At 63.8% G+C, this 57,304-nt stretch carries 49 protein-coding genes, 1 tRNA gene and 2 pseudogenes (2 of these 52 only partly in view); 21 read left to right on the forward strand and 31 right to left on the reverse strand.

The window, feature by feature from the left end; all coding sequences use genetic code 11:
* The 3 genes from trhA to GV035_RS11960 form a co-directional block, all read right to left on the reverse strand.
* Nucleotides 1-324 carry the 5' portion of a PAQR family membrane homeostasis protein TrhA gene (trhA, locus tag GV035_RS11950; protein ID WP_159835316.1) on the reverse strand. Its footprint begins 297 nt before the window's first position, so 324 of the gene's 621 nt are visible here — the first part of the coding sequence; it begins with the start codon at nt 322-324; its stop codon lies off the left edge, out of view.
* Between the two features lie 82 nt (nt 325-406).
* Nucleotides 407-1,705: a c-type cytochrome gene (locus GV035_RS11955; RefSeq protein ID WP_159835317.1), complete on the reverse strand. Its 1,299-nt coding sequence runs from the start codon at nt 1,703-1,705 to the stop codon at nt 407-409.
* 21 nt (nt 1,706-1,726) lie between these two features.
* Entirely contained in the window at nt 1,727-2,470 is a 744-nt protein-coding gene (locus GV035_RS11960; protein WP_159837840.1) for a c-type cytochrome, read from the reverse strand.
* Between the two features lie 422 nt (nt 2,471-2,892).
* Between GV035_RS11960 and GV035_RS11965 the strand changes: the two genes are divergently transcribed.
* The gene (locus tag GV035_RS11965; RefSeq protein ID WP_159835318.1) at nt 2,893-3,828 is read left to right on the forward strand and encodes a CopD family protein; all 936 of its coding nucleotides are present in this window, start codon (nt 2,893-2,895) and stop codon (nt 3,826-3,828) included.
* A gap of 8 nt (nt 3,829-3,836) precedes the next feature.
* Here GV035_RS11965 and GV035_RS11970 read toward each other — a convergent pair whose 3' ends face one another.
* The 7 genes from GV035_RS11970 to hda form a co-directional block, all read right to left on the reverse strand.
* The gene (locus GV035_RS11970; protein WP_159835319.1) at nt 3,837-4,136 is read right to left on the reverse strand and encodes a hypothetical protein; all 300 of its coding nucleotides are present in this window, start codon (nt 4,134-4,136) and stop codon (nt 3,837-3,839) included.
* 123 nt (nt 4,137-4,259) lie between these two features.
* Nucleotides 4,260-5,075, reverse strand: coding sequence for a 3-methyl-2-oxobutanoate hydroxymethyltransferase (gene panB, locus GV035_RS11975; RefSeq protein ID WP_159835320.1), 816 nt, complete (start codon nt 5,073-5,075; stop codon nt 4,260-4,262).
* A 42-nt stretch (nt 5,076-5,117) separates the two neighbouring features.
* A complete protein-coding gene (locus GV035_RS11980) occupies nt 5,118-5,798 on the reverse strand; it encodes a deoxynucleoside kinase (RefSeq protein ID WP_159835321.1) in 681 nt (226 codons plus the stop codon).
* Nucleotides 5,795-6,349, reverse strand: a complete 555-nt coding sequence (gene folK / locus GV035_RS11985) for a 2-amino-4-hydroxy-6-hydroxymethyldihydropteridine diphosphokinase (protein ID WP_159835322.1) — start codon at nt 6,347-6,349, stop codon at nt 5,795-5,797. Before folK ends, GV035_RS11980 begins: the two co-directional genes overlap by 4 nt.
* A gap of 105 nt (nt 6,350-6,454) precedes the next feature.
* A complete protein-coding gene (gene pcnB, locus GV035_RS11990) occupies nt 6,455-8,074 on the reverse strand; it encodes a polynucleotide adenylyltransferase PcnB (protein ID WP_159835323.1) in 1,620 nt (539 codons plus the stop codon).
* On the reverse strand, nt 8,067-8,753 hold the full coding sequence (locus GV035_RS11995; protein WP_159835324.1) for an HAD family hydrolase: 687 nt from the start codon (nt 8,751-8,753) through the stop codon (nt 8,067-8,069). Before GV035_RS11995 ends, pcnB begins: the two co-directional genes overlap by 8 nt.
* 11 nt (nt 8,754-8,764) lie before the next feature.
* Nucleotides 8,765-9,580: a DnaA regulatory inactivator Hda gene (gene hda / locus GV035_RS12000; RefSeq protein ID WP_159835325.1), complete on the reverse strand. Its 816-nt coding sequence runs from the start codon at nt 9,578-9,580 to the stop codon at nt 8,765-8,767.
* A 235-nt stretch (nt 9,581-9,815) separates the two neighbouring features.
* Here hda and purM point away from each other — a divergent pair, with 235 nt between their 5' ends.
* On the forward strand, nt 9,816-10,871 hold the full coding sequence (gene purM / locus GV035_RS12005) for a phosphoribosylformylglycinamidine cyclo-ligase (protein ID WP_159835326.1): 1,056 nt from the start codon (nt 9,816-9,818) through the stop codon (nt 10,869-10,871).
* Between the two features lie 57 nt (nt 10,872-10,928).
* Here purM and miaA read toward each other — a convergent pair whose 3' ends face one another.
* Both miaA and mutL read right to left on the reverse strand, forming a co-directional pair.
* Nucleotides 10,929-11,897: a tRNA (adenosine(37)-N6)-dimethylallyltransferase MiaA gene (gene miaA / locus GV035_RS12010; protein WP_159835327.1), complete on the reverse strand. Its 969-nt coding sequence runs from the start codon at nt 11,895-11,897 to the stop codon at nt 10,929-10,931.
* A complete protein-coding gene (gene mutL, locus GV035_RS12015) occupies nt 11,894-13,846 on the reverse strand; it encodes a DNA mismatch repair endonuclease MutL (protein ID WP_159835328.1) in 1,953 nt (650 codons plus the stop codon). The genes miaA and mutL overlap by 4 nt, the downstream gene beginning before the upstream one ends.
* 168 nt (nt 13,847-14,014) lie before the next feature.
* Between mutL and GV035_RS12020 the strand changes: the two genes are divergently transcribed.
* Nucleotides 14,015-14,674, forward strand: a complete 660-nt coding sequence (locus tag GV035_RS12020; protein ID WP_159835329.1) for a VTT domain-containing protein — start codon at nt 14,015-14,017, stop codon at nt 14,672-14,674.
* A 78-nt stretch (nt 14,675-14,752) separates the two neighbouring features.
* Here the strand turns inward: GV035_RS12020 and GV035_RS12025 are convergent, their stop codons facing one another.
* Nucleotides 14,753-15,013 (reverse strand): GlsB/YeaQ/YmgE family stress response membrane protein, encoded by a 261-nt coding sequence (locus GV035_RS12025; RefSeq protein WP_442859555.1) that lies wholly within the window; start codon nt 15,011-15,013, stop codon nt 14,753-14,755.
* A 561-nt stretch (nt 15,014-15,574) separates the two neighbouring features.
* On the opposite strand from GV035_RS12025, the gene GV035_RS12030 reads away from it, so the two are divergent.
* The 3 genes from GV035_RS12030 to GV035_RS12040 are packed head-to-tail and all read left to right on the forward strand — an operon-like array spanning nt 15,575 to nt 17,466.
* Nucleotides 15,575-16,477 (forward strand): peptidoglycan DD-metalloendopeptidase family protein, encoded by a 903-nt coding sequence (locus GV035_RS12030; protein ID WP_236572589.1) that lies wholly within the window; start codon nt 15,575-15,577, stop codon nt 16,475-16,477.
* 14 nt (nt 16,478-16,491) lie between these two features.
* Nucleotides 16,492-17,043, forward strand: coding sequence for an outer membrane protein assembly factor BamE domain-containing protein (gene bamE / locus GV035_RS12035; protein ID WP_159835331.1), 552 nt, complete (start codon nt 16,492-16,494; stop codon nt 17,041-17,043).
* Between the two features lie 36 nt (nt 17,044-17,079).
* Nucleotides 17,080-17,466 (forward strand): hypothetical protein, encoded by a 387-nt coding sequence (locus GV035_RS12040; protein ID WP_159835332.1) that lies wholly within the window; start codon nt 17,080-17,082, stop codon nt 17,464-17,466.
* Nucleotides 17,467-18,272: 806 nt separating this feature from the next.
* Here GV035_RS12040 and GV035_RS12045 read toward each other — a convergent pair.
* The 4 genes from GV035_RS12045 to GV035_RS12060 all read right to left on the reverse strand — a co-directional run bounded on the left by GV035_RS12045 (nt 18,273) and on the right by GV035_RS12060 (nt 22,645).
* Nucleotides 18,273-18,349 (reverse strand) — tRNA-Met (locus GV035_RS12045).
* A gap of 95 nt (nt 18,350-18,444) precedes the next feature.
* Complete coding sequence (locus tag GV035_RS12050; RefSeq protein WP_159835333.1) at nt 18,445-20,103, reverse strand: MFS transporter; 1,659 nt, start codon at nt 20,101-20,103, stop codon at nt 18,445-18,447.
* Nucleotides 20,104-20,341: 238 nt separating this feature from the next.
* Complete coding sequence (locus GV035_RS12055) at nt 20,342-21,916, reverse strand: sensor histidine kinase (protein WP_236572590.1); 1,575 nt, start codon at nt 21,914-21,916, stop codon at nt 20,342-20,344.
* A 12-nt stretch (nt 21,917-21,928) separates the two neighbouring features.
* Nucleotides 21,929-22,645 carry a response regulator transcription factor gene (locus GV035_RS12060; protein WP_159835334.1) on the reverse strand — a complete coding sequence of 239 codons (717 nt, stop codon included), beginning with the start codon at nt 22,643-22,645 and terminating at the stop codon, nt 21,929-21,931.
* Between the two features lie 264 nt (nt 22,646-22,909).
* On the opposite strand from GV035_RS12060, the gene recA reads away from it, so the two are divergent.
* From recA to GV035_RS12100, 8 genes are all read left to right on the forward strand, one after another.
* Nucleotides 22,910-23,980, forward strand: coding sequence for a recombinase RecA (recA, locus tag GV035_RS12065; RefSeq protein ID WP_159835335.1), 1,071 nt, complete (start codon nt 22,910-22,912; stop codon nt 23,978-23,980).
* Between the two features lie 379 nt (nt 23,981-24,359).
* A complete protein-coding gene (recX, locus tag GV035_RS12070; protein WP_236572591.1) occupies nt 24,360-25,205 on the forward strand; it encodes a recombination regulator RecX in 846 nt (281 codons plus the stop codon).
* A gap of 134 nt (nt 25,206-25,339) precedes the next feature.
* Nucleotides 25,340-25,966: a DUF2889 domain-containing protein gene (locus GV035_RS12075; RefSeq protein ID WP_159835336.1), complete on the forward strand. Its 627-nt coding sequence runs from the start codon at nt 25,340-25,342 to the stop codon at nt 25,964-25,966.
* A 116-nt stretch (nt 25,967-26,082) separates the two neighbouring features.
* Nucleotides 26,083-27,249 (forward strand): ADP-forming succinate--CoA ligase subunit beta, encoded by a 1,167-nt coding sequence (sucC, locus tag GV035_RS12080; protein WP_159835337.1) that lies wholly within the window; start codon nt 26,083-26,085, stop codon nt 27,247-27,249.
* 99 nt (nt 27,250-27,348) lie between these two features.
* Nucleotides 27,349-28,230, forward strand: coding sequence for a succinate--CoA ligase subunit alpha (gene sucD, locus GV035_RS12085; protein WP_159835338.1), 882 nt, complete (start codon nt 27,349-27,351; stop codon nt 28,228-28,230).
* A gap of 123 nt (nt 28,231-28,353) precedes the next feature.
* Nucleotides 28,354-29,052 carry a TerC family protein gene (locus GV035_RS12090; protein ID WP_159835339.1) on the forward strand — a complete coding sequence of 233 codons (699 nt, stop codon included), beginning with the start codon at nt 28,354-28,356 and terminating at the stop codon, nt 29,050-29,052.
* 121 nt (nt 29,053-29,173) lie between these two features.
* A complete protein-coding gene (locus GV035_RS12095) occupies nt 29,174-29,767 on the forward strand; it encodes a pilin (RefSeq protein WP_159835340.1) in 594 nt (197 codons plus the stop codon).
* A 134-nt stretch (nt 29,768-29,901) separates the two neighbouring features.
* Complete coding sequence (locus GV035_RS12100) at nt 29,902-31,722, forward strand: PglL family O-oligosaccharyltransferase (RefSeq protein WP_159835341.1); 1,821 nt, start codon at nt 29,902-29,904, stop codon at nt 31,720-31,722.
* A 19-nt stretch (nt 31,723-31,741) separates the two neighbouring features.
* On the opposite strand, the gene moaC is transcribed toward GV035_RS12100, so the two are convergent.
* Nucleotides 31,742-32,233 carry a cyclic pyranopterin monophosphate synthase MoaC gene (moaC, locus tag GV035_RS12105; RefSeq protein WP_159835342.1) on the reverse strand — a complete coding sequence of 164 codons (492 nt, stop codon included), beginning with the start codon at nt 32,231-32,233 and terminating at the stop codon, nt 31,742-31,744.
* A gap of 27 nt (nt 32,234-32,260) precedes the next feature.
* Nucleotides 32,261-32,809, reverse strand: a complete 549-nt coding sequence (locus tag GV035_RS29725) for a hypothetical protein (protein ID WP_159835343.1) — start codon at nt 32,807-32,809, stop codon at nt 32,261-32,263.
* 168 nt (nt 32,810-32,977) lie between these two features.
* Between GV035_RS29725 and GV035_RS29730 the strand changes: the two are divergent.
* The 4 genes and pseudogenes from GV035_RS29730 to GV035_RS12125 all read left to right on the forward strand — a co-directional run.
* Nucleotides 32,978-33,067, forward strand: a pseudogene (locus tag GV035_RS29730) (hypothetical protein); the annotation flags it as partial.
* On the forward strand, nt 33,062-33,703 hold the full coding sequence (locus tag GV035_RS12115) for an MBG domain-containing protein (RefSeq protein WP_268892284.1): 642 nt from the start codon (nt 33,062-33,064) through the stop codon (nt 33,701-33,703). The pseudogene GV035_RS29730 and the gene GV035_RS12115, both read left to right, overlap by 6 nt.
* Nucleotides 33,704-33,736: 33 nt before the next feature.
* On the forward strand, nt 33,737-35,386 hold the full coding sequence (locus GV035_RS12120; RefSeq protein WP_159835345.1) for a ShlB/FhaC/HecB family hemolysin secretion/activation protein: 1,650 nt from the start codon (nt 33,737-33,739) through the stop codon (nt 35,384-35,386).
* Between the two features lie 370 nt (nt 35,387-35,756).
* Nucleotides 35,757-37,337 carry an ATP-binding response regulator gene (locus GV035_RS12125; protein ID WP_159835346.1) on the forward strand — a complete coding sequence of 527 codons (1,581 nt, stop codon included), beginning with the start codon at nt 35,757-35,759 and terminating at the stop codon, nt 37,335-37,337.
* 527 nt (nt 37,338-37,864) lie between these two features.
* Here GV035_RS12125 and GV035_RS12130 read toward each other — a convergent pair.
* The 7 genes from GV035_RS12130 to GV035_RS12160 form a co-directional block, all read right to left on the reverse strand.
* The gene (locus GV035_RS12130) at nt 37,865-38,533 is read right to left on the reverse strand and encodes a hypothetical protein (protein ID WP_159835347.1); all 669 of its coding nucleotides are present in this window, start codon (nt 38,531-38,533) and stop codon (nt 37,865-37,867) included.
* Nucleotides 38,526-38,708 (reverse strand): hypothetical protein, encoded by a 183-nt coding sequence (locus GV035_RS12135; protein ID WP_159835348.1) that lies wholly within the window; start codon nt 38,706-38,708, stop codon nt 38,526-38,528. Before GV035_RS12135 ends, GV035_RS12130 begins: the two co-directional genes overlap by 8 nt.
* 30 nt (nt 38,709-38,738) lie before the next feature.
* Nucleotides 38,739-39,443: a hypothetical protein gene (locus tag GV035_RS12140; RefSeq protein WP_159835349.1), complete on the reverse strand. Its 705-nt coding sequence runs from the start codon at nt 39,441-39,443 to the stop codon at nt 38,739-38,741.
* 61 nt (nt 39,444-39,504) lie between these two features.
* Nucleotides 39,505-41,283, reverse strand: a complete 1,779-nt coding sequence (locus GV035_RS12145; protein ID WP_159835350.1) for a zinc ribbon domain-containing protein — start codon at nt 41,281-41,283, stop codon at nt 39,505-39,507.
* 17 nt (nt 41,284-41,300) lie between these two features.
* The gene (locus GV035_RS12150; RefSeq protein WP_159835351.1) at nt 41,301-42,941 is read right to left on the reverse strand and encodes a hypothetical protein; all 1,641 of its coding nucleotides are present in this window, start codon (nt 42,939-42,941) and stop codon (nt 41,301-41,303) included.
* A 105-nt stretch (nt 42,942-43,046) separates the two neighbouring features.
* Nucleotides 43,047-44,204 carry a zinc ribbon domain-containing protein gene (locus tag GV035_RS12155; RefSeq protein WP_159835352.1) on the reverse strand — a complete coding sequence of 386 codons (1,158 nt, stop codon included), beginning with the start codon at nt 44,202-44,204 and terminating at the stop codon, nt 43,047-43,049.
* Entirely contained in the window at nt 44,204-45,340 is a 1,137-nt protein-coding gene (locus tag GV035_RS12160) for a hypothetical protein (RefSeq protein WP_159835353.1), read from the reverse strand. Before GV035_RS12160 ends, GV035_RS12155 begins: the two co-directional genes overlap by 1 nt.
* A gap of 358 nt (nt 45,341-45,698) precedes the next feature.
* Between GV035_RS12160 and GV035_RS12165 the strand changes: the two are divergent.
* A pseudogene (locus tag GV035_RS12165) lies at nt 45,699-46,326 on the forward strand (3-oxoadipyl-CoA thiolase); the annotation flags it as partial.
* Between the two features lie 233 nt (nt 46,327-46,559).
* Here GV035_RS12165 and GV035_RS12170 read toward each other — a convergent pair.
* Complete coding sequence (locus tag GV035_RS12170; RefSeq protein ID WP_159835354.1) at nt 46,560-47,492, reverse strand: tyrosine-type recombinase/integrase; 933 nt, start codon at nt 47,490-47,492, stop codon at nt 46,560-46,562.
* Between the two features lie 411 nt (nt 47,493-47,903).
* Nucleotides 47,904-49,772, reverse strand: coding sequence for a hybrid sensor histidine kinase/response regulator (locus GV035_RS12175; protein WP_159835355.1), 1,869 nt, complete (start codon nt 49,770-49,772; stop codon nt 47,904-47,906).
* A 105-nt stretch (nt 49,773-49,877) separates the two neighbouring features.
* On the opposite strand from GV035_RS12175, the gene GV035_RS12180 reads away from it, so the two are divergent.
* Nucleotides 49,878-51,620 carry a hybrid sensor histidine kinase/response regulator gene (locus tag GV035_RS12180; RefSeq protein WP_159835356.1) on the forward strand — a complete coding sequence of 581 codons (1,743 nt, stop codon included), beginning with the start codon at nt 49,878-49,880 and terminating at the stop codon, nt 51,618-51,620.
* A gap of 206 nt (nt 51,621-51,826) precedes the next feature.
* On the opposite strand, the gene GV035_RS29840 is transcribed toward GV035_RS12180, so the two are convergent.
* The gene (locus tag GV035_RS29840; RefSeq protein ID WP_328698916.1) at nt 51,827-53,461 is read right to left on the reverse strand and encodes a methyl-accepting chemotaxis protein; all 1,635 of its coding nucleotides are present in this window, start codon (nt 53,459-53,461) and stop codon (nt 51,827-51,829) included.
* Nucleotides 53,462-54,263: 802 nt separating this feature from the next.
* On the opposite strand from GV035_RS29840, the gene GV035_RS12190 reads away from it, so the two are divergent.
* On the forward strand, nt 54,264-55,169 hold the full coding sequence (locus GV035_RS12190; protein ID WP_159835357.1) for a glutamate/aspartate ABC transporter substrate-binding protein: 906 nt from the start codon (nt 54,264-54,266) through the stop codon (nt 55,167-55,169).
* A 36-nt stretch (nt 55,170-55,205) separates the two neighbouring features.
* Here the strand turns inward: GV035_RS12190 and GV035_RS12195 are convergent, their stop codons facing one another.
* Together GV035_RS12195 and GV035_RS12200 are read right to left on the reverse strand one after the other, a co-directional pair.
* The gene (locus tag GV035_RS12195) at nt 55,206-55,760 is read right to left on the reverse strand and encodes a carboxymuconolactone decarboxylase family protein (RefSeq protein WP_159835358.1); all 555 of its coding nucleotides are present in this window, start codon (nt 55,758-55,760) and stop codon (nt 55,206-55,208) included.
* Between the two features lie 195 nt (nt 55,761-55,955).
* A protein-coding gene (locus GV035_RS12200; RefSeq protein WP_159835359.1) for an aspartate aminotransferase family protein crosses the window boundary here: on the reverse strand, nt 55,956-57,304 show its 3' portion. It continues 1 nt past the right edge of the window; the window shows 1,349 of its 1,350 coding nt (coding positions 2-1,350); only part of the start codon is in view: it crosses the right edge, with 2 bases visible at nt 57,303-57,304; its stop codon occupies nt 55,956-55,958.

Genomic DNA, 57,304 nt, shown 5'->3' on the forward strand with positions numbered 1-57,304 from the left:
CCAGCTCACGCCGAACAGCGACCAGCCCCAGGGGCCGCGCAACGTCACCAGTGTATACGGTGTGTAGCTGCCGGCTATCAACAAGTAGATGGCCGAGTGATCGCACTTCTGCAGCACTGCTTTCATGCGCGGCGTGCGCGCGCAGTGGTACAGCGTGGAAATCAGATACAGCGTGCACAGCATGGCGCCGTAGATCGCGAAGCTCACGACCTTGTAGGCATCGCGATCGAGCGCGCCCATCGTCACGAGCGTCGCGAGTCCCGCGACGGACAGAACGACCCCGATCAAATGGCTGATGCTGTTGAAACGCTCGCCTGCGTGCATGACCGATCCACCAAAGACAAGGGGCGCAGCCCCGACATGAAGGCTGCGCCCCGTGCGTATTGTACGCTGTCTTGCGCGAATGTCAGTCGAGCGGCGCCGAACGCAGGTTGCTGACCTGTTGCGGCGACACCGGCGTGCCGTGGTTGCCCCACGACATACGGATGTACGTCACGACCGCGGCGACTTCCGTATCCGACAGCGACTGCGCGAACGGCGGCATGCCGTGCGGCATAGGATTGCCGTCCGTGCTCGGCGGATAACCGCCGTTCAACGTCATGCGGATCGGGTTGACGGCCGACGGCATCTGGATCGACTGATTGTTCGCGAGCGGCGGGTAAGCAGGCGGCTTGCCGAGACCGTTCTCCGCGTGGCACTTCGCGCAGTTCTCGGTGAACACCTTCTTGCCCATCGTCAGCAGCTCGCCGCCGAACTTCTCGGACGTTTCGAGCTGAAGCGGTTCCGGCGCTTCCTTCTTCTGCGGAATCGACTTGAGATAAGTCGAGATCGCATTGACGTCCGCGTCGGTCATGTACTGCAGGCTGTTGTGAACCACTTCGGCCATCGGGCCGAACACCGCGCCGCGCTGCGACACGCCGGTCTTCAGCAGGTCGCTGATGTCCTTGAGGTCCCAGTCGCCGAGACCGGCTTCCTTGTTCGACGTCAGCGACGGCGCATACCAGTTCTGGAGCGGAATCAGGCCACCCGCGAACGCGGCGGAGCTGACCGGACCGCCCATCGCGTTGATCGACGTATGGCACATGCCGCAGTGGCCGAGCCCCTCGACGAGATACGCGCCACGGTTCCATTCGACCGATTTGGTCGGGTCCGGCTTGTACTCGCCTTCGCTGAAGAACAGCGTGCGCCAGCCGATCAGCAGATTGCGGTTGTTGAACGGAAAGCGCAGTTCATGCGGACGGCTCGGCTCGGAGACCGGCGGGACCGAACGCAGGTAGGCGTAGATCGCGTCGGAGTCGGCGCGCGTCACCTTGGTGTAGCTCGTGAACGGGAAGCCGGGGTAGAGCAGGCTGCCGTCCTTCGAGCGGCCGGTGTGCATCGCGCGATAGAAGTCGTCGGACGTCCATTTGCCAATGCCGTACTTGTCGTCCGGCGTGATGTTCGGCGTGAACATGGTGCCGAACGGCGTCGCCATGGGCAGGCCGCCCGCGAACTGCTTGCCGCCGCGCACCGTGTGGCAGGCGATACAGTCGCCGGCGCGGGCGAGGTATTCGCCGTGCTTGACGAGTTCGGCTTTATCCGCCGGGGTCGCCGCGACCGCGCCGCCCGAATGAAGGTTGTCGCCGCCCGACCAGAGGACGGCGCCGGCTGCGACGGCTGCCACCACGACAGCCGAGGAAAGTGCGAACAGGGACTTGCGTTTCATTGTGTTGTCGCTCCAGACGCCTTATTGCGGTTCGCTGCCGCAGACGAGCGGCATCTTCAACGAGCCAGCGGGCGCGGGCACCGGGTTGGCGGGTGCGGTTTGCGTGGAGAGCCATGCGGCGACGGCGGTCACGTCGTCGTCCGACAGGCGCGAAGCGATCTGCTGCATGCAGTCCGGCGCCTTCGCGTGACGCGTACCGGACTTCCATGCGCCGACCTGGGCGCTGATGTAGTCCGAATGCAGGCCGACCAGACCGGGGATGGCCGGCTGCATGCCGGTCAGCGCCTTGCCGTGACACGCCGAGCACGCGGGAATGTTCTTCGACGGATCGCCGTTCAGCACGAGCTGCGAGCCGCGCGCGAGCGTCGTGCCCGACACGTTCGTCTTCGCGGGCGGCGGATACGGCGGACGCTGCTGCGAGAAGTAATTCGCGATCTGATGAAGGTAGTCGTCCGAGAGATACGTGACGAGGTAGTTCATCGGCGGATACTTGCGCCGCCCTTCGCGGAAATTCTGAAGCTGGTTGTACAGATAGTCGGCGGGCTTGCCGGCAAGACGCGGGAAGTAGTCGTTGTCCGTGCCTTCGCCATGAACGCCGTGACATGCGGTGCAGCCTTGCACGCGGGCCGCCATGGTATCCGGTGCGATCTGCTGGTTTTGCGCCTGGGCCAGAGCCTGGCCCGCGCTGAGAACGCCGGCGCTGCCGATCAGTGCCAAGGCGAGCAGCGGACGGAAAATGCGTCTTGAAAACACGCGACACTCCATGAAATTCGGGGACCTGCCGAGCTTCGTGCGGCTCGGTGCGAAGGTGGCGAACCACGGCCACGCGTACGGTGGCGGAGGGTGGCGGACCACGGCCACAGCGGCTCGAGGAGCCTCTGATGCGACGCGGAATTCTATCATCGATGCCTGATGGTGACTATTTGACACAACTTTTCGGCCGCGCTGAGGCGGAATCGCGACAAAATGCCGCGCGACGGACAAGAACTTTGACATTGCATTGAATCATTGCTCATCAACAAAGAGTCGACGGCGCTCGCCGATGTTTAAGGCGCGCGATGCAATCCGCACTCCGGTTCGCGTGCGTTCGTTTAGACTTCGCGAGCCGCTTATCTTGCCGACGCATCGATGACCCGCCCGGATCTCCCTACAGCAATTCGCGTTCACGCCTCGACGGCCGCCGCATCATGACGGGCGGTTCGTTGTGGTTTCTGCAAATGGTATTTGCCGCGCTGTCGGACGCGGCGTTCGCGTGCGCGCTCGGTGCCGTGCTGCTCGGCGGCTGGCTGCATCGCGAAAGGGCGGCTGCGGCGGTTTCGCCCGCGCGGCGCGCATCGCGGCGGGCGTCGCGTTTCGGCGTCGTCGCAGCGCTCGTCTTCGTGCTGTGCGGCTTCGTTTCGCTGTGGCTTCAGTGCGCCGCGATGAGCGGCACGTCGATCGTCGATGCCGGATCGTCGCTGTGGCTCGTCGCGACGGCCACGCACGCGGGCATCGGCTGGGCGGTGTCGCTGGCGGGCGGCGTGCTGTTCGCGCTCGCCACGGCGACAAGCCGTCCGTTCGACGCGGGGCGGCTCGCCGTCGCGGCGCTCGGCGCGTTAATCGCGGCAGCGGGGAAGGCGGCGATCGGCCATGCCGCCGACGCGGGCGCGTTCTCGCTCGCGGAGGCCGTGCAGTTGCTGCACTTGCTCGCGACGGGCGTGTGGGGCGGCGTGGTCATCGCGGGCGCGGCGGTCGTCTTGCCGGCGCTCGATGCGTCAACCGCGCGTGCTTCGCTGTTGCGCGTGGTCGGGCGCATGTCGAGCGTGGCGACGATCGCGGTGGCCGTCGTGGTCGCGACGGGTCTGTTCAACGCGTGGCGCGGCACCGGCGGATCGGCTGCGGCGCTCGCGCAAAGCGGCTGGGGACACGCGCTGATCGTGAAAGCGGCGCTCGTCGCGGCGGCGCTGGCGCTCGGCGCGCTGAACCGCTGGTCGGCGCTGCCGCGCTTGCAACGCACCGCATCGACCACGGACGCGCATACGGTCATCAACTTGATGCGCGTGGAAGCCTTGCTGATGGTGGGCGTGTTCTTCGCGGCGTCGGTGCTGTCGCACAGCCTGCCGGGTTTCGCGGCCGGCGGTTGATCGCCGGCTCACTCGTAGCCGAGCTTGTGACTCACGATAGGCGCGCAGAATAGCGCGAGCGCGCATCCCGCCGCTTTGCCCTGTAGCTCAACGAAAGCGGTATGGGATTGGGCAACGAAGAGCACATCGAGCATCTGCGGCAAGCAGAACGCCGCCGCCAGCACGATGAACCCGCGCGTGACCATCGAGATGCGCCATCCATGCTGCGCGCCGAGCACCGCCGCGATCACGCGCGCCACGCCGAGCGCCACGAACGCGCCGACCGCGAGCTGCGCACGGACGGTTTCATCGGGAAGGACGTGCCACATGATCGTTCTCGCTCCTGGCTGACGGTTCAGCTTGGTGTGCAAGACAGTGTGCAAGAAGCTCGCCCGTCCGGTCTGTTCGTGAGAGCGCAAACGGGCGCGCGGTACGGCGCAAAACCGAAACAATCAGAACGTGTGCTCGGGACCGGGAAAACTGCCGTCCTTCACGGCGCGCACATAAGCTTCGACGGCCGCGAAAATGCTCGGCTGGCCTTGCATGAAATCCTTGACGAAGCGCGGACGCTTGCCGGGAAAGATGCCGAGCATGTCGTGAAGCACGAGCACTTGCCCCGAACAGTCGATGCCCGCGCCAATGCCGATGGTCGGAATCGCGAGTTGTTGCGTCACTTCGCGCGCGACGAGCGTCGGCACCGCTTCGATCACGAGCAGTTGCGCGCCCGCTTGCTGAAGCGCGAGCGCGTCGCGGCGCATCTGTTCCGCGGCCGCCTCCGACTTACCCTGCACCTTGAAGCCGCCGAACGCATGCACCGACTGCGGCGTGAGCCCGACGTGCCCGCACACCGGAATCGAACGCTCGACGAGGTAACGCACCGTGTCCGCGAGCCATTCGCCGCCTTCGAGCTTCACCATCTGCGCGCCCGCGCGCATCAGCTTGACGGCGTTGGCATACGCTTCCTCGCGCGAACCGATTGTGCCAAACGGCATGTCCGCGACGATCAGCGCGCTCTTGTTGCCGCGCGCCACCGATGCCGTGTGATACGCGATGTCGTCCAGCGTCACGGGCAGGGTCGTCCCGTGCCCTTGCAGGACGTTGCCGAGGGAGTCGCCGATCAGCATCACATCGACGCCCGCGCGGTCGAGCAGCGCCGCGAAGCTCGCGTCGTAGCACGTGAGCATCGCGATACGCTGGCCTGCCTCGCGCATGGCCTGCAGCTTCGGAACGGTGATCGTCGAACGGCTGGTTTCCTGCAGATACGTCATGATGATTTCACTGGAAATGGCGCGCGGGCGTGCAGCGAACGCTCACACCGATACGCCTTTGACAAAGAATTCCTTGCGCCCGCGCATGGTCTCGATACGCTCGACGAGCAGTTCCAGATCGTCGTCCGACGCGACCGGATTCAGATGCTCCGCGTTGACCGTGAGCAGGGGCGTGGCGTCGTAGTGATAGAAGAAGTCGTTGTACGCGTCGGTCAGCGCGCGCAGGTATGAGTCGGAGATTTGCAGCTCCATCGGCAGCGCGCGTTTCTGGATGCGCGAGAACAGCACTTCCGGGCTCGCCTGCAAATACACGACGAGATCCGGCGCGGGCGCGCTCGCCGCGATGCGCGAGGCGATATCCCGGTACAGGTTGAACTCGTCGTCGGTCAGCGTGAGGCGCGCAAAGAGATCGCTCTTTTGCGTGAGAAAGTCGGCGATCAGCGGCGTGTTCTGCGTGAGCATGTCGGCCACTTCGCGCGTTTGCGCGACGCGCTGCAAAGCGAAACTCAACTGCGTCGAGAGCGCGTGGCGCGTCGTGTCGCGATAAAAGCGTTCGAGGAACGGGTTGTCCTGCGGGCGCTCGAAAAGCGTACGCATGGACCAGCGTTCGGCGAGCCGCGTTGCCAGCGTCGTCTTGCCGACGCCGATCGGCCCTTCGATCGCGATATAACGATGCGGCGGCCGCAGTTGCGGCGCCGTTACGGTGAGTGGCGGAACGCTCATCGGCAGTTGGCTTTGGTGGAGACGATGGAGGCTTCTGCCGCAGCCGGCTGCGCGGCAGGCGCCGCGCACTGGCATACGGCGACTTTCTCGATACGCTGATCGGCGACGCCCGCGACGAACGCATCGGCGCGGCCGCGTTGCGGAATGATGAGATCGGGTTCGAGCTCGACGAGCGGCACGAGCACGAACGCGCGCTCGGTCATGCGCGGATGCGGCACGACGAGATCCATGTCGTCGATGCTGAACGCGCCGTAGAGCAGGATATCGAGGTCGAGCGTGCGCGGCGCATTGCGATACGGCCGCTCGCGCCCGAACTGTTCTTCGATGAGATGGCACAGGCGCAGCAGCGCGCGCGCGGGCAACGTCGTTTCGAGCTTCACGACGCAATTGAAGTAATCGTCGCCGGATGCGTCGATGGGCGCGGTGCGATACAGGCTCGACTTCGCGAGCACGGTGATCGTGCGCTGCTGGGCGAGACACACGACTGCGTCTTTCAGCGTTTGGCGCGCATCGCCGAGATTCGCTCCGAGGCCGAGAAAAGCAATCGTCATGGCAGAAGTCCTACGCGTAGGTCCTGGGCGATGCAGCGAAGCGTCGAAACGCCGGCACGCTGCCCGGGTGCAAACCGTTATCCGCTACTGTAGCGAAAACCGGCTCTATTCGTTGTCCGCGCCTTCGTTTTTCGGCGCAGCGCCGGCTTCGTTCGCGACACGGTCGGAATCCGCCTCGCGCTCGCCATCGGCCGCTGCGTGTTGTGCGCCTTCGCCGGCCTCGCTTGTCTTGCGCTTCGCGTTGCTGCGCCGGCGGCGCTTCTTCGGCGCGGCGCGCTCCTTGCCGCCTTGCGTCAACAAGGCTTCGCGCGCGGCGCCGTCACCGTCGATGAACTCGGTCCACCATTGGCCGATGGCCGCATCCAGTTCGCCCGATTCGCACCGCAGCAGCAGGAAATCATAACCCGCTCGGAACCGTTGATGTTCCAGCAGCTTCATCGCGCTGCGGCCGCGCTTTTCCAGCCGATGCTGCAAGCCCCAGATCTCGCGCATGTCGGCCGAATAACGCTTGTGGATCGCGAGCTTCTCGGTCTGCATGTCGAGGACATCGTCCATGGCGCGGTTCAGCGCGGGCACCGGATAGTCGCCCGCGCCCGTGTACTTCTGCCAGCGCGTCTGCACGTCGTGCCACAAGAGCGTGGCGAAGAGGAAGCTCGGCGATACCGGCTTGCCCGCGCGCACGCGCTCGTCGGTGCTGGTGAGCGCGAGCGTCACGAACTTTTCGCCGTGCGGCTGTTCGAGCACGACATCGAGCAGCGGCAGCACGCCGTGATGCAAGCCTTCCTGACGCAGACGCGTGAGACACGCGAGCGCGTGGCCGGAGAGCAGCAGCTTGAGCATCTCGTCGAAGAGACGCGCGGCCGGCACGTTGTCCATCAGGTCGGCGAGTTCCTTGATCGGCGCGCGCGTCGCTTCGTCGATCTCGAAGCCGAGCTTGGCCGCGAAGCGCACGACGCGCAGCATGCGTACCGGGTCTTCGCGATAACGCGTGGCCGGATCGCCGATCATGCGCAAGAGACGCGCGCGAATGTCGGCCATGCCGTCGTGATAATCCAGCACGGTTTGCGTGGCCGGATCGTAGTACATCGCGTTGATGGTGAAGTCGCGGCGCGTGGCGTCTTCGTGCTGCTCGCCCCACACGTTGTCGCGCAGCACGCGGCCGCTCGCGTCCACCGCGTGCGTGCGCATGTCCAGTTCGCCGCGCCGGTAGCGCCGCGGCGCTTCGGCGGCGGGCTCGGGCGGCGCGTCGACGAGCGCGCGGAACGTGGACGTTTCGATGATCTCCTGCCCGAACTGCACGTGCACGATCTGAAAGCGCCGCCCGATGATGCGCGCCCGGCGAAAGAGCCGCTGCACTTCGTCGGGCGTGGCGTCGGTGGCGACATCGAAATCTTTCGGCGCGACGCCGAGCAGAAGATCGCGCACCGCACCGCCGACGATGAACGCCCGATGCCCCGCCTGCTGCAAGCCTTCAGTCACGCGCACGGCGTTCCTCGAGATCAGCGACGGATCGATGCCGTGAATGTCCGACGACAGAATCACCGGCACGTTCGGGTCGCGCTTGGGCGGCGCGGCGGCCTTCTTGCGCGTGATGCGCGTGCTCTTGCGGGCGGCGGCTTTCGCTTCGGTGGGTTCGGCGGATGCGCCCGGCGTGTCGTTCGGAGCGCCTTCGCTGGAATCGGCGCTCTCTTGTCCGAACAGCTTGCGGATGAGTTTTTTAATCACGTGTATCGAAGAGGTTCAGGATGCGCCAGCCTTTGGCTTGCGCATGCGCGCGCAGGGTGTCGTCCGGATTGGTGGCGATCGGGTCCGTGACGCGCTCGAGCAGCGGGATGTCGTTATGCGAGTCGCTATAGAAATAGCTGCGCTTGAAGTCGCCGAGCGTCTTGCCGAGCGACGCGAGCCATTCTTCCACGCGCACGATCTTGCCCTCGCGATAACTCGGCGTGCCGCGCGGCCTGCCGGTGAAGGCGCCGTGCGGATGATCGCCGACCGTTTCGACTTCGCACGCGATCAGCGTCTCGATGCCGAACGCTTCCGCGATGGGCGCGGTGATGAACGCGTTCGTCGCGGTCACGAGGCAGCACAGATCGCCGTCGTCCTGATGCTCGCGCACGAGCGTGACGGCGGCCGGCACGATGCGCGGATTGATGACCTCGTGCATGAACTGCGCGTGCCAGTCGGCGAGCTGTTCGCGGGAGTACTTCGCGAGCGGCGCGAGCATCGCGTGCAGGTACGCGTTGATGTCGAGCACGCCCGCCTTGTAGTCGGCATAGAAGGCGTCGTTCTGACGCGCGAAATCCGTCGCGTCAACGATGCCGAGCTTCACCATGAAGCGGCCCCATTCGTGGTCGCTGTCGGTGGGAATGAGCGTGTGGTCGAGATCGAAGAGGGCAAGGTTCATGGGAGCGCATTCTACTTGAAGCGGGTCGGAACGTTGTCCGGTGCGGCGTCGGCGTCGGGCGCGGCCGAAAGCGGCGCGGCGCGTTCGTCGCCCTGCGCGTCCTGCGGCGTGTCCGGCGTGACGGCCACGAGCGGCCCCACGCGCCCGGTTTGCGACAGCATTGAGCGCAAGAGCGCGCGCGTGACCCTGCGCTTCTGTTCGAGCGAGAAACGGTCGAGGTCGTCGAAAAGCGCCATCAGACTCGGCATGTCGCGGCGGAAATGCGTGAGCAGATAGGCGGGCACGTCTTCCGCGAGCACGATGCCGCGCTCGTGCGCCGCGTGCTTCAGCACCGACGCCTTCGCTTCATCGGAGAGCGGCAGCACATGAAACACGAGGCCCCAGCCGAGGCGGGTGCGCAGGTCTTCGCGCACGGCGAGCGTCATCGGTGCGGCGTTGCCGGTGGCGACGAGCGCGCTCGCCGGATACGCCCGCACTTCGTTGAACAGATTGAAGAGCGCGATCTGCTGCGCGGGGACAAGGCGGTCGCAGTCGTCGACGGCGTAGAGCGCGACCTGCGGATCGAAGCAGAACGCGTTCAGCGTGCTTTGCGGACTCAGATAACGGGCGCGGCTGCCCGCTTCGTGGACGAGCGCATGAAGCAGATGACTGCGCCCGCTGCCGGGCTCGCCCCACACATAGAACGTGCGGTCCGCGACCGGTCCGGCCGCGAGCGCGCCTTCGAGCTCGCGCAACCGCGTGACCAGTTCGTGGTTGCCGGCGGCGAAGAAATTATCGAAGGTGGCGGGCGGCGGGGTGCCGAGGTCGAGCGTCAGTTGGCGTTGCACGGGGAATGGATGTCGTCGGCTGGATGCTGCGTTCTCTCGAAAACTGGCGGCGCACGCATCACAAATGCGGGGGAGGCCGCCTGCGACAAGCGGCGGGGCCCGCCGGCGCGTTTCGTCGGCGGGGCCGCTTTGTCTCGAAAAGGCGCTGCCGCGCGGCGGTGAAAGCTGCCGGGCGACCGTCCTCGGATCATCATCGGGTAAAATCGCATTTTACCGACCTTCTCGCTCTCGCCCCATGAATCAACCGAAATCCGCCCCGGACACCCAAGGTTTGTCGTATCGCGATGCAGGTGTCGATATCGACGCGGGCGATGCGCTCGTCGACCGGATCAAGCCGTTTGCCAAGAAAACCTTGCGCGACGGCGTGCTGGGCGGCATCGGCGGATTCGGCGCGCTCTTCGAAGTGCCGAAGAAGTACAAGGAGCCGGTGCTCGTGTCGGGGACGGACGGGGTCGGCACCAAGCTGCGCCTCGCGTTTCAGCTGAACCGGCACGACACGGTCGGGCAGGATCTCGTCGCGATGAGCGTCAACGACATTCTGGTGCAGGGCGCGGAGCCGCTTTTCTTCCTCGATTATTTCGCGTGCGGCAAGCTCGACGTGGACACCGCCGCCGATGTCGTCAAGGGCATCGCGCAGGGCTGTGAATTCGCGGGCTGCGCGCTGATCGGCGGCGAGACGGCGGAAATGCCGGGCATGTACCCGGACGGCGAATACGATCTCGCGGGCTTCGCGGTCGGCGCGGTGGAGAAGAGCAAGATCATCGATGGCAGCACCATCGCCCCCGGCGACGTCGTGCTCGGGCTGGCGTCGAGCGGCATCCACTCGAACGGCTATTCGCTCGTGCGCAAGATCATCGAGCGCGCGAATCCCGATCTCGACGCCGATTTCGACGGCCGCTCGCTCGCCGATGCGCTGATGGCGCCGACGCGCATCTACGTGAAGCCGCTCCTTTCCGCGATGCAGAGCATCACGGTGAAGGGCATGGCGCACATCACGGGCGGCGGGCTCGTCGAGAACATTCCGCGCGTGCTGCGCGACGGCCTGACGGCGGAACTGGATCATCGCGCGTGGCCGCTGCCGCCGCTTTTCGCGTGGCTGCAAAAGCACGGCGGCGTCGCCGATGCGGAAATGCATCGCGTGTTCAATTGCGGGATCGGCATGGCGGTGATCGTCGCCGCCGAGGACGCCGATGCGGCAACCGGCCTGCTGTCGGCGGCGGGCGAGCAGGTGTGGAAGATCGGCGTCGTGCGCGAGCGCCGCGAAGGCGAGGCGCAGACGGTCGTGGTTTAACTCTGCAGGCAGACGTTGGGCCTAGAAAGCCGCTACGCATGAGAATGCGGGCGGCTTTTACTTTTTTGCCGCCACGCGCTCTATTTCGCGCACCGCCTGCTCCGTCGCATCGGGCGCGCAGCAATCCACCACCACGCGCTCCGGCATCGCGCGCAGCCACGTCAACTGACGCTTGCACAACTGGCGCGTCGCGAAAATGCCCTTGTCGCGCATCTCGTCGTAGGCCGTCACGCCGTCGAGATATTCCCACGCCTGCCGATAGCCGACGCAGCGCATCGACGGCATCAACACATCCAGATCGCCGCGCGCGCGCAGGCGCTTCACTTCGTCGATGAAACCGTGCGCCAGCATCGCATCGAAGCGCGCCGCGATGCGCGCGTGCAGCACCGCGCGGTCCGACGGTTCGAGCGCGATCGGCACGAAGCGATACGGCGCTTCCTGCTCCAGCACGCGCGGCGCGGCGAGCAGCGCGGACATCGGCTGACCGGACAGCAGGTAGATTTCAAGCGCGCGCTGGATGCGCTGGGAGTCGTTCGGCGCGAGCCGTGCGGCCGTTTGCGGATCGACCGCCGCGAGCCGCGCGTGCAGCGCCGGCCAGCCATCGCGCGCGGCGTCGGCATCGAGCGTGGCGCGCACGGCGGGATCGGCGGCAGGCAGGTCGTTGAGACCTTGCGTGAGCGCCTTGTAGTACAGCATCGTCCCGCCGACCAGCAACGGCACGTTCCCGCGCGCGATGATCTCGCCGACTAGCCGCAGCGCATCCGCGCGAAACTGCGCGGCAGAATACGACTCGGCGGGATCGATGATATCGATCAGATGATGCCGCGCCGCCGCCCGCTCCGCCGCGCTGGGCTTGGCCGTGCCGATATCCATGTGGCGATAGACGAGCGCCGAGTCCACGCTCACGATCTCGACCGGCCGCGCCGACGCCGCCGCGAACGCGAGCGCCGCCGCCGTCTTGCCGGACGCCGTCGGCCCGAGGAGACAGGCCACACGCGAGGCCACGCGCAAAGCGGTATCGCTCATTGTCCGCGCATGAAGAGGCGGTCGAGGTCCGCGAGCGTCAGTTGATACCACGTCGGGCGGCCGTGATTGCATTGGTCGGCGCGCTCGGTGGCTTCCATCTGACGCAGCAGGGCGTTCATTTCGTCGAGCGTGAGGCGCCGATTCGCGCGCACTGCGTTGTGGCACGCGAGCGTGCCGAGCAGTTCGTGCTGACGCTCGGTGAGCACGCGCGATCCGCCGTACGCGTGCAGGTCGGCGAGCACGGCGCGGGCGAGCGCGGACAGGTCCGCGTCCTTCAGCAGCGCAGGCACCGCGCGAATCGCGATGGAAGTCGGCGACAGCACGGCGAGATCGAAGCCGAGCGCGTCGAGCGTCTCGCGCTCTTCATCGACGATGCCGATTTCGACCGGGTCCGCCGTCATCGAGACCGGAATCAGGAGCGGCTGCACGGCGATGGAGCGGTCGGCGAGCGCGTGCTTGAACTGCTCGTAAAGAATGCGTTCGTGCGCGGCGTGCATGTCCACGATGACGAGTCCGCGCGCGTTCTGCGCAAGCACATAGATGCCGTGAATCTGCCCGACGGCGAAGCCGAGCGGCTGCTCGTCGGCGTGAGCGTGGCGGGCGGCGGCGTAGGCGGGCGCGCTGTCATCGTTGGCCCAGGCGACGGCGGACGGTGCGGCTTCGGCCGAGCCCGTCGTCGCGGCGGCATCCTTGCGCCCGAACAACGCGTCGTAGAGCGCGAGCGGCTGTGCGACGGGCAGCGTGCCTTGCGTCATGCGCGACTGGCGCATCCACGTCGTGCCGTTATCGTTTTTCGCGGCCGGTGCGCCCGCGAACGATCCCGCGCTCGCCGCAGGCCGTGCGCTGAACGAGGCCAGTCCGGTCGGTTCCAGTTGCGCGGCGTGCCCGCCCGATGTCGTTTCCGGCGACGCGCCCGCATGCCGCGCGAGCGCCCGCTGCACGGCGTGAAACACATACTGATGGATGGAGCGTGAATCGCGAAACCGCACTTCGATTTTCGACGGATGCACGTTCACGTCGACCGATTCGGGCGGCAGGTCGAGAAACAGCACGTACGCCGGATAGCGGTTGCCGTGCAGCACGTCCTCGTAGGCGGCGCGCACCGCGTGCGCGAGCAGTTTGTCGCGCACGAAGCGGCCGTTCACGAAGAAATATTGCTGGTCCGCGCGGCCTCGGCTGGCGGTCGGCAGGCCCGCGCAGCCGTACACGGCGAGCGGTCCGGCGCGCTCGTCGAGCGGCAGATGCGACGTCTCGAAGACTTCTCCCAGAATTTTCGCGACGCGCGTGGCCGGATCGCTCGCGTTCCAGTGCTCGATGGCCCGGCCGTTGTGCATCACCGAGAGGGCGACATCGGGCCGCGCGAGCGCCACGCGGCGAATGACTTCCAGACAATGGCCAAGCTCGGTTTGTTCGCTTTTCAGGAACTTTCGGCGCGCGGGCGTGTTGAAGTAAAGCTCGCGCACGTCGATGGTCGTGCCGACCGTGCCCGCCGCAGGCGAGATGACGCCCGTTTGCGCGTCGATGCGCGTGGCATGCGCGCAGTCTTCGGTGCGGCTCGTGATGAACAACTCGGCCACCGACGCGATCGACGCAATCGCTTCGCCGCGAAAACCGAGCGTGGCGACGGCTTCGAGGTCGGCGAGCGAGCGGATCTTGCTGGTCGCGTGCCGCATCAGCGCGAGCGGGAGTTCGCCGGGAGGCATGCCGCAGCCGTCGTCGGTAATCACGATGCGCTTCACGCCGCCTTCGTCGAGCGTCACGCGCAGCGTCCGCGCGCCGGCGTCGAGCGCGTTTTCCAGCAGTTCCTTGACCACGGACGCCGGCCGCTCGACCACTTCGCCCGCGGCAATCTGGCTGATGAGCTGGTCGGGGAGCGGGGCGATGGCGCGCGAACGGCGCGCGACGGCGGCGGTCGGAGCGCCGGCGGAAGATTCGTTGAAATCGGCCATGCCGAAATTATAGCCATTCGCATCGGGCGGCTCGCGCGGGCGCATCGGTCCGACAAGGCGGCGCGAGATGGCGTTTCGATGCGTGCTTTTTAACCGACGCGCCGGGTCACTTCGGTATCATGGCGCGACTCTTCGCTTGTTGCGGGCTCACTTTTTCGAGGAAAGCTTTTGGACACGCTGCTGCATTTCGTGGGACTTATCCTGCACATCGACAAATCGCTCGGTGACTTCATCCACACGTACGGCGGCTGGGTGTATGCCGTGCTGTTTCTCATCGTGTTCTGCGAAACGGGGCTCGTGGTGTTCCCCTTTTTGCCGGGCGACTCGCTGCTCTTTATCGGCGGCGCGTTCGCGGCCACGCACGAGATGGACCTCGGCGCGCTCATCGTCCTGCTGCTGGTCGCGGCCGTCGCGGGCAACACGGTGAATTACTGGATCGGGCGCGCCATCGGCCCCAAGGTCTTCGACACGAATATTCCGGTGCTCGAACGCTTCCTGGATCGCGCGGCGCTGCAAAAGACGCATAACTTCTATGAGCGCCACGGCGGCAAGACCATCGTGATCGCGCGTTTCGTGCCTGTGGTTCGTACGTTCGCCCCGTTCGTGGCCGGCGCCTCCGCGATGAACGCGACGCGCTTTCAGCTCTTCAACATTCTCGGCGCGGCAATCTGGGTGCTGTTTCTCGTGCTGCTCGGCTATTTCTTCGGGAATATTCCGTTCATCCGGCAGTATCTGAATGTGATCGTGCTGGTGGGGATCGGCGCCGCCATCGTGCCGATTGCCTTGGGCGCGCTGTGGAAGGTGAGCCGTCGCGGCTCGAAGGTTTGAGTGCGGGGTGACAGAAAGCGGACGGGCCGGCGCTTCGCGTGAAGCCAGCAAGCGCGGCCCGACGTGCCGATGCGCTCGTTATGCGCGCCGGAACAGGCGAATGATGAACAGCAGCACCACCGCGCCGATGACGGCTGTCAGCAGCGAACCGAGCACGCCGCCGCCGAGCGAAATGCCGAGCACGCCGAACAGCCAGTTGCCAAGCACGCCGCCCACGATGCCGACGAGAATGTCCACGAACACGCCGAAGCCCGTGCCGTTCATGATGAGGCCGGCAAGCCAGCCCGCGATGCCGCCGATGAGCAGGCTGACGATGAATGAGTGATGCAGGATTTGCATGCGCTATTACTCCGGAAAAATGAGAAATTGCAGGACTGCAGGAAGCTCCTGCTTTCGAGCGCAGTGAATGTAGCCGAAAGTGCGGTGCCAAAAGCGCGCAAACTGTCAAGGATTGTGGATGGCTGCGGCGTTATCCGACTGGCTTAGGCTTTTGCTGCGAGCGGTCATCGCCTGGCAACGGAAGGTGTATCGCCGGGCGAGCGCGCCGGTGGAAGAAATCGTGAAAAATTTAGAATCCCGAAGGATCAGGCGAAGTTTCGCCTAAAGTGTCTCGTTGACTGACCCAAGGATCTGAATTCTGTAATGTCTTATGCTGTCGTAGTTTCGTGTGGACGGAAGGCGAGGCGGTTGCCTAAGCGTGGCTCGCGGCTTGCGGTCATCGCGTTATGCGGACTGGCGCTCACGCTGCTGCCGGGTTGCGGTATCGTCGGATGTGTCGGGACTTCCGTGTATGGCGTCGGCTTGACCGTGTGCTAGCGCGGCGGCTGACGGCGGGAAAATCAAAGAGCGCAAAGAGCGTTGCAATAGATCAAGACAAAAAGCATGGGAAAGTTGGAGTCGATGCAAACAGTTGTCATGGGGCCGCGCACTCGGGCGGTCATCGCGAGTCTCGGGCTCGCCGCCGCCGTCATGGCGGGTCTCGCGGGTTGTACGTCGACGCCGCGCACGCCCGCGCCGATCGTCGACAATTCCATGTCGACGCCGCCTGTCGTCGTCAGCGCGCCGGCCAGCACGGCGCCTGGGCTTGCGGCGCCCGCAGCGTCGGCATCTGCGCCTGTCGAGGCGGGTTTTTATCGCGTGAAACCGGGGGATACGCTCTACGGCATCTCGCGACAGGTCAAGCAGAAGCCGGCCGATCTGGCGGCGTGGAACAGCCTGCCGGAGAGCCGCCAGGTCAATATCGGGCAAGTGCTGCGCGTGGTGCCGCCGGGTGCGTCGGCATCGGCTGCTGCGCCTGCTTCGTCTTCGAAGAACGTGCCGCCGCTGTTGCCGACGCCCGGCAAGCAGACGGCTGAAAAGCCGGCAGAGAAGCCGGCCGAAAAGGCTGCGGAGAAGTCCGCCGTCAAAAGCAGCGAAGCGACGGCGTCCGCGGGCAAAGGCACGTTCGTCTGGCCGGTGAAGGGCGAAATCGTGCGCGGTTTCGGGGCAAGCGGCAGCAAGGGCATTGACATCGCGGGCAAGGTCGGCGAGGCGGTGAAGGCCGCTGCGCCCGGCAAAGTGGTGTATGCGGGAAGCGGCTTGCGCTCGTATGGCCGCATGATCATCGTCCGGCACAGCAACGACTATCTGACCGCCTACGCGTACAACGAGAAACTGCTCGTGCGCGAGGGCGATACCGTCAAGCAGGGCGCGACGATCGCCGATATGGGCACCGGCCCGAGCGGGTCGCCGGTGCTGCATTTCGAAATCAGAAAGGCGGGCGCCGCCGTCGATCCCGTGCCGCTGCTCGGCGCGGGCAGTTGAGCGGAAGGAACCCTATGAAAAAATATGTATTCGCCGCAGTCGCCGCGGCCTCGTTGCTTGCGGGCTGCGATCAGCAGCAGAGCGGAGAAGCGATGAACAAACTCAGTTCGTTCTTCAACTCGGTGAAGCCCGACGTGCTCTTGCTCAAGGATCTGAAACCGGGCGTCACGACCGAAGCGCAGATCCGCAGTCAGATGGGCGAGCCGGAGACCGAACGCACCTACACGGACGGCTCGAAGCGCCTGGAATATCCGCGCGGCCCGGCAGGCACGAACACCTATATGGTCGATCTCGATTCCGATGGCCTGTTCGTCTCCGTCACGCAGGTTCTGACCGCCGAAAACATCGCGAAGGTGCGGCCCGGCATGACGCAGGACGAAGTGCGCCGGCTGCTCGGCAAACCGACGACGGTCGCCGAATACCGGCTGAAGCAGGAGCGCGTGTGGAGCTGGCACTGGCTCGAAGACGGCGTCAATCGCGACGCCATGTTCAACGCGCATTTCGGCCCGGACGGCACCGTGGTCACGACATCGCGTTCGGAGGCGGAGGGCGGCGGCCGGCATTGACCGCGCGAAGGGGTGCAGGGGTAAGGCGTTGAGGCAATGAGCGAAACATACATCGGCAAGCGGCAGCGCACATTGATGGACGAGGCTTCGCGATACCGCGAGCGCGCATCGGCGGACGCGAACGACGACGCATTCGTGCGCTGGGAATGCATGCGCGGACACCATTGGGACGATGCGCTGGACGCATCGCAGAACGTGCGCTGCATGAACTGCGCGACGCAGCGCCGCGAGGCGGAATTGAACCGGGCGCGCTCGATCGCAGGCGTTCGCGGCGGCACGCTCGTGCCGGCGGGCCACGCGACTGCGACGCCGTCGCTCACGTGGCAATGCGCCTTCGGGCACGTCTGGGAAGCGGACGCCGATGCGGCCCAGCGGCGCTGGTGCGATGAGTGCGCGCGCACGGTCTTTGCCCGTTATCGGTGAGCGGCCGGTCGCGATAAAGAAAAAGCCGGCGCGTGCCGGCTTTTAACTTCGTTGTCGGAGCGATGGCTGTTTGATGCTTCGCCTGCTACTCGCCGGGACGTTGGCAAAGACTTGCGCTCGACGTTCGGCGCCCATTCTTTACCCACGGCTCGGTCGAGTGCCGCCCGCTTTTGTGGTCTCTCCTTGCGCCCTGCAACTTCCCCCGTGCGCAAAACCAGTATGGCGCCGGGCGTATTGTATGAATGTACGGTTACTAACATTTCGTGCCAGATCAGGTTTTCGGTTGATGCCGGGGGCATGTTGTCGAAGGACGGGACGAACCGTGAAGCGGCACGTTACGCGCGCGAGCCAGCGTGGAGTTGTGACGCGAATGCGGCAGCGCATCGCCGAGGAGACAATGCATGGCGTCGTCGAGCGTTCGCTGGTCCGTGGCGTGATGTGCATCGACGGTTGCGCGTGAAGTCGCCGATAACCCGGCCGACGCGATTGGTCAGCGATCAGATGAGCCGGCGCAGTGTCGGCAAGAGCGCGGCCGTCGAGGGGGCGCGTGGCACTCAAGCTGCATGACGCCGGTCATCGGGCAGTCCGGCTTTGCGTCAGTGCGCTTACGAGCGGCGCGTGCGGCTTTTCGCCGGACGTCTGCCGGTGAAGGTTCGCGTGGACCGAGGCCGTCGCTGCGAGGGGCGCTGGATGCGATGGAGCATCGTCGGCTAACGCTGCGCAAAGAGAACAGCGCAGCGGCGTCGAATCCAAGCAGACGACAAAAAAGCCGCTGTCCTTGCGGAACAGCGGCTTTTTCTTGAAGCTGGTGGCGAATCAGGGACTCGAACCCCGGACCTGCGGATTATGATTCCGTCGCTCTAACCAACTGAGCTAATTCGCCGAAAGAAGCGAGATTATGGCGGCGCGTGAAACGCCTGTCAACCCCTGCCGCAATATTTCTGCAAACTCACGGCAGGGCCGACAGAACGCACGTCATCAATCCTCGTGATACACGTTCGATTTGCGCGTGTCCTTCACGAAAAGCATTCCGATCACGAACGTCGCGAGCGCAATCACCACCGGATACCACAGGCCGGAGTGGATGTCGCCGCGCGCGGCGACGATCGCGAAAGCCGTCGCTGGCAGAAAGCCGCCGAACCAGCCGTTGCCGATGTGATACGGCAGCGACATCGACGTGTAGCGAATCCGCGCCGGGAACATCTCGACGAGCATCGCCGCGATCGGGCCGTAGACCATCGTCACGAAGATCACGAGGATGGTCAGGATCACGATCGCCATCGGCCAGTTGATGAGCGCCGGATCGGCCTTCGCCGGGTAGCCCGCGCTCTTCAGGGTGCCGGCGAGCGTCTTGTCGAACGCCGCACCTTGCGCCTTGGCGTCGGCGGCCTTGCCGTCGTACGTGTTCACCACCGTCTCGCCGACCTTGATCTGCGCCAGCGTGCCGGCGGGCGCCGCCACGTTCTCATAATTCAAACCGGCTTTCGACAGCGCACTCTTCGCGATATCGCACGACGACGTGAACTTCGACGTGCCCACCGGATTGAACTGAAACGAGCATTCGTCAGGATTGGCGATCACGACGATCGGCGACTTCTGCGTCGCGGCTTCGAGCGTCGGGTTCGTGTAGTGCGCAAGCGCCTTGAAGAGCGGGAAGAAGCTCAACGCGGCGATCAGGCAGCCCGCCATGATGATCGGCTTGCGTCCGATGCGATCCGAGAGCGAACCGAAGAACACGAAAAACGGCGTGCCGATCAGAAGCGCCACGGCGACCATGATGTTCGCGCTGGTGCCGTCCACTTTCAGCGTCTGCGTGAGGAAGAAGAGCGAGTAAAACTGGCCCGTGTACCACACGACCGCCTGGCCCGCCGTCAGACCGAAGAGCGCGAGCAGCACGATCTTGAGGTTCTTCCACTGGCCGAACGCCTCGGTCAGCGGCGCCTTCGAGGTCTTGCCCTCGGACTTGATGCGCTCGAACACCGGCGATTCATGCAGCTTCATGCGAATCCAGACCGACACCGCCAGCAGCAGGATCGACACGAGGAAAGGCACGCGCCACGCCCATGCGCCGAACTGCTCTTCGCCGGTCGCCGTTCGCACCGCCAGAATCACGATCAGCGAGATGAAGAGGCCGAGCGTCGCGGTCGTCTGAATCCACGCGGTCCACGCGCCGCGCTTGTTCGCGGGCGCGTGCTCGGCCACGTAGGTCGCGGCACCGCCGTATTCGCCGCCGAGCGCGAGGCCCTGCAAGAGGCGCATCGCGATGAAGATGATCGGCGCGGCGATGCCTATGGTCGCGTAGCCGGGCAGGAAGCCGATCAGGAACGTCGAGAGGCCCATGATGACGATCGTCACCAGAAACGTGTACTTGCGGCCGACCATGTCGCCGAGCCGTCCGAACACGATCGCGCCGAACGGACGCACCGCGAAGCCCGCCGCGAAGCCGAGCAGCGTGAAGATAAAGCCCGCAGTCGGATTGACGCCCGAGAAAAACGTCTTGCTGATGTAGATCGCGAGCGAGCCCGCGAGATAGAAGTCGTACCACTCGAACACCGTGCCGAGCGACGAGGCGAAGATGACCTTCCGCTCCTCGTTCGTCATCGGCGCGTGGGAAATGCGCCCTTCGACCGTTGCCATGAATCGTCTCCTTAGGTTTTGCGTCTGATTCCCGATTCCATCGGGCCGCAAGGGCGGCACCGGTGCAAGGATTATTGGAACGAAAACTTACGGCGTTCTGACTCGGAATATTTCGGGTCTTTGCGTGGGTGAATCGACGAAGTTCGGGCAGTTGCTTTCAATCAGCGGCGATCGCGCGGGAAACCTCGCTCATTTTGCGCGGTCAGAAGGAAGAAGTCCCGCGCTTTGGGGCCCGCGCTCAGGGTTTGTCCCGGGCAGGATAAACCCGCTGCAAGCTGACGCGGACCAGCGTTCCGGCGAGCCGCGGCGTTTCCTGATAGACGTGATCCTCGATGGCGAGCGTGCCGCCATGTATCGCCGCGATCTCCTTGACGATGGCGAGCCCGAGCCCGCTGCCGTCGCCTTCACGGCCAAGAATGCGATAGAACCGCTCCACGACGCGCTCGCGCTCGGCCGGCGGAATGCCGAGGCCCGTGTCTTCCACTTCCACGTGCACGAGATCGGGATTCGTCTCGTCGGTCCGCACGCGCACGGTGATGCGCCCGCCCGACGGCGTGTAGCGGATCGCGTTATCGATCAGATTCGAAAGCATCTCGCGCAGCATCACCGCATTGCCTTCCACTTCGACCGGAAACGGCGGCTCCTCGTAGCCGATGTCCATGCGCTTCGCGAGCGCGGCCTGCACCCAGTCGCGCACGGCAAGACGCGCCAGATCCGTCAACTCGACCTGCGAGAAAATCTGCCCGTTCGCGCGATTCTCGGCGCGGGCAAGCGCGAGCAACTGCGTGACGAGCCGCGCCGCGTGCTCGGAACTGGTCGCGATCTGTTCGAGCGAACGCTGCACTTCGTTCGACACGTCCTGGCGCAGCGCGAGTTCCGCCTGCATACGCAGGCCGGCGAGCGGCGTTTTCATCTGATGCGCGGCATCGGCGATAAAGCGTTTCTGGAACTCCATGTTCTGCTCGAGCCGCGTGAGCAGGTCGTTGAACGATGCGACGAGCGGCGCGATTTCAGGCGGCGCGCGACCGGCTTCGAGCGGCGAGAGATCGTCGGGGCGGCGAGCGCGGATATTCGACTGCAGCGCGTGCAGCGGCGCGAGCCCGCGCGAAAGCCCGAACCAGACGAGCACGATGGCGAGCGGCAGGATCACGAACTGCGGCAGGATCACGCCCTTGATGATGTCGTTGGCAAGCTGGCTGCGCTTGTCGAGCGTCTCGGCCACTTGCACGAGCACCGGCTGCGCGTTTTCGGCATCGCGCCCGGGCAGGTCCACGGTGGTGTACGCAACGCGGATGTCGTTGCCGCGCAGCACGTCGTCCCTGAACTCAACGATGCCGGGCTGCGGGCGGTCGTCCTCGTGCGGCAGCGGCATGTCGCGGTCGCCGCTCACCAGTTCGCCGCGCGTGCCGAGCACCTGGAAGAACACGCTATCGACGTTGTCGGCGCGCAGAAAATCGCGTGTTGCGTCGGGCAGGCGCAGTTCCGCGACGCCGTTGACCGGCTGAATCTGCCGCGCGATGACGTAGGTATCGGCTTCGAGCGCGCGGTCGAACGGTCCGTTCGCGATGGACTTCGCGACCAGATAGGTCACGGCAATGCTCATCGGCCAGAGCAGCAGAAGCGGCGCGAGCATCCAGTCGAGAATCTCGCCGAAGAGCGAACGTGGATGCGTCTCGCTGTCCGGTTCGAGTTCATCGGGCGGGGCGAACGGATTGGCATAGCGTGCATCGCGCTGCGCGTCCGAATCCGCGGTGGCGGGCGGCGGCGTGCGCGGCGGCTCGTCTGCGCGCTTGCGGGAAACAGACGACGCCATGCGTGGCCTGCCTTAGTGATGTCCCGGCATCGACGCGCTCGCGGCCGGTCCGGACGCGCCGTTCGACGCCTTTTCCAGCGTATAGCCTAGACCGCGCACAGTGATGATGCGCGCGCCGCTCGGCTCGATCTTCTTGCGCAGCCGGTGTACGTAGACTTCGATCGCGTTGTTGCTGACTTCCTCGCCCCATTCGCACAGGTGATTGACGAGCTGTTCCTTCGACACGAGCCGCCCGATCCGCTGAAGCAGCACTTCGAGCACGCCCAGCTCGCGCGCCGACAGGTCGATCACCTGATCGCCGATATGCGCGATGCGCCCGACCTGATCGAACGCGAGCGAGCCGTGCCTCACGACGGTCGGCCCGCCGCCCGCGCCGCGCCGCGTGAGCGCCCGCACGCGCGCTTCGAGTTCGTTGAGCGCGAAAGGCTTGGCCATATAGTCGTCGGCGCCGAGATCGAGGCCCTTCACGCGCTCGTCGACGCTGTCGGCGGCGGTCAGGATCAGCACGGGCATCTGCGAATTGCGCGCGCGCAGCCGGCGCAGCACTTCGAGGCCGGGCATGAGCGGCAGCCCGAGATCGAGGATGAGCAGGTCGAACGGCTGGAGGCTCAGCGCGGTGTCGGCTTCGACGCCATGCTTCACATGGTCGACGGCGTATCCCGATTGGCGGAGTGATCGGACGAGGCCGTCCGCGAGTATGCTGTCGTCTTCGGCAATGAGGATTCGCATCGTCTGTGCGCCTGATGCGCAGTTGCGCATCGCATTGCCGGCACCGCATTTCGCCCGGCGCGGCGGTCTCCAGGTGTTATGCGGTTTTTGCGCGGTTCGGGCGACGTGGAAAAACGCCACGCCGCCCAATCGGGCTTGCAAAAACTACTGTTTTTTTATACAGTGTCTGCATCTGTGCGAAAAGCGGGTGAAAGCAGGCGAAAGCCGCATTCCGGCCCACGCGCACAAGCCTCAGACGCCGTTCATCATAGCAAAGGACGATTCATGGAAGAAAGCAAGAAAGGCCCGGCTGGCATGACTGCGGAAAAGAGCAAGGCGCTGGCCGCCGCGCTCTCGCAGATCGAAAAGCAATTCGGCAAAGGGTCGATCATGCGGCTCGGCGCGGGTGAGGCGGTCGAAGACATTCAGGTCGTGTCGACCGGCTCGCTCGGACTGGATATCGCGCTCGGCGTGGGCGGCTTGCCGCGCGGCCGCGTCGTCGAAATCTACGGTCCGGAATCGTCGGGCAAGACCACGCTCACGCTGCAGGTGATCGCCGAGATGCAGAAGCTCGGCGGCACGGCGGCGTTCATCGACGCGGAACACGCGCTCGACGTGCAATACGCGCAGAAGCTCGGCGTGAACGCGCAGGAACTGCTGATCTCGCAGCCGGACACCGGCGAGCAGGCGCTCGAAATCGCGGACGCGCTGGTGCGCTCCGGCTCCATCGACATGATCGTCATCGACTCCGTCGCGGCGCTCGTGCCGAAGGCGGAAATCGAAGGCGAAATGGGCGACTCGCTGCCGGGCCTGCAAGCCCGTCTGATGTCGCAGGCGCTCCGCAAGCTCACCGGCACCATCAAGCGCACGAACTGCCTCGTCATCTTCATCAACCAGATCCGCATGAAGATCGGCGTGATGTTCGGCAACCCGGAAACCACCACGGGCGGTAACGCGCTGAAGTTCTACTCGTCGGTGCGTCTGGACATTCGCCGTATCGGTTCGATCAAGAAGAACGACGAAGTGATCGGCAACGAAACGCGCGTGAAGGTCGTGAAGAACAAGGTGTCGCCGCCGTTCCGCGAAGCCATCTTCGACATTCTGTACGGCGAGGGCATTTCGCGTCAGGGTGAAATCATCGACCTGGGCGTGCAAGCCAAGCTCGTGGACAAGGCGGGCGCGTGGTACAGCTATAACGGCGATCGCATCGGTCAGGGCAAGGACAACGCGCGGGAATTCCTGCGCGAGAACCCGGACATCGCGCGCGAGATCGAAAACAAGATCCGCGAATCGCTCGGTGTGGCGGCGATGGCGGACAGTGTCGCCACGGGCGCAGCGGTAGCGGGCGACGAATAAGCGTCCCGCCGCACGCTCGATGTTCAAGCGCCGGTTCGGATCGAAGGCTGGCAACGCCGAGTTTCGGCGGAGCGGTGCCGGTCGGTCCGACGGCGCGCGCGAATCTGATGACGATGCTGCTTCCGAGCTCACTGCGCGTAGCGCCGATGGGCACGGCGAGAGTTCCGATCGTTACGAACGCAGCAGCGAACGACGCGAGGGATCGACCAAGTCACGCTGGTCCACTCGCAGCACCCCATCACGCGCCGACGCGAAGCCATTCGCGCCGGCGCGTGCTGTTTCTGAAACCGTTTCTGAAACCGCGCGAGCACTGCCAAACGATCGCGAGCGGCCGCAACTAACACCGGAGAGACCTGCGAACGCCGGATCGCCGCGCGCAGTGGCGAAAACGTTAGAGACCGCGCGCGGCAAGCGCCATACGGATTCGAGCGACCCAGCGCGCGCCGCACATCAGGCGTTGCCATCGCAAGAACCCGACCGCGCCGCACGTCTCGCGAAGGCGCGCTCGCTTCTCGAGCAGGCCACAACGCATCCCGCCCCGCATCCCGCCACGAAAAGCGACGCGCCGCCAAAGACGCCGGAAGCCGGTTTCCCCGACGAGCGCGCCGATCCTTTCTCGAATCCCTTCGAAGACGCCGATCCGTTCGAGCCGTTCGAGCAATGTGCTCCCGCCGCCGCGCCGGAACCACAAGGACACTCGGCCTACAGCCGCTCGACCGAACGCCCGCGCAAGGCACCGGACGCGAACAATCCAAGACGACCTCAACGCTCGCTAAAAGGCCGCGCGCTCGCTTACCTTTCGCGCCGCGAATACAGTCGCGCGGAACTGTCGCGCAAGCTGCGTCCGTACGTGCAGGAAGCCGACTCGCTCGAAAGCACGCTCGACAGCCTGGAACGCGACGGCTGGCTGTCCAACGAGCGTTTCGTGGAGAGCGTCGTTCATCGGCGGGCGGCGCGCATGGGCGGGAGCCGCATCATCAACGAGCTGAAGCGCCATGCGGTCGGAGAGGCGCTCATCGGCGAGACGGCGGACAAGCTCGCACAGACTGAAACCGCACGCGCTCAGGCTGTCTGGGAAAAGAAGTACGGCGTCGTGCCCGAGACGCCCGCCGAGCGCGCAAAGCAGGCGCGCTTTCTTGCGGCGCGCGGTTTCTCGGCCAGCACGATTGGAAAGATCCTGAAAGGCGGCGAGGAAGACTGGACGGACGAACCCATCGACGACTGACCTTCCCGATTCATGGCACTCCGGCACGCGCGACAGCCCGCGCGCCGCCGCCCGCCATTCATCAGGCGCATGCGCGGCCTCTGATACTCGCTATGCTAAAATTCAACGGTTTCCCCCGTTCCGGCTTGAGCCCCATGCCTCTTTCTCCGCCCGTTTCCCGACAGTTGCGCCATCGTCGCGCGATTCGGCTGGAAGCGTTCGAGCGGGACGACGGTCTGTGGGACATCGAAGCCTGTCTAACCGATGACAAGCCGCGCGACTTTCCGCTCGCGGCGGGCGTCCGGCCGCAAGGCCTGCCGATCCATGAACTCTGGCTGCGCATCACCATCGACCGCAAGCTCACCATCGTCGACGCCGAGGCGTCGTCGGAGTGGGCGCCGTACGCGGGGTTGTGCGCCGAGTCGAACTCCGCGTATCGCGCACTCATCGGACTCAATCTGCTTCAGAATTTTCGTCGCGAAGCCGGCGCGCGCCTGCGCGGAACGGCAGGCTGCACGCATCTCACCGAGCTGTGCGCCGTCTTGCCGACTGCGGCTATTCAAGCCTTCTCCGGCGAAGTGTGGTCCATCGAAAGCGGCAGTCCTTTTGCGCAAGCCCATGCGGACTCATCGGCAGCTCAGCCGCCGTTCCAGCTCGGCCGCTGCCACGCGCTGCGCTTCGATGGCCCGGCCGTGCGCGAGTACTATCCGCGCTGGCTCGGCTATGAGCCATCCCGGCCGGAAAGCCGGAGCGACGCGCAACACGAAGGGCCCGACACCTGACACGCTCGCCCGCCCAACGCGGAACGCGCCCGGCAACGGACAAGAATCAAACAATCAGCGGTTCAAGCAATTCGAATCAGAAGTTCACTCCAACTCTCAGACTGAAGGAATCACGCATGAAGATTCACGAGTACCAGGGTAAGGAAATCCTGCGGAAATTCGGCGTCGCGGTCCCGCGCGGCAAACCGGTGTTCTCGGTGGATGATGCGGTCAAAGCCGCGGAAGAGCTGGGCGGCCCGGTCTGGGTCGTCAAGGCGCAGATCCACGCGGGCGGTCGCGGCAAGGGCGGCGGCGTGAAGGTCGCGAAGTCGATCGAGCAAGTCCGCGAATACGCGAACCAGATCCTCGGCATGCAGCTCGTCACGCACCAGACCGGCCCGGAAGGCCAGAAGGTGAACCGCCTGCTGATCGAAGAAGGCGCGGACATCAAGAAGGAACTGTACGTCGGCCTCGTGCTCGACCGCGTTTCGCAGAAGATCGTCGTGATGGCGTCCAGCGAAGGCGGCATGGACATCGAAGAAGTCGCGGAAAAGACGCCTGAGCTGCTGCACAAGTTCGCCGTCGAGCCGTCGACCGGTCTGCAAGACAAGGACGCGGACGACCTCGCGCGCAAGATCGGCATTCCGGACGCATCGATTCCGCAAGCGCGCGCAATCCTGCAAGGCCTGTACAAGGCGTTCTACGAAACCGACGCATCGCTCGCGGAAATCAATCCGCTGATCGTGACCGGCGACGGCAAGGTGATCGCGCTCGACGCCAAGTTCAACTTCGACGCCAACGCGCTGTTCCGTCATCCGGAAATCGTCGCGTATCGCGATCTGGACGAAGAAGATCCGGCGGAAGTGGAAGCGTCGAAGTTCGACCTTGCTTACATCTCGCTCGACGGCAACATCGGCTGTCTCGTGAACGGCGCGGGCCTCGCGATGGCGACCATGGACACCATCAAGCTGTTCGGCGGCGAGCCGGCGAACTTCCTCGACGTCGGCGGAGGAGCCACGACCGAGAAGGTCACCGAAGCCTTCAAGCTGATGCTGAAGAACCCGAACCTGAAGGCAATTCTGGTGAACATCTTCGGCGGCATCATGCGCTGCGACGTGATCGCGGAAGGCGTGATCGCGGCGTCGAAGGCCGTGGACCTGAAGGTGCCGCTCGTCGTTCGCATGAAGGGCACGAACGAAGACCTCGGCAAGAAGATGCTGGCCGACTCGGGCCTGCCGATCATCTCGGCGGACAGCATGGAAGAAGCCGCGCAGAAGGTCGTCGCGGCAGCCGAAGGCAAGTAAGCGCGTTTCGCTTACCGAGCCTAAGAGAGCGTTCCACCAGATACGAATGGCGGCGCCAAGCATCTGCTTGAGCGACGCCAAACGAACAGAGGTCACTACATGTCGATTCTGATCAACAAAGACACGAAGGTCATCACGCAGGGCATCACCGGCAAGACCGGCCAGTTCCACACGCGCGCGTGCCGCGAATACGCGAACGGCCGTGAAGCGTACGTCGCGGGCGTGAATCCGAAGAAGGCCGGCGAAGACTTCGAAGGCATTCCCATCTACGCGTCCGTCAAGGAAGCGAAGGCCGAAACCGGCGCGACCGTTTCGGTCATCTACGTGCCGCCCGCAGGCGCCGCCGCCGCGATCTGGGAAGCCGTCGAGGCCGACCTCGATCTCGCCATCTGCATCACGGAAGGCATTCCGGTTCGCGACATGCTCGAAATCAAGGACCGCATGCGCCGCGAGAACCGCAAGACGCTGCTGCTCGGACCGAACTGCCCCGGCACGATCACGCCGGACGAACTGAAAATCGGCATCATGCCGGGTCACATTCACCGCAAGGGCCGTATCGGCGTGGTGTCGCGCTCGGGCACGCTGACGTATGAAGCAGTCGGCCAGTTGACGGCGCTGGGCCTCGGCCAGTCGTCGGCGGTCGGTATCGGCGGCGATCCGATCAACGGTCTGAAGCACATCGACGTGATGAAGATGTTCAACGACGATCCCGAAACGGACGCCGTCATTATGATCGGCGAGATCGGCGGTCCGGACGAAGCGAACGCCGCTTACTGGATCAAGGACAACATGAAGAAGCCGGTCGTCGGCTTCATCGCGGGCGTGACGGCGCCTCCGGGCAAGCGCATGGGCCACGCAGGCGCGCTGATCTCGGGCGGCGCCGACACGGCGGACGCCAAGCTCGAAATCATGGACGCGTGCGGCATCAAGGTCACGAAGAACCCGTCCGAGATGGGCCGCCTGCTGAAGTCGGTGATCTAAGGAAGTCAGGCACGCAACGCGAGGGTTTGGTACTCTTACTGAATCCTTTCGTCCAGGCCGAAGAAAAAGCGAGGGAGCGCTGGCTTCCTCGCTTTTTTATTTTCGGTCACCGCTTTTCGGCTCATGCTTGAATTTTTCTCGACGCTCCAATGGGGCGCGGTTTTGCAGATTATCGTCATCGACATTCTGCTCGGAGGCGACAACGCCGTCGTCATCGCGCTTGCCTGCCGCGATCTTCCCGCGACGCAGCGCACGCGCGGCATCATGCTCGGCACGCTGGGCGCCATTGTCCTGCGCGTCGTGCTGATCGCGTTCGCCGTCTTCCTGCTCGACGTACCCTTTCTTAAGTTCCTGGGCGGCCTGCTGCTTCTGTGGATCGGCACGAAGCTTTTGCAGCCGGATCACGACGCGCCCGACATCGGTTCTTCGGACAGACTCTGGGCCGCCGTGAAGACGATCATCGTCGCGGACGCGGTGATGAGCCTCGACAACGTCATCGCGATTGCGGGCGCGGCGGAAACCGCTGACCCGCAGCACCGCTTCGTGCTGGTCATTTTCGGGCTCGTTGTGAGCATTCCGCTGATCGTGTGGGGCAGCACGCTGGTGCTGAAGCTGCTCGATCGCTTTCCCGTGGTGGTGCTGCTCGGCGCGGGGTTGCTCGGGTGGATCGCGGGCGGCCTCATCATCGACGACCCGTTCATCGACCGCTGGCCCGCGCTCAACACGGACGCAGCGGGCTACGCGGCGCGCATCGCGGGGGCGGTCGTCGTGATCGCGGCGGGCTGGGTGATGAAGCGCCGCGCGCTCGCGAGCACCGGCTGACCGCACGCCGGCGCAGCGTTAGCCGAATGGCCGACTGTCGCTGCATCCGCTGGCTCCCTACCATCGAAGCGTCTGGTTCGCATGTCGCGGCCGGACGCTTCGTGTCTTTTAGGGAGTGGCAATGACGAGCATGGCTTTGTTGGTTAGGGCGCCGCGCGAGCGCGACGGCTTCAGCGCATGGCTGAAACGCGCACAAGCGGGCGCACGCGGATTCACGCTGATCGAACTGATGATCGTGCTGGCGATCGTCGGCGTGGTCGCGGCTTACGCGATTCCCGCGTATCAGGACTATCTGTCGCGCAGCCGGGTGGGCGAGGGGATATCGCTCGCGACATCCGCGCGGCTCGCCGTCGCGGAAAACGCGGCGAGCGGCGCGGATCTGGCGAGCGCGTACGCGTCGCCGCCCGGCACGCGCAACATCGAATCGATTCACGTGGACAGCGACACCGGCCAGATTACGATTGCCTACACGACGCGGGTCGCGCCGGCCGGATCGAACACGCTCGTGGTCGTGCCTTCCGCGCCGGATAACGCGGACACGCCGACCGCCCGCGTCGCCCTGACGCGAGGCTCGGTGCAGGCGGGCACGATCACCTGGGAATGCTTCGCGGCGGGCAAGGCCGCTTCGTCGCTGCCTGCGCCGGGCGCGGGGCCGTCGCCCACGCAACCCGCGACGCTGCCGGGCAACCTTGCACCGCCGGAGTGCCGCGCCTGAACGGCTCGCGTGCGATGAACGAGGGCATGAGCGCCGCGCGGAACGTGGGGATTTCGTCGCATTTGCGGGCGCACGGCGCACAGCGGACGCAAAGTTTTGTATAGTGCGCCGGTCCCCGACGTTCCCAGCCCCTCATGCCTTCTCAATACGCGCGCTACCTTTGTTTTGCCGTTCTGTGCCTTGCGTTGACCATTCCGTTCGGCGTCGTCAACCACACGTATCCGATCCCGACGTTCTACGCCGAGTACAGCGCGTTGGCCTTGTATCTCGCGCTCGGAGCCACGGTCGCGATACTCGTGCGCGTGTCCGAGCCGCGCGTGCCATTCGCGTCGCCGGTGGTGGCGCTGATGCCGCTCGCGTTCGGCATCGTGCTCGTCGCGCAGACGGTGCTGCTGCCGGTCGCGCAGCCTTCGATGAACTGGCTCGGCGGCGCCTATCTGCTCGCGTCGTTCGTGGCCGTGCATACGGGGTTCGGGCTGGCGCGCGCGGGGCTGTCGGAGAAGGCGTTGCGCATCGGTGCGGCGGCGTTGCTGGCGGGCGGACTCTTCGCGGTGTTTTGCCAGACCGTGCAGTTGTTGCACATGGAGGCGAAGTTCGCCCCGTTCGTCGTGGCCTACAACATCGCGATTAAACGGCGGCCTTTCGGGAACATGGCGCAGGCGAATCACCTTGCGAGCGTCATCGCATTCGCCGTGGCGGGCGCGATGTATTTTGTGCAGACGCGCCGGATGCCTGTCGTCGTGTGGCTCGTCCTGTCGACGGTGCTTTCGTTCGGGCTCGCGCTCACTGTGTCGCGCGGTCCGTGGCTGCAAACGGCGGTGGTGGTCGTGGCCGGTTTCTGGATGGCGTTCATCCGGCGACGCCCGGGCGCCGCCGACGACTTCGACAGCCCGACCGCGCGCAGCGGACGCGATATCCGCGCGTGGATCATGCCGATCGCGCTCGCCGTGCTGTTTGTGGTGGTCAACGCGGCGGTGCGCTGGGCGAACGTGCGGTATCAGCTCGGTCTCGCGCAATCGGCCGCGGAGCGCATGCAGGACGCGAATCAGATCGCGCCGCGTCTCGCGCTGTGGAAGTACGGCTGGACCATGTTCAAGACGCATCCGTTGCTTGGCGTCGGCTGGGGCGAGTTCCCGCGCTATCAGTTCGACATGGTGCGCGACCTCGGCGGCGTCGAAATCGCGAACAACGCGCACGACATTTTCATCGATCTGCTCGCGAAAACCGGACTGCTCGGCGTCGCGGTGCTGGCGGCGGGCATCGCCTTCTGGATGATTCGCGTGCTGCGCGCGCCGCACACGCCCGCGCGCGTCTTCGCGCTCTCGCTGCTCGGCGTCCTGATGATGCACGCGCTCGTCGAGTATCCACAGCAGTACATGTTCTTCTTGATGCCCGCGATGCTCGTGATCGGGCTTCTGGAAACGCGGCCGTTGCGGCTCGTGGCGCGGCCGCTGTCGTATGGCGTCTATGTCTTTCTCGTCGTGGCCGGTCTCGTCGCGCTGTATCCGACGATGCGCGATTACAACCGCGCCGAGGTGCTGTATTACGGCTCGCGGCCGGCGGAACAGTATCGCGACGATCCGTCGTTCCTGTTCGGCGCGTGGGGTCAGTATGGCGCGGCCACGCTGCTGCCGATGAACGCGCAGGACATCCAGGAGAAGCTGGCGGCGCATCGGCAGGCCATCGCGTTGCTGCCCGGCGAGACCGTGCTGCGCAGATACGCTGTGTTGCAGGCGCTCGCGGGTCAGCGCAGCGAGGCCCTCGATACCATGGCGCGCCTGAAGATCTTCGCGACGGAACTTAACGACTGGCCGACGCAGCTCGCGTCGGTTTATCAGTCCATCGATGAAATCGGCGCGCCGCTGGCGGGTTTCAAGGCCGATCTGGTGAAGCGGTACGGGTTGCCGGCGGGAGCGGATGCCCGCACGGACGATGACGCCGACGCCGACGAGTGAGCACCGGCTCTTGCAGCGTTCAGGCGGACGGCTGTGCGTCCGCCACCCAGTCCCCCGACTTCCCGCCGTGTTTTTCCATCACGCGTACGTTTGTGATGGTCATTCCGCGGTCCACGGCCTTGCACATGTCGTAGATGGTCAGTAGCCCGACCTGCACGGCGGTGAGCGCCTCCATCTCCACGCCCGTGCGCCCGACGGTTTCCACGCGCACTTCGCAGTGCACGCCGGGAAGCGTCTCATCGACGGAAAAGTCCACCGCGACGCGCGTCAGCGCAAGCGGATGACACAGCGGGATGAGATCGGCGGTGCGCTTCGCGCCTTGAATCGCCGCGATGCGCGCGACGCCGAGCACATCGCCCTTTTTGGCGCGTCCTTCGCGGATCAGCGCGAGCGTGGCGTCGAGCATGACGATCGAGCCGCGCGCCACCGCGATGCGGCGCGTCTCGTTCTTGCCGCCGACATCGACCATGTGCGCCTCGCCGGCGGCATCGAAATGAGTGAGTCCGGACATCGCGTCTCCTTGCAGTGGGCGCTTATCTTACCAGCGGGGTTTGAGGCGGAAACCGCGCGAAGCCGTGTCCAGGGGCACCGCCGAGCGCGCAACACTTGATACGATAAGCGCGTTCCCGTCATCACGCTGCCCGCCGGCGACGCCCCGGCTTCGCGCTATGTCATCGAATCGTCCGAGCCGTGCGCTCGTGTTCGCGTTGTGCCTGAGTCTCGCCATGCCGCCGGTCGCCGTGGCGCAGACGGGCGCGCGCGCGGTGGGCGCGGCGAGCGTGATGGAGGTCGGAGACGTGCCGAAGGCGACCGGCGGGTCGAACGTGCCGGACGCGACCAACGCGACGAATACGCTAAATGCGACGAACACCACCAGCGCGACCAGCGCAACCAGCGCGACCAACGCAAGCAACGCGACCAACGCAAGCAACGCGACTAACGCGAAGAACGCGAAGAACGCGAACAGCACCACCAACGCGACCAACACGACTAACGCAACCAGCGCGACTAACGCAATCAACGCGACTAACGCGAGCAACGCGACGAACCCGAGCAACGCGACGAACGCCACAAACGCTACGGACACCGTAAGCGCCAAGAGCGCGACCAACGCGACCAACGCGACCAACGCCCCGAACGAGAACAGCGCGACCAACGCTACGAACGCCGTAAGCGCGAAGAGCGTCTCCAAAGCAACGAACGCAACCAACCCGCCCACCGCTTCCACTCCGTCCACTCGCTTGCGAGCACGGGCGCGTTTGGCGACAAGAATGCCGCTGTCGGCAAGACGGTCAATCTCAACAACAGCTTGAGCGGCGCGGACGCGGCCAACTACACGGTGGGCGGTCAGAGCACGACCACGGCCAGCATCACGCCGAAGTCGCTGAACATCGTCGCAAACGACACCTCGAAGGCGTCCGGCTCCGCTGACCCCGCACTGACTTGGTCGATTGCTGGCAGTGGACTGGTGGCGGGCGATACGTTGGCGGGCAGCTTGTCGCGTGCCTCCGGTGAGGCACCGGGAACCTACAGCATCAACAAAGGAACGCTGGGTAACGGCAACTACGATGTCAATCTGACGGGGGGCGTTTTCACGATCACGGGGAGTGTATCGACCCCTTCCACCCCATCGACGGCTTCGACGCCTTCGGCACCGCAAAGCCAGGCGGTGACGCCAGCGCAATACACCTTCGCTCCGGTCACGTTGCAAACTCCAACCGCGGGTGAGCTCACGTATATGGCGGTAAGCGGGCAACCCGAAACGACTGCTGCGACGGCGAGCGACGATGCTCAGCGCGTGCCCGGCGCCGACCAGTCGGCGACGCCCGTATCCGGGCAGGTTCGTCTGGCATCGCAAGCGGCTTCTGCGGGACAAGATGCCAAGTTCCTAAACGTCCTTGTGGTTTCGGGCGGGATCAAACAACCGGCTGCACCTTCATCGCCGGAGACCACACCGATCGACCCGACTGCGGCCCAATAAGAGCAACGTGACTGCGATGTTCGCGCGAAACAAATGAAACTATCTTACGCATCAATTCCGGCGGCAGTCTTGATATTGGCCGCTTCATCCGCTTCCGCGCAACAGCAGCCGGACGCGGGGCTAACCCTGCAAGAGAACGCGCCGCGTGCGGTGCCTGCGCCTAAAGCCACGATGCCGCTGCCTGCTGCACCCGCGCCTGTGGAAGCAGCGCTTCCAGGCGGTGCTCGAGTTGTGGTGCATCAGGTGTCCGTTTCGGGCAATACGATTTTTTCGACCGAGAAACTGCTCTCGCAGCTTGGGGATTATCGAGACAGGGACTACGACTTCGCCGGCCTGACGGACCTAGCGACGAAGCTCGCCGCTTACTATCGACAAAACGGCTATCCCTTTGCAAGCGCTTACCTGCCGCCGCAAGCCTTGGCGGATGGAAAGCTACGCATCATGATCGTGGAGGGCCGTTACGGCCAAGTGCAGGCGACAGGCAACCCCCAACTGAAAGACCAGGCGCAGCACTTCCTGGCCATCCTCGTGCCTGGTGAGCCGATTTCCAGCCCCGCGCTTGAGCGGGCCACATTGCTTCTCAATGACCAGCCTGGGGTAAAGATCGTTCCGGTGCTTCGTCCTGGAAGTGAGAGCGGTACGGGAGACCTGCTGGTTGACGTACAGCGAGATCGCCGAGTGACTGGGGAAGTCGGTCTCGATAACTACGGTAACCGCTACACCGGACGAGATCGTGGAACGCTTAATGTGGATGTCGACAGCCCGTTCACGTTGGGAGACCAGATCGCATTGAGGTCGCTCGTCACGGACGAAAAGCTTTGGTTCGGTTCCGCAGCCTACGCCCTGCCGCTCGGGGCCTCGGGTTTGCGTGGCAAGGTCGGTCTTGTTCACTCGTACTACTACCTGGGTTCGAACTTCAGTGCCCTCGACGCAACTGGCACGGCGGATGTCGCAACGCTCGGGCTAAGCTATGCGGTCGTGCGCTCCCAGAACAGCAACGTCAGCGTGTCTGCGACGTTCCAGCACAAGCAGTTGCACGACAAGCAAGGCGCAGTTGATTCGAGCACCCGCCGCGCGAGCGACAGCATACCTGTCGAGATGGACTTTGACGTGCGGGACACGCTGGTCGGGGGAGGCTTGACCTATGGTGCCGTGACCTGGACCCCGGGGCACCTCCGCTTGAGCGACGAGATGTATTCGCTCGACGCGAATACTGCACGAACCGCCGGGAGATATTCCAAGGTAAACGTCGATGTTGCCCGCATTCAGTCGCTCGTGCGACACCTTGATCTCTACGGACGCTTTGCGGCCCAATGGACGCGCGACAACCTTGATTCATCCGAGAAGTTCGGGCTTGGCGGCATCAACGGGGTACGTGCTTACCCAAGCGGCGAAGGTTACGGTGATAAGGGATGGCTTGCACAGCTTGAACTCCGCTACACGCTTGGTGCATTCGTGCCATATGCGTTCTACGACGCCGGCAGCGTGGCGTTGAACGCGTCGCCTTGGCAGGCAGGAGCGAACCATCGCAGCATTGGCGGTGCCGGTCTGGGCGTGCGCTACTTGCGAGGCCGCTGGAGCGCCAACTCGACGATCGCGTGGCACGTGAAAGGTGGTGCTCCGACGTCTGATACGCGAGATTCAATTCCGGTTGCGTGGGCTAGCGTATCGTACCGATTCTGAAACTCCCAACCGAGAAGGGCAACGGCTGCAGCAATGCGGTCGAAGGCGTCGGATTCAGGCAAAAGCGGAAAAGCAACAAAAGCGGAGAGGCGACATATCAGTCTCACGAAAGGCTTTTCCATGTTGCTCCAGCCACGCACGATGGCCGATAAGAAGCGTTCGGCTCTGCACAAGCCGCCGGCCATGCGCTGCACTGTTCGCTAGGGCTTAGCGCGCCGAAAGGCCCTTGCCGTTTTCATAAAATCATGCAGTCATCGTCGGCACGGCTTCTGCGGCGCCACCGGTCGCTATCGATCGCGCACGGCGCGATTGTGAGCGAGGCAAAGAGATGTTTTGCACCCCTCGCGCTGGCGACTTTCAAAGAATTAAAATGACGAATTACCGCTCGCGACCGCAACTCGAACCGGCAGAGCAGAAGCTGGACCGTCTTCAACTGGCGGTGGAGGCCGCCGATATCGGCACGTTTTTCTGCCCCCTACCGCTCGGCCGGCTGTACTGGAACGCTCGTTGCAAAACGCATTTTTGGCTTCCAGCGGACACCCCAGATGCCGAGGTCGCCATCGATACCTTCTACCGTGTGATGCATCCCGAAGACCGGGAGCGGACGCGGGCGGCGGTTGATGCGTCAATCAGCAGTGGGACGCCCTACGACATCGAATTTCGGACCGTCTCACCGCACGGCGACGTCCGCTGGTTGCGAGCAAAAGGTGGGGCGACTTTCGATGCCGGGGGGCGCGCGGTCCGCTTCGACGGCATAACAATTGATATCTCCCGCCAGAAGCGGCTGGAGGCCGAGCGGATTGAGCTGATCCACAGCGAACGACAGCAACGGCTTGCAGCTCAGGCCGCCAATGCGGCCAAGGAGACGTTCATTGCGGCCGTCTCCCACGAACTCCGCGCACCATTGATGGCCGTTCTGGCATGGACGGACCTGCTTGACCGAGCCTCGGCCGACGCGGATTTCATCAATAACGGAATATCTGTCATCCGCCGCAATGTGGTGATGCAGGCGCGCCTTGTCGACGACTTGATGGACGCAAGCCGCGTCGGCAGTGGGAAGTTCGCTGTCAAGAAAGAGTCAGTTACTGTGACGGACTGTTTGCACGCTGTTCTACAGGACTTTCGGCCTATGGCGGATGAAAAAGGTGTTTTCGTCGCTGACCTTATTGCGGAGCCGGTGCAGCTTTTCGGTGACGGGGCGCGCCTGCAACAGGTATTTGGCAATCTACTGAACAACGCCCTGAAGCACACGGACCGCGGCGGCAAGATCCTCCCGTCAGTTGTAGTCGATGGGAACGCCGTGCGAATCAGCATCGCCGACACCGGGTCAGGGATACCGTCTGACAGGTTGGAACAAATCTTTCAGCCGTTCGTGCAGTTGGAAAACGTGGCGAACCGTGAGGGCAGCGGTCTGGGTCTCGGACTCGCCATTTCGCGAAGCATCGTCGTCATGCATGGGGGAGACATCACCGCGCAGAGCAGTGGCCCCGGCCAGGGCGCTACCTTCACCGTGATCCTACCTGTCGGGAACGGAGATTCAGCGTTCGGATTGCTTGCAGAGCAACCGGCGGGAACTGCGTCGGCACTCGACGGCAAAAACGTCCTGCTTGTTGAGGATCACGTCGATACCTTGGAAGCTCTTTCGATCGTTCTTCGGTCTGAAAATGCGATCGTCACGGCCGCGAGGTCAGCCGATGAAGCGAGGAGCCTGTTGAGCCTCAACCCGCCGGACGTCATTATCTCTGACTTCTCTATGCCGGCCGAGAGCGGCTTCGGCTTCATCAGAGGCTTGCGCGAAAGGGGGATCACGACGCCCGCCATTGCGCTGACCGGCCATATCGGCGGGGAAGACGAACGTGCGGCGCTAGACGCCGGCTTCAACGACTACCTGGGCAAACCGGTCGACCGTCCAAGACTTCTTGAAGCCATCGTCAGGCTGCTAGGTGGCTAAATCTTGCGTCTGTGCCGCGCATGCGATCTGTCGGCTCCTGCAACCGGGTCTAGGTGCGTCATGGAAAGTTCCTCTTCCTATTTGAGGACGAGGGACTGCCGCGGCAGGTGCCTCGAGCTTTGCTGGAAAGCGAAGGGGTTACCAAGTGGTCTGCGCGCCAAATAGCGGAAACGCGCTTGCGCGCCCGAGTGTGACAGCCGTCGACCTTGTGGTCACCAACTGGGCGATGTGAGTGATGGACGAAGTACAGCGTGCCAATCTGAAAAGCGACGCCCTACTAAGCGCGCTTGAAGCGCCAGAATGCGGGGGCGTTTGAATAGCCAAGCTCAGTTGCGACGACGCTAAATGGCACGCCGCGACCTATAAGATTAATGGCGCGCGACAGCCTCAGTTGGCGGCGCCGGGCGGCAAGCTGGTATTAAGTTCCTGCTGGAAAAGCCGGGCCAGCGTTCTGTCGCTAGCGCCGGCGACACGTGCCCATTCCTGAAAGGTCGAAAGGTCCGATCCGAGCCTAGGTCCAGGCAGGTTCAGGAAATGGAGCGGTTCGTCGCTGCATGGGCCGAATTGGCGCCGATGCCCGCAGCGGAGTGAATCGCATGGATCGGAATCTGGCCGAGCACCGCGTCATGCGCGTTGGCGGCAAGCAGCCGGGGCAGGTTCCATTCGCAGGTGGGAAAAATGCCAAGCGGGCAGTTGCTGCATGGGTCGGCGGTGCGCCGGTTGCGCCACGCCAGCAGCAGCTTGAGCATCGCGCCGAAGGCGAACAGCACCGCCGCCTTGAAGAGCCATACCGGCGTGAAGTACCTCACGCAGAACAGCCCGCTCACCAGATAACTGCCGCTCGCGAATCCCAGCAGGGTGCGCGCGAAAATCTTGAAGCGCTTCGCCTGCCAGAGCGGCTGAAGCGCAGTCGGCAGGATCAGCAGCAGATGGAAGACGACCCACTGCGCCATCGGCCAGCTTTGCCAACTGATGGCGCAGGCCGCGGCGATGCCGAGCGGCGCACCCAGCGCGACGCAGGTGCAGCCAAGGCACAAAGGCCGCCCGAACGGCCGCACGAGGTGATGATCGTGGCGCTTGCAGTGCGGGTGATGCGCCCAGCGCAGCATGCCGGAGCCGGGGGCAAGCCGCCTCATCTCGCCCAGCGAAGGCATTGGTGCCAAGCCCTCGCCCAGGCCGTTGTCAGGCTTACTCATTGCGGCGGAACACCATTATCAGCACGCTTTTCGAGCCGCCACAGGTGGCCGTCGAAGACTGATAGACCTGCACGAGCCAGTAGCCTTCGGTGGCCATGCGGTTGGCGTGGCGTTCGCAGGAAGCGGTGTCGTACGGCTTGCCGCAGGCGCCTTCGATGGTGATGAACTTGTACATGAGATTCGTCGGGTGATCGGGCGAGATGGGTCAGTTGGCGGTGCGCGTGGCGAGCATCGCGTAGGTAAGGGTGTCGGTATTGCTTGCGACGACCTGCAGATCGACCTTGCGTTCGGCGACCTGCACGCCGTTGACGTACAGCGTCGACTTGACGGGGTAAGCGCCCTGCGGCACGCCTTGCGGCATCGGGATGGTGAAGCTGCTGCTGAACGCGCCCGCGCTGGCGGTCTGGTTTACCGGCTTGCGCACCGACTTGGCGATGGAGCCGTCGGGCTTGTAGATCGTTGCTTCTTCTTCGATGGCTGGGTCGGCAGTGTCGCGTTTGCCCTTCACGACCTCGATATACGAATGCAGCGTCGCCTTCTCACCCGCCGAAATCGACGCGGGCGTAAACGAAGTGCTGTACTTGACCACCGACGCCTGCTCGGGCAAGCGGCCGCCGTGTCCCGCCTGATAGTCGGCCTGGGCCTGCTGGGCGGTCTTGATCTGCTTCGCTTCATAGTCCACCGCCGCGCAGATCAGCGCCGCGATGCCCGCGCCAATCGCCGCACCGGTGGCGCGGTTGCCGCCCGCGACCAGCGCGCCGACGGCGGCGCCGCCCACACCCGCTAGAAGCGGATTGCACGAAATACTGGCGAATTTCGCTTTCGCGTCGTTCATGTCGGCGCAACCGGCCAGCACGGCGGCGAGCGTGACGCCCGCGATCAGCCGCTTCGAAACATAGATCACTTCCATTGCTTCCTCGGAGTTTCGGTCAATCGGAATCGGTCAATCTGGAAACGCAGCGGGATGCCGCTTACTGAACCTGGGTCCCGCAGTTGTCGCAAAAGCGCGAATCGGCTTCGAGCGCTTCGCCGCATGCGCTGCACGACGCGCCCGCCTGGGCGCTGCGTTGCGCGGCCTGGCCGCCCAGCATGTCGCGCATCCGCGGCGACAAGAGATGCTCGGTCGCGCCTTCGCCGACGCGATTGAGCGCGTTGGCCCCGGCGATTTTCTCGATATCGCGCTGCGACGTCGGCGCGACGACGATGGTCTGCTGTTGCGCGCACTGCTCGATGAGCTGGCGGATTTCGCGGGCGTCGACGGGCAGCCCGCGCATGCCGACGATCATGCGGCGGTGGTCGCGGCCAAAGGCCACCGAATCGATCTCAGCCACCCACACGCGCACCGACATGTCGTGCACTGCGATCACGTCGCTTTCCGTGCGCACGCGGTCGCTGAACTGCGCGCCGAGATTCATGCGCGAGCGCTGGAAATTGCCGTCGAACTGCACCCAAACGAGCTTTGAGAGAAAGTCGAAGCGCGCCCACAGCATGTGTCCCGCGCGCAGACAGAACGCGCCGACCGCGAGCATCGCGCTGCCGAACGTGGCCCAGCCGAGCGCGGCCGATTGCACGTCGGCGGGCGAGGCCGCGAATTCCGTGGCGAACCACAGCAGGCAGATCACCGCGACGCCGATCAGCGCCACGCCGAAGGTATTCAGGCTCACCAGCCAGCGGTAGCGCGGCTCGGTGAAGGCGCGCTTGAGATCCACGCGGCGCATGTCCTCGCGCGGCAGCGGCTGGGTTTCCTCGAACAGCTGGCCGGTGAACTGACCGGACTGTCCTGCCACCGACGGCGTGTGGCGCGCATAACGGCGGTTAGGAATCTGCTCGACCCAGCGGCGCTGCAGATGGCGCTCCAGTTCATCGAGCAGCTGCTTGGGCTGGCCGTTCATCGACACCGTGGCGATCTCGCTGCCCATGCTCGTGCGCGGCGTGACCACGGTCTGACGCACGAGCGCGATGAAGAACAGCACGACAGCCACGCCCGCGCAGATGAGCAGCGCGAACGTCTGCGTGGTCAGCGGCAGCCAGCTTAGGTCGGGCAGGTGAGTGGAGACGAGCGGCACCACGATCGGTGCGAACACGGCCACCAGCAGCAGGCCGATGAGTCCAGCCGGGCTGAGCGAGGTGCTGGCCTGGTTGCCTTGCTCCATCGGCTTGAGCAGCAGGAAGAACGCGAAGCCGAAAAACAGCAGCGCGACCCAGGCGCGATCGGACGGATTGTCGAAGCCCACCGCGGCGATGATGAAGCTCAGGAAGGTGGCCGCGAGCGCGAGGCCCGACTGGAACTGCAGCTGCGCGAGGCGGCGAATCGGGATCGGCGCGTAGATGAGGGCGGGGATCAACGAATAGAGCAGGCCGTTCAGCGCGCCTTTGGGCTCCTCGAACCACAGCGCGCCGGAGCGCATGCGGTTTTGCAGTTCCGCCGCGTCTTTCGTGACGCCGTCCTGGTTGCTGGCCTGGATCTCATCGCTCAGGCCAAGCGGCTGGCCGCGTCCGAAGTAAAAGCGCAGCTGCATCATGCCGATGCGGGCGTAATTGATGCCGCTGCCAAGCAGGAAAATGCCCATCGCAAGCGGCAGGAACGCCCACAGACCGTGATGGGCCGCCAGCTTTTGGCGGCTCAGCAGCAACGCCGCGATGCCGCCGAGAAACAGCAGCGCGGCGGCGGCAAAGCGGAACCAGTTCTCGACACGGAACGGATTCGGCAGGTTGAGGCGGTCGCCTTCGGAACTGAATTCAAACGACATAGGGGCTCCGCGGACCGTCATTCGATGGACATGTTGTTGAGCGCGCTTTGCTGGGCTGCCTTGGCGCGCTTGCGCAGCGACAAGGCCTGCGCGTTGTGCGGGTCGAGGCGCAGCACGGCATCGGCATTCGAGATCGCGCAGTCGAACTTCTTGTTGCTGAAGCAACTGGTGCCGTCCGAGAGATTGCCCGCGATGGCCGCGCGGATGGTGGCGTTTTCGCCGCCACTGGTCTCGGCGGACGGCGCACTCTTTTTGGGCTTTTCGCGCACGTGCGGCGCGGGCGCTGCGGGTTCCGGCGCGGCGGTTTGTGCAGGTGCCGGTGCTGGCGGCTCGGCTTGCGCTCGCGGTTGTGCTTGCGGTTGTGCCTCGATCGGCGCCGGGTTAGACGCTTGAGCTTGCGGCCGCGTATCGATGATTGTTGCGCCCGTGGACGCGGCGTTTGCTTCGCTTCCCGTGACCGCCGGCGCGTCGGACGCCGGTGCGTCTAACGCCGCGCCCAGCGACGGAGCGGGCATGGACGCGGCGTCGTCGGCGGGCGCTGCCGACGGTGCTTCCGATGCCGCCTTGACGAACGGCGCAGCGGATGCCGCGCTCGGGGCGCTCGCGGCCGTGTCGTCGGACGCGGCGGGGGTGTGATGCGAGCGCAGCATGAGGCCCGCGCCTACCGCCACGCCCACCACGACCACGACCACGGCTGCGCCACCGATGATCCACAGCTTCTTGCCGCCGCCCGACGCGGCAGCGGAGGCGGAAGGCGCGGCAGTGGTGGCGCCGCTTTTACGGGCGGCTTGCGCGGTTGCTGTGTCCTGCGTTTGCTTCGCTTCAGAGCGCATGGCGGAATCCGCTTCGCGCGGTGTCTCGCGTTGAATCCCGGGTTCCGGTTGCGGCTCAGGCTCCGCCTGCGGCTCGGGTATCACGGGAGATACGGTTTCCGCAGCGGCGCTATCCGCAGTCCGCGCCGCTTCGGGAGCGGCGACGAAAGCAGCTTCGGCGCGCGTCTCGTCGGTTGCGTGCGCAACGACGGGCGCTTGCGCAACTTCTACTAGAGGCTCCACGGCGTCGACCGGCGCCTCGACGACCTGCGTCGGCGCGCTGAAGTCGAAACGGCAGCCTCGGCAATAGCGCTTGCCTGGCGTGCGCACGGTCGCGCATTGCGGACAAACTTCGGTAGCCTGTGCATCGTCCGCGATCGGCGCATCAGGGGCGCTTGCCACGAAGGCCGCCTGAACAGGTGTGTTCTCGAACGTCGCGTGCGTCTGGGGCGTGGCGCTTTCGGCGAACGTAGCCGGCGCTTCGCCGATGGTAGCCAGTTCGGATTCAGGCGCTTGCGGGGCAGTGGGGCGCGTCTCTTCGCACACCGCCTCGACAGGCTCGGGCAGCGTTTGCTGCCGTGCGGCCGCGATCGACGGTGCCGTGTTATGGAGCGCCGCGAAATCGAAACGGCACTGGCGGCAAAAGCGCTTGCCCGGCACGCGCGCCGTTGCGCACTGCGGGCACGCCTGTGCCGTTGCCGCGATGGCAGCGGCCGCCTGCAGCGTGCTATCGGGGCAGGCGTCAACCGCCGGAGCGGTGGCGAACGTGGGCTGCTCCACGGGCGCGGCCGCGTCGCGATTCAGGTCCGGGGCGGCGGACGCAGCGGCGGCGCGCAGCATGCCCATGCCGCATTGCTTGCAAAACTTTGCGCTCGGGCTATTCGAAAAGCCGCATTTCTGACAACGCATTCTAGGTCTCTGTGGTCGTGGTGGCTGGGCGGGGCGTGCTCGCTAGTCGACGCGACGCAGGCGCTCGCTGCCGAAGCCCAGTGAAAATTCAAGGGTGTCGTGGTCGATCACCTTGATGAGGGCGAAGTTCGTGCCATCGTGCTTCAGATAAAACTGTTTGTTGTCCTGCTTGTCGACGACGTATTCGATCGCCGTTGTATTGCCTCCGAAGGTGGCGCTGTCGCGCGTGAATTCGATCACGCTGTTGATGGTGTTCCCCTCGCGCCATCTGCCGACATACGTAGGCCGTGAACCGAACAGGCCGGACACCGCGCTAGCAATCTTGCTGAAAAGGCCCTCGCCCGAGCGGCTTTCGCTGCGCGCGCGGCCTTGCATCCCGCCTTGCAGGCCGTTGAGCAGCGCGACTTCGTCGTTCGCGCTCGTGCCGTTGTCGATCTGCCAGCCGTGATCGCCCTTCACCAGCGAAATGTAAGTGGTCTTGGGCAGATTGGCGAAGCTATTGGGCTCGGCGCGCTGGGCTTCCGGCGTCTTTGTCCAGGCGTCCGCGTTGCGATAGGCGTAGCCATACCTGCCTTGCGTGTGCCAGCGCTCGCCAATCTTGACCGGCTTGGTGAAATCGACGGAGGTTACCGTGAGTCCATCGGCGAAACAGAGCCTGCCGTCGTGAATCTTCTCTTCGCCCAGCGCCGTATGCGAGAACTGCTGGCCGTCGCCGAACATAAACGCATTGGCGACCGGCTGCGGCGGCCCGTAGATGCCCGCTTTGGACAGCACCTGCAGCCATTGCAGCGTGCTCGCGTCAAAGCCGCCCACCACGACGGGGTTCTTGCCGTAGGGGAAATCGCTCAGACACGTTGCGCCTGCAACCTTCGTTTTGTCGGCGTTCAGCAGATCGCCGAGATCGGACGCGGAGGGCGTGGACGGCGGCATGGCCAGGAATGCGGTGATGCCGCCCGCAACCACCAGCACGGCGACACCGACGCCGCCCCCCAAAGCCACCTTGCGCCAGTTGCTGTCAAGCGGGACTGCGGCGGGCGCGGCCGTCGGGCCAGCGGGCTTGGGCCGGGGCGTGCCCGGGGCGGCCGTCGTGGCGGGGGCAGCGTTGGCGGCACGGCGTGCCTGTACCGGTGTGCCGCATTCATCGCAGAAGCGCGCATCGTGATCGTGCTTGCTGCCGCATTTGACGCAAAAGCGCGCCATTACACGCCTCCAGGTAGGTCGGCGCCACATTCGCCGCAGAACGCGTCTTCCGCTTCGGCGCCCGCGCCGCAGGCCTTGCAGGCGCGCGAGGCGGCATGGTTTTCATGCGCGAGCACCGCCGGTGCGTGCGGCGGGAGCGGCTCGGGTGCGAGCGGCGCGCGCGGCGCGGGAGACGCAGGCGTATCGTCCGCGGCAGGGGGCGCAGCATGCGCGCCGGCGAGGTTCAGGAAAATGTTGCAGATGCCGGCCAGATAGACGAGCAGTGGGAACGTATAGGCCAGCGCGCCGAGGATGCCGACGCCAACGAACGTTGCGAGCAGATAGCCGCTCATGCCGCTGCCCATCCCACCCATGCCGCCAAAGCCGGCAAACCCGAAGCCCGAGTAGAGCGACAGGAGACTGCCGCCAAAGCCGATGATGCCGCTTGCGAGCGCCGCCACGAATGCGGAGCCACCGAACACGATGGTCGAGGCGATGAAAGCCACGATGCCCACCATGAAGAGCAGGACCATCTGCTGCACGATCGGCGGCAGCAGGCGGCCGATATTAAACGCGCGGTTCATGCCCAGCGTGCCGAGCGCCGCGCGCACGCCATAGCCTTCCCAGAAGGCCGGCGCGGCGAGCGGGTTCACGACGAACATGAAGCTGAACCACAGGATACCGCCGATTACGGAGGCGATCGGATAAACGACCGTATAGAGCAGCGGCCCGAGGAATGGGATCTTGCAGATGAACAGCACGATCGCGAGCACGATCATGAAGGCGAGGAAGACCGCGATTTCGATCAGGAAGATCGCCGCAAGCCGGGGCAGTGTCATCAGGCCCGCGATGAGTGCGTCCCGCGCGCCCAGCGTGGGGCGGCCCTGAATCTGATCCATCAGCGTCTTGCCCGCCGCCGATACGCCGGTCGCAACGAGAATCGTCGCCGCCAGCGACCCGATGAAGGAAAACAGGCCGCCAATTACGAATGCGCCATTGCTGGCGAGCGTCCCGGCAATGCCGATAAAGATGCCTGCCACAACGAGCGCCGCGACGGCACAGGCGATAAAGAGCAGAAAGGCGCGCGTATTGCGCGCGGCATCGACGGCTTCAAGAACGACGAGCGATCCGCGGATCGCGTCTTTGGAAGATGACATTGTTTCCCCGACAAGCAGATTCGAAAGCAGGCTTGATAACCCGTCAGATAAAGCGATGGCGCGTTTCTAGCGCGAACGCTAGAGCGTGTTTACGGTTGTATTGCAAGAAACTTTAATGCGCGCTAAAGCGACATCGCCCGGTGCCGGTGAATCGTCCGGAATAGATGCGCAATAAATGGCATAAAGATTTCACCGCTGCTTCGAATATGTCGAGCAATGGTCTGGCGGTTTCAAGGGTGAAGCGCAACAGCGCGATTAATGTTTAGTGCCTTAAGGTTGACATGCTGATGCGAGCGTGGCGGCGAAGACCTCGAATGGCGAATGGAAGTTGCGCGGGGCCGGCTGTTCAGACTGTAATGACCGCTTTGCTTTCCGCAGTCGGCAGAAGGCCCTGAGTGCACAGGCAAATGGCATCTTCGACAACGAAATCGAACCAGTCTCTATCGCGCAGAAGAGAGGCGAGCCGACGGTCGTAAGTCAAGACGAGCATCCTCGCGACATGAACATCGAGTCTCTCAGCCGGTTGAAGGGCGTCAAGCCGCAAGGTACAGTCACTGCGGGCAATGCATCCGGCGTGAATGGCGGTGCGGCAGCACTTCTGTTGGCAAGCGCGGAAGCAGCATTCCGTTGCGGGCTCAAGCCGAAGGCGCGAATTCTCGGCATGGCAACGGCGGGAGTTGCGCCACGTATCATGGGTATCGGCCCGGCGCCGGCAGTTGTCGCACTTCGACATCATCGAGCTCAACGAAGCTGCGTCCCAGCGAATTGTGACGTTGCGCCTGCTCGGCCTTAAACCCGATGACCAGCGAGTCAACCCGAACGGTGGCGCGATCGCACTTGGTCACCCGCTCCGCGTGAGCGGAGCGCGCTTAATTACGACGGCAACTTATCAAGTCGAACGGACTGGTGGCCGCTTCGCAGGTTGCACCATGTGCATCGGCGTGGGCCAGGGTATTACGATGGCAATCGAAGAAGCTGCCCAGTAACCTCGAACCGCGCTTCCATTCGCCTGAAAGCGCGGGTAGGCCCCTCACAGTTACCAGCTTAGACAGGGACGGCGGTCCATGGCCACGGTGACTTGTCACTTCAGCGTTGACTACCGATTCATGGTGCTGCGGAGCGCGATTTCCGTGCTTCGAGCGACCGCTTATAAATAAGGAGACGCCGCTAGAGTGTCTTCGGTTAGCGATATCGAATGTTCCTTTATGGCCGCTCTCTGTCATTGCTGCGTAATTTCCGCCTGCGTCGGCACAATGGTCTGGCGCAGCCGCGTCGCCGTCCGATGGCTGGACAACCCCATCAGGCTGCTGACCTGCTCGTTACTTTTCCCCGCAATCAAATGACGTCGGCCGAAAGTGTTTCTAAGCAGGCGGGGACTCTCGTCAGCAGCGGAAAGATTCGCCTCGTGCAAGGCGGAGCGCACGCATTTGAGCAGCGTGTCAGGCTGCATTGGTTTGCCGGCCGTCGTCGTGATAAAGAGCCATTCAGTCGGGCACAGTACCGAGCGGCGCGCGTCTATGTAAGCGCATAGCACTTCAGAGGCGAAAGCATCGATAGGTACTCGACGCGCGATACGCGGCCCGTGCTTCTCAACGAAGACGGTAGGGCGCACGTCTTCGGCGTCAAGATCGTCGACGCGCATTTGCCGGAGTTCAGCTGCGGTCACGCCTGCGCCTAGGAACAGCGCAACGATGGCCACGTTACGCAGTTGTTTGAACGATTCGGGTTTGGCGGAAGCAAGGATGTTTTGGAGCCGCGCATCGTCCTCTGCAGATAGATAGATTGGCGTTGGCTCGTCTTCGGGCCAGCTCTCGTTGGCGAGCATACCGGCGGCCGGGTTATCGGCGCGCATCTCCATGTTCACCAAGTGTCGGGTGAAGCGGTCGATTAGCTTCAGGTAGCGCAGCCTTGTGCTCGTGCCGGGCGCGCAATCCCGCTCGAGGCCCGCGAAAAACCCCTCGACGTGGTCGGGACCGAACGTGGCGACTGACTGCCCATGGGCGACAAGATAGTCGTTGAACCTTGAAAACATCGAGCGATGCTGGATGATCGACTGTTCTGCGAACGCGCGACGGTCCGCGCCCGTCGCTTCCTCGCGTTGCCATTGTGCATACGCTTCTTTGGGATTGGACAGCCACAGTTCTATCGTCATAATCGATATACTGAATTTGGTAACACCCAAACCTAACGCGAAGCTGCCGCTTCGCCAACGCCCGGCCAACAAGAAAACGCACTTCCGCCTTCCAATTTGCACCGCGATTGTGTCGAGGCAGTCGTCTGGCCCGCCGACTACGAGTCCGCAGAGCACGCGAGCATCAGATTCGCCGTCAGCCCGAAATTCTCGATGAGATAACCGGCTTGCACCCCGTTCCGGCACCGCTAACGGACGCCGCCTTTAGGCGCTCGGGATTAGCGGAAATGCGAGCGTCGGAGCGCTAGAGCCAATTAGGTTCTCGGCGATAGTTGCCACACTATCGAAGCAGCGGCGTCGGCCGCAGAGGCGTGGCGCCACTACGCCCGACCAGCAAGGGGAGCGCTCTTCGAAGCCAGCATGTTCGGAGCCTCATGTCCTTATCGATTCCAGGAAGCCGGCTGTCTCGTGGGCGTGATTGTCAACAGGAGCGGGAAGTGACTGCAAGAGCAAGTCTGGAGCTACGGGCTTAACAAGATGTGCGTCGAATCCGGCACTGCGCGCTTTCTCCTTGTCCGCCCGGCTTCCGTAGCCCGTCACCGCAATGAGTCGGGCATTGCTCATGCGTGGCTCCGATTTCAGCTTGCGCGCGAATTCATATCCGTCGGTGCCCGGCAGTCCTATGTCAGCAAGAATGACGTCCGGTCTGAACGCGCGTGCACTCTGCAGCGCGCCTTCGGCTTCGAATGCTGTCCGCACGTCATGACCGTTCAATTCCAGCAGCGCTGCCGTGGCCTCGACAATGTCAGCCTCATCGTCAAGAACGAGAATCTTGAGTCTCGTGGACGCAATAGTGCTTTGGCCCGAGGATGACTTTGCGTCAGTATGCGGTCCGCTGCCGTCAGCCGCGCTAGCTCTGGGCAGCCGAATGACGAAATCAGCCCATCGCTGGTCTTCCGTCTCTTGAACGGCCAGCGTACCGCCGTGCTTCTCCACGATCTGCCGCGCGATGGCCAAGCCCACGCCGATGCCGCCCTTCGGACGATCGAGACTCGTCGGGCCTTGCACGAACGGCTCAAAGACGCGGTCGCGTATTTCGGCGGGCACGCCGGGGCCGGTGTCGCTGATCGTCACACTCACTGCGCTTTCTTCCACGTTGGTGTGGATTGAAATGACGCCTCCGGTGGGCGCGTGCTGTGTTGCGTTGATGAGCACGTTCGCAAAAACCTGGCCGAGACGGACGCGATCCACATCGACGGAGATCAGCGGGCCCGGCCACTCGACGGTCAAAGTCTGCCGGTGCGCCTCCGCGACCACGCGCACCGAATTGCACGCGTCTTCAAGGACAGATCGTAGGGCGACCCTCTCGGTCCTCAGGGAGAACATGCCGTTTGTCGTACGTTCAGCGTCGAGCAGATCGCCGAGCATGACCGACAGGGCATGAACCTGGCGGCTAACGATGTCGGTGGCGACCGCGGCACGGTTGTCTGCAGGGTTCGCCTGGCGGATGATCTCTGCGGCACTTTGTAAAGGCGCCAGCGGATTGCGCAGTTCGTGGCTCAGCATCGAGAGGAATTCGTCGCGTTCGCGCAGCAGCAGCTCAAGGTCTCTTGTACGCGCTTCGACGCGCGCTTCCAGTTCCGCGTTGGCGCGCGCCAGTTCTGCCCGGGCAACGGCGAGGGGGTCGCTCTCGACCAACTGCCATGTCCCGTTTCGGCGAGTCAATGCGAACTGGTGACTGCTGCACACATCCAGCACATCGGCCGCCGTCGAACGCTCGAGGCAGTAGGAGCATACGCAGATGATGCGGTGCTTTCCAAGTGTTTGATTGAGGCGTGACTCATAGGCGGCGAAGTCGTGCCACCGCGTCTTATCTAGCCAAAAGGTGTTCCCGGTAACGCGCAAGCCCTCGAAGCCACGTGCGCGAGAATCTTGTTCCAAGCCAACCCATTGACTAATGACGCGATCGGCGTCGAATGTGCCGTCGCGCAGATACCAGTCCGACGCGGGCCTGAAGTTGACTTGGGAGTTGGAAATGTACTTCTTGAAGTCGGGGAGCGCCTCGACCATCGCAGTCTCGGCCTCTTCGGCAGTCAACGGGTCCGATGCTACCCAAAGGCATCGCTCGTTGTCCTTCAACCCTGCTTCGAAATAGGGCACGAGCATGTCTAGAAGGTCGCGCTTGCTCTCATAGAACTGACAAAAGTGCGTGCCCCAGCCTGCATGGCCGATCGCATCGATGCCGCTCTTCCTGAGCGTCTGTTCCAGAGGAGAGCCGGTGCTGCCGTTGGGTTCTTTCATGTCTTTCCACCCATACGTGCGTGAGTTCGAGGAACACACGCTGCTAAGAAAAGTAAAATCGGCCCATTGTGCCACGCATTCATCCGAGTGCCCGGAGGACGCTATATGAAAACCGACCCCCCCGACTTGCCTGCCGACGTGTACCGGATCGTCTTCGCGCTGCTCCCCAGCCCATGCCTTTTATTGGCGGTCGACGGCCGCTACTCAATCCTCGATGCAAACGACGCCTACCTGCGCGAGACCGTCAGCGATAGAGCCGATCTAATCGGCCGTGCGGTATTCGATGCCTTTCCCGACAATCCGGCGGATCAAAAGTCGGAGGCGACGAAGACGCTTGGCGAGTCCCTCGAGCGCGTCATCCGTCTGCGCCGCACGGACGCGATGGCGTTGCAGCGCTACGACGTTCCGGATCGCTCGAGCCAGACTGGCGCGTTCCTTGTGCGGTACTGGAGTCCTATCAACATCCCGCTGCTCAACCCTGACGGCTCAGTGGCATTCATCATACATCGCGTTGAAAACGTGACCGACCTTGTTGCTGACGTCCAGAGACGTGGGACGGCGCCGAGTGGCCAAAAGGACGATCGGGGGACAACGCACGTCGAAAGCGAGTCCGAGCTAATTCGTAGAAGCCGGCAGCTATCGAACTCCAATCAGGAACTGCGCAGGCTGAGCGAGGAGGCATTCGCCCTCGCTGCCCGCCTGAAGGACGAGAGCCTTCGGAAGGACGAGTTCCTCGCAATGCTCGGGCATGAGCTTCGCAATCCATTGGCGGGGCTGGCATCGGCGTTTCAGCTCATCGACATGAGCGATGCCGCCCAAGGAGTGCCGGCCGAAATTGGCTCGCTGATCAACCGGCAGATCGGTACGCTGACCCGGCTGGTCGACGATTTACTCGACGCGTCGCGTGTCTCGCGCGGCGCCATCCAGTTGCATCGGGAAGCGATTGACCTGCGCATGGTTATCGAGACGGCCGCGTACTCCGTGCGAAGACAGTTCGAGACGAAAGGCCATGCTCTCATCATCGACCTCGCTCCCGGCGATTACGCGATGTGTGGCGACGCCACGCGCTTGCAGCAGGTGGTTGCCAACCTACTTTCGAACGCCGTCAAGTTCACCGACTGCGGTGGAAATATTCGTATGCGTCTGTCCGCGAGCACGGCGGGCGAAGAACGAAGAGCCGTTCTCACGGTTGAGGACAACGGACGAGGTATTCCGCAGCGGTACCTCGAGTCGATCTTCGAGTTGTTCACGCAAGTGAACAGCAAGTTCGACCGCGCGGAGGGTGGACTGGGCATCGGTCTGAACCTCGCGCGTCGATTCGTGGAGTTGCACGGCGGCACGCTTGTGGCGCGCTCTGAAGGCGTAGGCAAAGGTAGCCAGTTTATCGTCGACATTCCTCTTTCTTTTGTCGAAGACGAGCGGTCTCTGCCGCTAACTGAGCCCTTCTACGTCTTCGCCGATGACGATGTCTCCGTTCTGCTGGTGGAGGACAACGATGACGTGAGAGCGGCGACAGCTGCCATGCTGGAGTCACTCGGGTACACCGTTGAGACGGCGTCCGACGGCAACAGCGGCGTCGACTCCATGGTGGCGCAGACGCCCATGGTGGCCATTGTAGATATCGGCTTGCCTGGCATCGATGGCTTCGAGGTGGCGCGGCGCGCCAGAGACATCCTTGGAGACAAGCAGCCGTATTTGATCGCGCTAAGCGGATACAGTGGCCCTGAAGTAAGCGAGCGCGCAATCGAGAGCGGGTTCGACCGTGTATTCGTCAAGCCAATCGACATCAGGCTCCTGCGGGTATCGATAACAGAGGCGGTGGGCAAGCGTCACCCACTTAAGACGTAGTCGCCGAATAGTGGGACTTCACAGAAGCCTCCGCAGACGCCAGGGACGCCGAGAAGAACGAAGCCGGCGACGAGGCTCACGATCGCGTTAGACCCGCGTAACCGGCGATGTACGCGAGATGCGGCAGTAGAACCATTGCCTCAGGCGCTCGAATCTAGTCGGAATGCACGAGGCCACCGGCCGCCACGCAACGACCACTGGCCTCGCTAAACGGGCACCCCCATGGTGGGAACACCGATGGTGGGCGTCGCTCGTGTACTAAGGTTTCTGTCAGCGTGCATCGGGTTGACGCGCGCCTCACCGATACTGAAAAATGCCACCGCCTCGCTCAATTGCCGCCCCTGTTCCTCGAGCGATGTAGCGGCGGCCGCCGCCTCTTCTACCAGTGCGGCGTTTTGCTGCGTGACTTGGTCCATCTGCGTGACGGCCTGGTTCACCTGCTCGATCCCCCGGCTTTGTTCAGTCGATGCGGCGGCAATGTCGCCCATGATTTGCGTCACCCGCGCGACAGCCTGGGTGACTTCGGACATCGTCTTGCCGGCTTCGCCCGCCAGCGTGGAGCCGTCATGAATCTTGTCCACGGACGCAGTAATCAGTTCCTTGATTTCTTTTGCAGCGCTCGACGACCGTTGTGCGAGGCTTCGAACTTCACTCGCCACTACAGCGAATCCGCGCCCTTGCTCGCCGGCGCGCGCCGCTTCCACGGCCGCATTCAATGCCAGGATGTTGGTTTGGAACGCGATGCCCTCGATGATTCCGGTGATGTCCGCAATCTTCGCAGAGCTTGCGCTGATGTCCGTCATAGTCTCGACGACGCGCCCGACAACAGCGCTGCCCTTACGGGCGACGTCCGACGCATTGCCGGCTAGGGCATTCGCCTGTTGGGCGTTGTCGGCGTTTTGTCTTACCGCGGAGGTTAGCTCCTCCATGCTCGACGCGGTCTCTTCGAGTGACGCTGCCTGCTCCTCCGTACGGGAGGACAAGTCTTGGTTTCCCGCGGCAATTTGCGCGGTCGCCGTTCCGACCGTGTCAGCGCCGCTGCGAACCTGACCGACGACGGAGATAAGACTAACGTTCATGTCGCGCAACGCTTGCAGCAGTTGACCGATCTCATCAGTCGACGTGACAGTGACGTTGCTGGTGAGGTGGCCGCGTGCCACCGCTTGAGCAACCTTCACGGCATCGCGGACCGGGCGGGTAATCGAACGTGTCAACCAGCAGGCCAAGCCAATACCGGCAAGGACGGCGCCCAGTCCGCACGAAACCATCACGAGGCGAGCGGAAGCGATCTCTTTCATGACATTTGCGGCGCTCAGCTGTGCGTTCCTTTGCTGCAAGGCAGCCATCTGGTCCACGGTCTGCTCGGTCGCCGTTGCGGCAGGGAGGGTTTGCGCGAACATCAACTGCATGGCCTCGTCTTTCCTTTCTTCGCCTAACAATTGCAGGACCTTGTTGCGCGATTCGATGTATGCAGCGTGCCGTTGCTTGTAGGTTGCAAGAAGGTCCTTCCCCTCTGGGGACGCGATGAGATTCGCGAGAGTCGTTTCGGCCGCAGCAATGACGTCGTGGCTGCTTTTGATGCGCTCGCGGATGCGCTCTGCTGAGCTATTGTCCGTTTCTTCCAGCAGTTGCAGCGTGTCCTTTGCGTTAGCCCGCGTCCTGCTCTCGATCGTATGCGCTGCTTCGGCCTTGGCCCAGTCAAGCTCAATGAGTTGGCGGCTGTTGTTGCCAATGCTATTTAGGCGAATCAGTCCCGTTGTGGCTAATACAGCCAGCAGCATCAATACAAATCCGAAACCTGCCCCGATCCGGACACCGACTTTCATGTTTGCGACGTTCACTTACTGTCCTTTTTGTTGATTTTTTTTGTGCTTGCGCCCGGCCATGGCTTGCGTGCGTCAGTCAACCTTAGGCGATTGTTCTCATTACGATGAGACCGTCAGCAGTGGTACTCCCGGGTAGCACAAGGCTTAACGGGTCCTCGGGACATTTATTGACCCCGCCGGTCACAAAAACTCGGCAGCTTCGTCGATCAATCAGTAAAAGTGCCTAATGCTCTAGCGCATCGCTGAAATAACTCGAATGCAGACACTTTCCTTCAGCATCTCCTAAGGGTACCGATGCTTCCATCGTGCCTTGCCGGTGAAGCAAACGCGGCGCCGCAAGTCGAGCACCGAGCAACCAGGCCCTTTCGCCGTCCCCGTGCACCGTACGTATGGGCGCCGGCTAACGCGCCGCTCGCACCGTAAGGGCGGCCCTCGGAAGGCAAACAGGCCGACGTCATCCCGGGGCCATTAGGTCTTCGAACGGATGGAAAGGTCTGTGTAGCCTCCGTGGCTTCCGAATAGTGTCTGAACGCTGTCCGACCTGCGACGCATCCTCTCGACTTCTTGCCGACTCGGCCGCTCCACCCTTGGGCCTGACCCCGCATTTCTAGGCCGGCGTCTCGACCGTCCGGCGACGGTTCCAAGTCAACGAAGCGCCCTCACCATAAGGAGGCAAGCGTGGCACACAGTGCAGCGACGCATAGCGGCTCTGCGCTCGGCGTCGGCGTTGCAGGCACGGCGGCGTAGGTCGAATGCAGCGTTGCAATATTAATTTCCATGGCAACATATGTTCTACATGACACCACGAGGAGACACCATGGAATCGAGGCCGCTGTTCGCATCCGCTTTCGCGCTCGCCGCGCTTTTAGGCTTCACCGCGCCCAGCTACGGCGAGGACGGCCAGTCGACGCTCGACAAGATACAGCGGGTCAATCTAATCGCAATCGGCCATCGGGAGACGTCGGTTCCTTTTTCGTATGTGGATGCGAGCAACAATGTCGTTGGCTTCTCGCAGGACCTGTGCAACAAGGTGATCGACGCTGTGAAGGCGAAGACAAAGCATCCTGATCTGCGCGTGCGTTTCATCCCGGTTACGTCCCAGAACCGCATCTCGCTCGTGCAGAACGGCACTGTCGATCTCGAATGCGGCGTGACGACCAATCTCGCCTCGCGGCAAAATCAGGTCGCGTTTTCGGATACGTTCTTCGTCGCAACGACGAGATTGCTCACCAGAAAGGACTCGGGCATCAGGGACTTCCCCGACCTCGCAGGCAAGACCGTGGTGACGAATCAGGGCACCACATCGGAACGCATTCTGCGCAAGATGAACGAAGAGAAGAAGATGAACATGAGCATCATCAGCGCGAAGGACTACGGGGAGGGGCGGGTAACGCTCGAAACGGGTCGCGCGGTGGCGTACATGATGGACGACGTGCTGCTCGCGGGCACCCGTTCATTGACGGCAAAGCCCGCGGACTGGGTGCTCGTCGGCACGCCGCAATCGTCGGAAGCCTACGGCTTCATGCTGCGCAAGGGCGATCCAGAGTTTAAAAAACTCGTGGACGACACGATGAGCGCGGTGATGAAGAGTCCCGAGATCAAGACAATGTACAACAAGTGGTTCATGGCGCCCGTACCGCCGAAAAACATCAACTTCGACTTCCCGATGAGTGAGCAGGTTCAGAAGCTTTACGCTGCGCCGAATGACAAGGCGTTTGAATGATGTGCGTGCCGGGGGAACGCGTGCTCGGCACACTTCTTACTCTGGAAAGGGCAGTTCGGTTTGCCCTTCAGCTCGCATGCCGAAGGTATTCAGTGTCATTGCGACCAAAGTGTAATAGCCCAACAGTCCGACGAGATTGACTACGACCGTGTGACCGAAGCGCGCGACCGCAGCGTCATACGTCGCATCGCTGACGCGCTTCGTCTCACACAGCTCGCTCGCGAACTCGACGATGAGCTTGTCGTCAGCATCGGCAAAGTTGGGCTTGCCACGCGCCCTGAGCGCCTCGGCAACGTCCGCCGGTACGCCTGCATCGAGCGCTATCGGAAGGTGGATGTGCCATTCCGCCTGCGAGCGCCACTGCGCTGCAATTACAAGAATCGCGAGTTCCGACAAACGCAGCGGGAGGCCGGTCTTGTACCGGCAAAACACACCGAGCTTTTGCGCTGTTTGCGCAAGCTCGGGGCTGAATATCCAGCCGAGAAAGGGTCCGTTCAGATTGCCGCGCGGACCGCTCAGGATGTCCTGAAGCACAGCCTTCTGCTCGTCGGATGCGTCAGCGCTTTCGAAGTCGGGTAGTCTCTTGCTCATGTCAATTCTCGTTCATCGGGTCGATGGAGCCGGTAACAGTGCCGTGCGCTCCCAGGCAAGTGCGTTCATCGACTACTGTGTCGTTAACCCGCGCCTAGCGGCCGGCGCTCGGATAGCACGCGCAGCGTGATGAGTGAAACACCTGCCAACGCGAGCCGTTCATCGCGTGCTGTCGCTCGTCGCACTCGTGGGTGATTAGGCCTTCGCGCCGATCGCGCCGATCGCGCCGAGTGCGCCTTCGATCGCGTCGCTAAGCCGCTCGACGATCGTTTCGATTTGCTCGCTCGTGGTGATGAACGGCGGAGCAAGCAAAACATGATCGCCTATCCTGCCATCGACGGTGCCGCCCATTGGGTAGACCATCAGGCCGCGTTTCATCGCCTCACTTTTGATGACCGCGTGCAGCTTGTGCTTCGGATCGAATGGTGTCTTGCTCTCACGATCCTGCACGAGTTCGACCCCTGTGAACAGGCCGCGTCCGCGTACGTCGCCCACGAACGGATGGTGGGCGTGACGTTCGCGGAGCAACGCGCGCAATTGCTGGCCGCGCACCTTCACGTTGTCGAGCAGCGCGTCTTCTGCGATTACCTTCTGTACTTCCAGCGCCCCGGCGCAGGCCGTGGCATGGCCGATATATGTGTGACCGTGCTGAAAGAAACCCGAGCCCCCGACGATCGTATCGAAGATCTCGTTGCTCAGCAGCGTCGCCCCGATCGGCTGATATCCCGCGCCGAGACCTTTTGCGATTGCAAGGATGTCAGGCGACACCCCGTCTTCCTCGCATGCGAACAGGTAGCCTGTGCGGCCCATGCCCGACATCACTTCGTCGAGAATCAGCAATACGCCGTGCTTGTCGCAGACCGCGCGGACCTTCTTGAAGTACTCGCGCACCGGGGGCACTGCACCCGCCGTTGCGCCGACGACCGTTTCCGCGACGAACGCCGCAACCGACTCCGGTCCCAAGCCGAGAATCTTCGCTTCGAGTTCGTCGGCCAAACGCTGCGCGAAGGCTTCGTCGGTTTCGCCCGCCCGCTGCTCGCGATAAGCGAAGCACGGGGTCAGGTGATGCGCTTCCATCAGGAGGGGCAGGAACGGCTCTCGACGCCATGCGTTGCCCCCGATCGCGAGTGCACCCAGTGTATTACCGTGATAGCTCTGGCGCCGCGCAAGGAAATGGCGGCGCCCGGGTTCGCCCTTCTCGACGAAGTACTGGCGCGCAAGCTTCAGCGCGGCCTCCATCGCTTCGGAACCGCCGGAGACGAAGTAGACGTGGCCAAGGTTTTTCGGGGCCGCTTCGACGAGCATATCGGCGAGCGCCTCGGCCGGTTCAGTCGTGAAGAACGAAGTGTGCGCGTAAGCTAACTGCTGCACCTGGCGTTGAATTGCCTCGATCACGCGGGGATGGCTGTGGCCAAGACAGGAGACCGCGGCCCCGCCGCACGCGTCGATGTAGCGTCGGCCTGCCGAATCGACTATCTCTATGCCATCGCCGCGTACCGCGACGGGAAGTACGGCGAGCGGCGCGCGATGCAATACGTTAGTCA

It is taken from the genome of Burkholderia sp. 8Y (genome assembly GCF_902506145.1).
Taxonomy (GTDB): domain Bacteria; phylum Pseudomonadota; class Gammaproteobacteria; order Burkholderiales; family Burkholderiaceae; genus Caballeronia.

Excerpts from the sequence above, each read along its gene's own strand:
- moaC (WP_159835342.1), bottom strand. The coding sequence starts at position 32,233 with ATGTCCGGACTCACTCATTTCGATGCCGCCGGCGAGGCGCACATGGTC.
- GV035_RS12195 (WP_159835358.1), bottom strand. The coding sequence starts at position 55,760 with ATGAGCAAGAGACTACCCGACTTCGAAAGCGCTGACGCATCCGACGAG.
- GV035_RS11980 (WP_159835321.1), bottom strand. The coding sequence starts at position 5,798 with ATGAGCGTTCCGCCACTCACCGTAACGGCGCCGCAACTGCGGCCGCCG.
- GV035_RS12075 (WP_159835336.1), top strand. The coding sequence starts at position 25,340 with ATGCCTCTTTCTCCGCCCGTTTCCCGACAGTTGCGCCATCGTCGCGCG.
- GV035_RS12130 (WP_159835347.1), bottom strand. The coding sequence starts at position 38,533 with ATGAGTAAGCCTGACAACGGCCTGGGCGAGGGCTTGGCACCAATGCCT.
- GV035_RS12150 (WP_159835351.1), bottom strand. The coding sequence starts at position 42,941 with ATGGGCATGCTGCGCGCCGCCGCTGCGTCCGCCGCCCCGGACCTGAAT.
- GV035_RS12125 (WP_159835346.1), top strand. The coding sequence starts at position 35,757 with ATGACGAATTACCGCTCGCGACCGCAACTCGAACCGGCAGAGCAGAAG.
- GV035_RS12025 (WP_442859555.1), bottom strand. The coding sequence starts at position 15,013 with ATGCAAATCCTGCATCACTCATTCATCGTCAGCCTGCTCATCGGCGGC.
- GV035_RS12140 (WP_159835349.1), bottom strand. The coding sequence starts at position 39,443 with ATGGAAGTGATCTATGTTTCGAAGCGGCTGATCGCGGGCGTCACGCTC.
- GV035_RS11965 (WP_159835318.1), top strand. The coding sequence starts at position 2,893 with ATGACGGGCGGTTCGTTGTGGTTTCTGCAAATGGTATTTGCCGCGCTG.
- GV035_RS12135 (WP_159835348.1), bottom strand. The coding sequence starts at position 38,708 with ATGTACAAGTTCATCACCATCGAAGGCGCCTGCGGCAAGCCGTACGAC.
- GV035_RS12170 (WP_159835354.1), bottom strand. The coding sequence starts at position 47,492 with ATGACGATAGAACTGTGGCTGTCCAATCCCAAAGAAGCGTATGCACAA.
- GV035_RS12060 (WP_159835334.1), bottom strand. The coding sequence starts at position 22,645 with ATGCGAATCCTCATTGCCGAAGACGACAGCATACTCGCGGACGGCCTC.
- GV035_RS12050 (WP_159835333.1), bottom strand. The coding sequence starts at position 20,103 with ATGGCAACGGTCGAAGGGCGCATTTCCCACGCGCCGATGACGAACGAG.
- GV035_RS12040 (WP_159835332.1), top strand. The coding sequence starts at position 17,080 with ATGAGCGAAACATACATCGGCAAGCGGCAGCGCACATTGATGGACGAG.
- GV035_RS12190 (WP_159835357.1), top strand. The coding sequence starts at position 54,264 with ATGGAATCGAGGCCGCTGTTCGCATCCGCTTTCGCGCTCGCCGCGCTT.
- GV035_RS12175 (WP_159835355.1), bottom strand. The coding sequence starts at position 49,772 with ATGAAAGAACCCAACGGCAGCACCGGCTCTCCTCTGGAACAGACGCTC.
- sucD (WP_159835338.1), top strand. The coding sequence starts at position 27,349 with ATGTCGATTCTGATCAACAAAGACACGAAGGTCATCACGCAGGGCATC.
- sucC (WP_159835337.1), top strand. The coding sequence starts at position 26,083 with ATGAAGATTCACGAGTACCAGGGTAAGGAAATCCTGCGGAAATTCGGC.
- GV035_RS12160 (WP_159835353.1), bottom strand. The coding sequence starts at position 45,340 with ATGTCATCTTCCAAAGACGCGATCCGCGGATCGCTCGTCGTTCTTGAA.
- GV035_RS12090 (WP_159835339.1), top strand. The coding sequence starts at position 28,354 with ATGCTTGAATTTTTCTCGACGCTCCAATGGGGCGCGGTTTTGCAGATT.
- GV035_RS12030 (WP_236572589.1), top strand. The coding sequence starts at position 15,575 with ATGCAAACAGTTGTCATGGGGCCGCGCACTCGGGCGGTCATCGCGAGT.
- GV035_RS12100 (WP_159835341.1), top strand. The coding sequence starts at position 29,902 with ATGCCTTCTCAATACGCGCGCTACCTTTGTTTTGCCGTTCTGTGCCTT.
- GV035_RS12145 (WP_159835350.1), bottom strand. The coding sequence starts at position 41,283 with ATGTCGTTTGAATTCAGTTCCGAAGGCGACCGCCTCAACCTGCCGAAT.
- GV035_RS12055 (WP_236572590.1), bottom strand. The coding sequence starts at position 21,916 with ATGGCGTCGTCTGTTTCCCGCAAGCGCGCAGACGAGCCGCCGCGCACG.
- purM (WP_159835326.1), top strand. The coding sequence starts at position 9,816 with ATGAATCAACCGAAATCCGCCCCGGACACCCAAGGTTTGTCGTATCGC.
- GV035_RS11960 (WP_159837840.1), bottom strand. The coding sequence starts at position 2,470 with ATGGAGTGTCGCGTGTTTTCAAGACGCATTTTCCGTCCGCTGCTCGCC.
- panB (WP_159835320.1), bottom strand. The coding sequence starts at position 5,075 with ATGACGTATCTGCAGGAAACCAGCCGTTCGACGATCACCGTTCCGAAG.
- GV035_RS11955 (WP_159835317.1), bottom strand. The coding sequence starts at position 1,705 with ATGAAACGCAAGTCCCTGTTCGCACTTTCCTCGGCTGTCGTGGTGGCA.
- mutL (WP_159835328.1), bottom strand. The coding sequence starts at position 13,846 with ATGGCCGATTTCAACGAATCTTCCGCCGGCGCTCCGACCGCCGCCGTC.
- GV035_RS12095 (WP_159835340.1), top strand. The coding sequence starts at position 29,174 with ATGACGAGCATGGCTTTGTTGGTTAGGGCGCCGCGCGAGCGCGACGGC.
- folK (WP_159835322.1), bottom strand. The coding sequence starts at position 6,349 with ATGACGATTGCTTTTCTCGGCCTCGGAGCGAATCTCGGCGATGCGCGC.
- miaA (WP_159835327.1), bottom strand. The coding sequence starts at position 11,897 with ATGAGCGATACCGCTTTGCGCGTGGCCTCGCGTGTGGCCTGTCTCCTC.
- recA (WP_159835335.1), top strand. The coding sequence starts at position 22,910 with ATGGAAGAAAGCAAGAAAGGCCCGGCTGGCATGACTGCGGAAAAGAGC.
- GV035_RS12120 (WP_159835345.1), top strand. The coding sequence starts at position 33,737 with ATGAAACTATCTTACGCATCAATTCCGGCGGCAGTCTTGATATTGGCC.
- bamE (WP_159835331.1), top strand. The coding sequence starts at position 16,492 with ATGAAAAAATATGTATTCGCCGCAGTCGCCGCGGCCTCGTTGCTTGCG.
- GV035_RS12180 (WP_159835356.1), top strand. The coding sequence starts at position 49,878 with ATGAAAACCGACCCCCCCGACTTGCCTGCCGACGTGTACCGGATCGTC.
- GV035_RS11995 (WP_159835324.1), bottom strand. The coding sequence starts at position 8,753 with ATGAACCTTGCCCTCTTCGATCTCGACCACACGCTCATTCCCACCGAC.
- GV035_RS11970 (WP_159835319.1), bottom strand. The coding sequence starts at position 4,136 with ATGTGGCACGTCCTTCCCGATGAAACCGTCCGTGCGCAGCTCGCGGTC.
- GV035_RS12155 (WP_159835352.1), bottom strand. The coding sequence starts at position 44,204 with ATGGCGCGCTTTTGCGTCAAATGCGGCAGCAAGCACGATCACGATGCG.